General features: G+C 66.0%; 50 protein-coding genes and 1 tRNA gene (1 of these 51 cut by a window edge). 33 read left to right on the top strand and 18 right to left on the bottom strand.

Features of this window, described 5'->3' with window-relative positions; translation table 11 throughout:
• The 3 genes from CQ050_RS22735 to CQ050_RS22725 form a co-directional block, all read left to right on the top strand.
• Window positions 1-498: the 3' portion of an amino acid ABC transporter permease gene (locus CQ050_RS22735; protein WP_006222809.1), read on the top strand. 195 nt of this gene lie to the left of the window's left edge; only the last 498 of its 693 coding nucleotides appear in the window; its start codon lies beyond the left edge, outside the window; it ends in the stop codon at window positions 496-498.
• A 4-nt stretch (window positions 499-502) separates the two neighbouring features.
• Window positions 503-1255, top strand: coding sequence for an amino acid ABC transporter ATP-binding protein (locus CQ050_RS22730; protein ID WP_105559087.1), 753 nt, complete (start codon window positions 503-505; stop codon window positions 1253-1255).
• A gap of 185 nt (window positions 1256-1440) precedes the next feature.
• Window positions 1441-3000, top strand: coding sequence for an acetolactate synthase large subunit (locus CQ050_RS22725; protein ID WP_105559086.1), 1560 nt, complete (start codon window positions 1441-1443; stop codon window positions 2998-3000).
• 38 nt (window positions 3001-3038) lie between these two features.
• On the opposite strand, the gene CQ050_RS22720 is transcribed toward CQ050_RS22725, so the two are convergent.
• From CQ050_RS22720 to CQ050_RS22685, 8 genes are all read right to left on the bottom strand, one after another.
• Window positions 3039-3749 carry an ABC transporter ATP-binding protein gene (locus CQ050_RS22720; RefSeq protein ID WP_105559085.1) on the bottom strand — a complete coding sequence of 237 codons (711 nt, stop codon included), beginning with the start codon at window positions 3747-3749 and terminating at the stop codon, window positions 3039-3041.
• Complete coding sequence (locus CQ050_RS22715) at window positions 3737-4522, bottom strand: ABC transporter ATP-binding protein (RefSeq protein WP_105559084.1); 786 nt, start codon at window positions 4520-4522, stop codon at window positions 3737-3739. Before CQ050_RS22715 ends, CQ050_RS22720 begins: the two co-directional genes overlap by 13 nt.
• Window positions 4515-5561 carry a branched-chain amino acid ABC transporter permease gene (locus CQ050_RS22710; RefSeq protein ID WP_105559083.1) on the bottom strand — a complete coding sequence of 349 codons (1047 nt, stop codon included), beginning with the start codon at window positions 5559-5561 and terminating at the stop codon, window positions 4515-4517. The genes CQ050_RS22715 and CQ050_RS22710 overlap by 8 nt, the downstream gene beginning before the upstream one ends.
• Entirely contained in the window at window positions 5558-6436 is an 879-nt protein-coding gene (locus CQ050_RS22705) for a branched-chain amino acid ABC transporter permease (protein ID WP_105559082.1), read from the bottom strand. Before CQ050_RS22705 ends, CQ050_RS22710 begins: the two co-directional genes overlap by 4 nt.
• Before the next feature lie 25 nt (window positions 6437-6461).
• Window positions 6462-7622 carry an ABC transporter substrate-binding protein gene (locus CQ050_RS22700; protein WP_105559081.1) on the bottom strand — a complete coding sequence of 387 codons (1161 nt, stop codon included), beginning with the start codon at window positions 7620-7622 and terminating at the stop codon, window positions 6462-6464.
• Between the two features lie 31 nt (window positions 7623-7653).
• The gene (locus CQ050_RS22695) at window positions 7654-8499 is read right to left on the bottom strand and encodes an alpha/beta fold hydrolase (RefSeq protein ID WP_105559080.1); all 846 of its coding nucleotides are present in this window, start codon (window positions 8497-8499) and stop codon (window positions 7654-7656) included.
• Window positions 8496-10055 carry a benzoate-CoA ligase family protein gene (locus CQ050_RS22690; protein ID WP_105559079.1) on the bottom strand — a complete coding sequence of 520 codons (1560 nt, stop codon included), beginning with the start codon at window positions 10053-10055 and terminating at the stop codon, window positions 8496-8498. The genes CQ050_RS22695 and CQ050_RS22690 overlap by 4 nt, the downstream gene beginning before the upstream one ends.
• Window positions 10056-10162: 107 nt before the next feature.
• Window positions 10163-10639, bottom strand: coding sequence for a DUF4863 family protein (locus tag CQ050_RS22685; RefSeq protein WP_105559078.1), 477 nt, complete (start codon window positions 10637-10639; stop codon window positions 10163-10165).
• A 180-nt stretch (window positions 10640-10819) separates the two neighbouring features.
• Here CQ050_RS22685 and CQ050_RS22680 point away from each other — a divergent pair, with 180 nt between their 5' ends.
• The 5 genes from CQ050_RS22680 to CQ050_RS22660 all read left to right on the top strand — a co-directional run bounded on the left by CQ050_RS22680 (window position 10820) and on the right by CQ050_RS22660 (window position 16895).
• A complete protein-coding gene (locus tag CQ050_RS22680) occupies window positions 10820-11728 on the top strand; it encodes a helix-turn-helix transcriptional regulator (RefSeq protein ID WP_105559077.1) in 909 nt (302 codons plus the stop codon).
• Between the two features lie 226 nt (window positions 11729-11954).
• Window positions 11955-13613 (top strand): 2,3-epoxybenzoyl-CoA dihydrolase, encoded by a 1659-nt coding sequence (gene boxC, locus CQ050_RS22675; protein ID WP_105559076.1) that lies wholly within the window; start codon window positions 11955-11957, stop codon window positions 13611-13613.
• 21 nt (window positions 13614-13634) lie between these two features.
• On the top strand, window positions 13635-15062 hold the full coding sequence (gene boxB / locus CQ050_RS22670) for a benzoyl-CoA 2,3-epoxidase subunit BoxB (RefSeq protein ID WP_105559075.1): 1428 nt from the start codon (window positions 13635-13637) through the stop codon (window positions 15060-15062).
• Between the two features lie 54 nt (window positions 15063-15116).
• Entirely contained in the window at window positions 15117-16370 is a 1254-nt protein-coding gene (boxA, locus tag CQ050_RS22665) for a benzoyl-CoA 2,3-epoxidase subunit BoxA (RefSeq protein WP_105559074.1), read from the top strand.
• A gap of 81 nt (window positions 16371-16451) precedes the next feature.
• Entirely contained in the window at window positions 16452-16895 is a 444-nt protein-coding gene (locus tag CQ050_RS22660) for a MaoC family dehydratase (RefSeq protein ID WP_105559073.1), read from the top strand.
• Window positions 16896-16954: 59 nt separating this feature from the next.
• Here the strand turns inward: CQ050_RS22660 and CQ050_RS22655 are convergent, their stop codons facing one another.
• The 3 genes from CQ050_RS22655 to CQ050_RS22645 form a co-directional block, all read right to left on the bottom strand.
• On the bottom strand, window positions 16955-17941 hold the full coding sequence (locus CQ050_RS22655; protein ID WP_105559072.1) for a TRAP transporter substrate-binding protein: 987 nt from the start codon (window positions 17939-17941) through the stop codon (window positions 16955-16957).
• A 165-nt stretch (window positions 17942-18106) separates the two neighbouring features.
• Window positions 18107-19300 (bottom strand): acyl-CoA dehydrogenase, encoded by a 1194-nt coding sequence (locus CQ050_RS22650; RefSeq protein WP_105559071.1) that lies wholly within the window; start codon window positions 19298-19300, stop codon window positions 18107-18109.
• Between the two features lie 129 nt (window positions 19301-19429).
• Window positions 19430-21112: a thiamine pyrophosphate-binding protein gene (locus CQ050_RS22645; RefSeq protein ID WP_105559070.1), complete on the bottom strand. Its 1683-nt coding sequence runs from the start codon at window positions 21110-21112 to the stop codon at window positions 19430-19432.
• Between the two features lie 170 nt (window positions 21113-21282).
• On the opposite strand from CQ050_RS22645, the gene CQ050_RS22640 reads away from it, so the two are divergent.
• From CQ050_RS22640 to ybaK, 3 genes are read left to right on the top strand one after another with little or no spacing between them, the layout of a single operon-like run.
• Complete coding sequence (locus CQ050_RS22640) at window positions 21283-22197, top strand: LysR substrate-binding domain-containing protein (protein WP_105559069.1); 915 nt, start codon at window positions 21283-21285, stop codon at window positions 22195-22197.
• A gap of 5 nt (window positions 22198-22202) precedes the next feature.
• Window positions 22203-23183, top strand: coding sequence for a site-specific tyrosine recombinase XerD (gene xerD / locus CQ050_RS22635; RefSeq protein ID WP_105559068.1), 981 nt, complete (start codon window positions 22203-22205; stop codon window positions 23181-23183).
• Between the two features lie 53 nt (window positions 23184-23236).
• The gene (gene ybaK / locus CQ050_RS22630; RefSeq protein WP_105559067.1) at window positions 23237-23725 is read left to right on the top strand and encodes a Cys-tRNA(Pro) deacylase; all 489 of its coding nucleotides are present in this window, start codon (window positions 23237-23239) and stop codon (window positions 23723-23725) included.
• A 29-nt stretch (window positions 23726-23754) separates the two neighbouring features.
• On the opposite strand, the gene CQ050_RS22625 is transcribed toward ybaK, so the two are convergent.
• The gene (locus CQ050_RS22625; protein ID WP_233214241.1) at window positions 23755-24471 is read right to left on the bottom strand and encodes a GntR family transcriptional regulator; all 717 of its coding nucleotides are present in this window, start codon (window positions 24469-24471) and stop codon (window positions 23755-23757) included.
• 49 nt (window positions 24472-24520) lie between these two features.
• Window positions 24521-25039 (bottom strand): V4R domain-containing protein, encoded by a 519-nt coding sequence (locus tag CQ050_RS22620; protein WP_105559065.1) that lies wholly within the window; start codon window positions 25037-25039, stop codon window positions 24521-24523.
• A 233-nt stretch (window positions 25040-25272) separates the two neighbouring features.
• Here CQ050_RS22620 and CQ050_RS22615 point away from each other — a divergent pair, with 233 nt between their 5' ends.
• From CQ050_RS22615 to CQ050_RS22590, 6 genes are all read left to right on the top strand, one after another.
• Window positions 25273-26829 (top strand): ABC transporter substrate-binding protein, encoded by a 1557-nt coding sequence (locus CQ050_RS22615; RefSeq protein WP_105559064.1) that lies wholly within the window; start codon window positions 25273-25275, stop codon window positions 26827-26829.
• Entirely contained in the window at window positions 26829-27845 is a 1017-nt protein-coding gene (locus CQ050_RS22610) for an ABC transporter permease (protein WP_105559063.1), read from the top strand. The genes CQ050_RS22615 and CQ050_RS22610 overlap by 1 nt, the downstream gene beginning before the upstream one ends.
• Window positions 27845-28741: an ABC transporter permease gene (locus tag CQ050_RS22605; protein WP_105559062.1), complete on the top strand. Its 897-nt coding sequence runs from the start codon at window positions 27845-27847 to the stop codon at window positions 28739-28741. The genes CQ050_RS22610 and CQ050_RS22605 overlap by 1 nt, the downstream gene beginning before the upstream one ends.
• Window positions 28742-28745: 4 nt before the next feature.
• Complete coding sequence (locus tag CQ050_RS22600; protein WP_105559061.1) at window positions 28746-30668, top strand: ABC transporter ATP-binding protein; 1923 nt, start codon at window positions 28746-28748, stop codon at window positions 30666-30668.
• A gap of 63 nt (window positions 30669-30731) precedes the next feature.
• Window positions 30732-32045: an aromatic ring-hydroxylating dioxygenase subunit alpha gene (locus tag CQ050_RS22595; RefSeq protein ID WP_105559060.1), complete on the top strand. Its 1314-nt coding sequence runs from the start codon at window positions 30732-30734 to the stop codon at window positions 32043-32045.
• On the top strand, window positions 32042-32560 hold the full coding sequence (locus CQ050_RS22590; RefSeq protein ID WP_233214240.1) for an aromatic-ring-hydroxylating dioxygenase subunit beta: 519 nt from the start codon (window positions 32042-32044) through the stop codon (window positions 32558-32560). The genes CQ050_RS22595 and CQ050_RS22590 overlap by 4 nt, the downstream gene beginning before the upstream one ends.
• A gap of 17 nt (window positions 32561-32577) precedes the next feature.
• On the opposite strand, the gene CQ050_RS22585 is transcribed toward CQ050_RS22590, so the two are convergent.
• The gene (locus CQ050_RS22585) at window positions 32578-33474 is read right to left on the bottom strand and encodes a LysR family transcriptional regulator (protein WP_233214239.1); all 897 of its coding nucleotides are present in this window, start codon (window positions 33472-33474) and stop codon (window positions 32578-32580) included.
• 141 nt (window positions 33475-33615) lie between these two features.
• On the opposite strand from CQ050_RS22585, the gene CQ050_RS22580 reads away from it, so the two are divergent.
• The 4 genes from CQ050_RS22580 (at window position 33616) to CQ050_RS22565 (ending at window position 37114) form a co-directional block, all read left to right on the top strand.
• Complete coding sequence (locus tag CQ050_RS22580) at window positions 33616-34554, top strand: dihydrodipicolinate synthase family protein (protein WP_105559058.1); 939 nt, start codon at window positions 33616-33618, stop codon at window positions 34552-34554.
• Window positions 34555-34651: 97 nt separating this feature from the next.
• A complete protein-coding gene (locus CQ050_RS22575) occupies window positions 34652-35632 on the top strand; it encodes a tripartite tricarboxylate transporter substrate binding protein (protein WP_105559057.1) in 981 nt (326 codons plus the stop codon).
• Window positions 35622-36326 carry an SDR family NAD(P)-dependent oxidoreductase gene (locus CQ050_RS22570; RefSeq protein WP_105559056.1) on the top strand — a complete coding sequence of 235 codons (705 nt, stop codon included), beginning with the start codon at window positions 35622-35624 and terminating at the stop codon, window positions 36324-36326. Before CQ050_RS22575 ends, CQ050_RS22570 begins: the two co-directional genes overlap by 11 nt.
• A gap of 209 nt (window positions 36327-36535) precedes the next feature.
• A complete protein-coding gene (locus CQ050_RS22565) occupies window positions 36536-37114 on the top strand; it encodes a DJ-1/PfpI family protein (protein ID WP_105559055.1) in 579 nt (192 codons plus the stop codon).
• A 98-nt stretch (window positions 37115-37212) separates the two neighbouring features.
• On the opposite strand, the gene adhP is transcribed toward CQ050_RS22565, so the two are convergent.
• Entirely contained in the window at window positions 37213-38238 is a 1026-nt protein-coding gene (gene adhP, locus CQ050_RS22560; RefSeq protein WP_105559148.1) for an alcohol dehydrogenase AdhP, read from the bottom strand.
• A gap of 262 nt (window positions 38239-38500) precedes the next feature.
• Between adhP and CQ050_RS22555 the strand changes: the two genes are divergently transcribed.
• On the top strand, window positions 38501-38890 hold the full coding sequence (locus tag CQ050_RS22555) for a ribbon-helix-helix domain-containing protein (RefSeq protein ID WP_105559054.1): 390 nt from the start codon (window positions 38501-38503) through the stop codon (window positions 38888-38890).
• A gap of 100 nt (window positions 38891-38990) precedes the next feature.
• Here the strand turns inward: CQ050_RS22555 and pbpG are convergent, their stop codons facing one another.
• Both pbpG and CQ050_RS22540 read right to left on the bottom strand, forming a co-directional pair.
• Window positions 38991-40202 carry a D-alanyl-D-alanine endopeptidase gene (gene pbpG, locus CQ050_RS22550; protein ID WP_233214237.1) on the bottom strand — a complete coding sequence of 404 codons (1212 nt, stop codon included), beginning with the start codon at window positions 40200-40202 and terminating at the stop codon, window positions 38991-38993.
• 311 nt (window positions 40203-40513) lie between these two features.
• Window positions 40514-40588, bottom strand: a tRNA-Arg gene (locus tag CQ050_RS22540).
• A gap of 295 nt (window positions 40589-40883) precedes the next feature.
• Between CQ050_RS22540 and CQ050_RS22535 the strand changes: the two genes are divergently transcribed.
• The 7 genes from CQ050_RS22535 to CQ050_RS22505 all read left to right on the top strand — a co-directional run bounded on the left by CQ050_RS22535 (window position 40884) and on the right by CQ050_RS22505 (window position 47911).
• Window positions 40884-41654: an enoyl-CoA hydratase/isomerase family protein gene (locus CQ050_RS22535; protein ID WP_105559052.1), complete on the top strand. Its 771-nt coding sequence runs from the start codon at window positions 40884-40886 to the stop codon at window positions 41652-41654.
• A complete protein-coding gene (locus tag CQ050_RS22530; protein ID WP_105559051.1) occupies window positions 41651-43282 on the top strand; it encodes an AMP-binding protein in 1632 nt (543 codons plus the stop codon). Before CQ050_RS22535 ends, CQ050_RS22530 begins: the two co-directional genes overlap by 4 nt.
• A complete protein-coding gene (locus CQ050_RS22525; protein WP_105559050.1) occupies window positions 43279-44235 on the top strand; it encodes a hydroxymethylglutaryl-CoA lyase in 957 nt (318 codons plus the stop codon). Before CQ050_RS22530 ends, CQ050_RS22525 begins: the two co-directional genes overlap by 4 nt.
• Before the next feature lie 88 nt (window positions 44236-44323).
• Window positions 44324-44860, top strand: a complete 537-nt coding sequence (locus CQ050_RS22520; protein WP_105559049.1) for a MarR family winged helix-turn-helix transcriptional regulator — start codon at window positions 44324-44326, stop codon at window positions 44858-44860.
• Window positions 44861-44949: 89 nt separating this feature from the next.
• Window positions 44950-45684 carry an enoyl-CoA hydratase/isomerase family protein gene (locus tag CQ050_RS22515; RefSeq protein ID WP_105559048.1) on the top strand — a complete coding sequence of 245 codons (735 nt, stop codon included), beginning with the start codon at window positions 44950-44952 and terminating at the stop codon, window positions 45682-45684.
• A complete protein-coding gene (locus CQ050_RS22510; protein ID WP_105559047.1) occupies window positions 45681-46877 on the top strand; it encodes a CaiB/BaiF CoA-transferase family protein in 1197 nt (398 codons plus the stop codon). Before CQ050_RS22515 ends, CQ050_RS22510 begins: the two co-directional genes overlap by 4 nt.
• 47 nt (window positions 46878-46924) lie before the next feature.
• The gene (locus tag CQ050_RS22505; protein WP_105559046.1) at window positions 46925-47911 is read left to right on the top strand and encodes a tripartite tricarboxylate transporter substrate binding protein; all 987 of its coding nucleotides are present in this window, start codon (window positions 46925-46927) and stop codon (window positions 47909-47911) included.
• Window positions 47912-47979: 68 nt separating this feature from the next.
• On the opposite strand, the gene CQ050_RS22500 is transcribed toward CQ050_RS22505, so the two are convergent.
• Window positions 47980-48933, bottom strand: a complete 954-nt coding sequence (locus tag CQ050_RS22500; RefSeq protein ID WP_105559045.1) for a nitronate monooxygenase family protein — start codon at window positions 48931-48933, stop codon at window positions 47980-47982.
• Window positions 48934-49154: 221 nt separating this feature from the next.
• Here CQ050_RS22500 and CQ050_RS22495 point away from each other — a divergent pair, with 221 nt between their 5' ends.
• From CQ050_RS22495 to CQ050_RS22485, 4 genes are all read left to right on the top strand, one after another.
• The gene (locus CQ050_RS22495; protein WP_105559044.1) at window positions 49155-50366 is read left to right on the top strand and encodes an MFS transporter; all 1212 of its coding nucleotides are present in this window, start codon (window positions 49155-49157) and stop codon (window positions 50364-50366) included.
• Window positions 50367-50418: 52 nt separating this feature from the next.
• Entirely contained in the window at window positions 50419-50577 is a 159-nt protein-coding gene (locus CQ050_RS31020; protein WP_199196901.1) for a hypothetical protein, read from the top strand.
• Between the two features lie 103 nt (window positions 50578-50680).
• The gene (locus CQ050_RS22490; RefSeq protein ID WP_105559043.1) at window positions 50681-53344 is read left to right on the top strand and encodes a PD-(D/E)XK nuclease family protein; all 2664 of its coding nucleotides are present in this window, start codon (window positions 50681-50683) and stop codon (window positions 53342-53344) included.
• A gap of 3 nt (window positions 53345-53347) precedes the next feature.
• Window positions 53348-56650: exodeoxyribonuclease V subunit beta (locus CQ050_RS22485; protein ID WP_105559042.1), on the top strand; the 3303-nt coding region annotated here is incomplete at its 3' end.

Here is a 56650-nt window from a genome sequence, read left to right as displayed (position 1 = left end):
CTGCTGCAATTGTTCTACATCTACTACGGCCTGCCCGAGATGGGGGTGGTGATCAACGGTTTCGTGGCCGGCGTGCTGGGCCTGACGTTGAACTTCGGCGCCTATCTGGCCGAGCTGTTCAGAAGCGGCATCCAGTCGGTGGACACCGGCCAGTACGAAGCGGCCCGCGCGCTGGGCTTGCGCAAGGTGCAGCGGCTGCGCCGCATCGTGCTGCCGCAGGCGCTGCGAACGGTGTTTCCCGCGCTGGGAAATTATGCGCTGGTGTTGATCAAGGAAACGTCGCTGGTCGCCGTCATCAGCGTGTACGAACTGATGCGGGCGGGCGAGATGCTGGCCGGCGCGACGTTTCAGGCGCTGACGGTCTACACGATGGTGGGCGTTATCTACTTCGCCATGTGCAGCGTGCTGTCGTATCTGTTCCGGCGTTCCGAGAAGCGCCTGACCGTGCCGGGCTACTGGAGCGGCGCCGGCGAGAACCACGATATTTCCAAGGCCTGACACGATGAACGCAATGAATGCCGCAGCTCCCATCATCACCATGCAGGGCGTCAGCAAATGGTATGGCGACTTCCAGGTGCTGGACAATCTGGCGCTGGAAGTTGCGCCCGGAGAAAAGCTGATCCTTTGCGGTCCGTCCGGTTCGGGCAAGTCCACGACGATTCGCCTGCTGAACCGGCTGGAAGAGCACCAGAAGGGCCGCATCGTGGTCGATGGGATCGAACTCAACGAAGACGTGAAGAACATCGAGCGCATCCGCGCGGAAGTGGGCATGGTGTTCCAGCACTTCAACCTGTTCCCGCACCTGACGGTGCTGGAGAACTGCACGCTGGCGCCCTTGCTGGTCAAGGGCGTGCCGGCGGACGAGGCCCGGTCACGCGCGATGGACTATCTGGAACGGGTGCGGATTCCGCAACACGCGGACAAGTATCCCGGCCAGTTGTCCGGCGGCCAGAAGCAGCGGGTGGCGATCGCACGCGCCTTGTGCATGCAGCCCAAGATCATGCTGTTCGACGAGCCCACGTCCGCCCTGGATCCCGAGATGGTCAAAGAGGTGCTGGACACGATGGTCACGCTGGCCAGGGACGGCATGACCATGGTTTGCGTCACCCATGAAATGGGGTTTGCGCGGGAAGTGGGCGACCGGATCGTGTTCATGGACCAGGGCGCCATCGTCGAGGCCGATACGCCCGAGAATTTCTTCAACACCCCCCGGTCAGAGCGGGCGCAGGCGTTCCTGGGGCAGATCCTGGCCTAGCCGCGCGCCCGGGTACGCTAATTCCGGCTGGCGGAACACGAAGGGGCCACGGAGGGCGGCGCGGGAATGGTTCCATCCCCGCAAGCGGAACTGGCTCTATCGTGTTTTTGATACGCTACCTATCATGCATATCAGGCGGGCGCGCATGCGCCCGCATCGCCATTTGAAAACGACTAGGGAAAATCATGAACGGCGCTGACAGTCTTTGCGATACCTTGCTGGCCAACGATGTGGACGTTTGCTTCGCCAACCCCGGCACGTCCGAAATGCACTTTGTGGCGGCGTTGGATCGCAAGCCCAAGATGCGCTGCGTGCTGGGCTTGTTCGAAGGCGTGGTGACGGGGGCCGCGGACGGCTATGCGCGCATGGCCGACAAACCGGCCGCCACCTTGCTGCACTTGGGTCCGGGCCTGGGCAACGGCCTGGCCAACCTGCACAACGCCAAACGCGCCCGTACGCCCATGGTCAACATCGTGGGCGACCACGCCACGTATCACGTGCAGTACGACGCGCCGCTGACCAGCGACGTTGAAGGCGTGGCGCGCCCGATGTCGCATTGGGTCAAGCGCACGATGACCGCCGCCGAGGTGTCCGCGGACGCCGCCGAAGCGATCGGCGTGGCGCGCCGGTCGCCGGGCAATATCGCGACCTTGATTCTTCCCGCCGATGCGGCCTGGACGGACTTGCCGGACAATGCGCCGGCCCCGGTGCAAGTAAAGGACGCGGCCCTGGCCCTGACGTCGCACGACGCCGTGCGCGCCGCTGCCGCGGCGATTCGCTCGGGCGAGACCACCGTGCTGATGCTGGGCGGAGCCGCGCTGCGCGAGCGCGCGCTGGAGGCCGCCGGCCGCATCGCGCGCGCCACCGGTGTTCGCCTGATGTCGGAAACGTCCAACCGCCGTATCGAACGTGGCGGCGCCCGCACGCCCGTTGATCGCCTGCCGTATCCGATCGACCTGGCGGTGGCCAAGCTGAAAGACGTCAAGCATCTGGTGCTGGCGGGCGCCAAGGCGCCGGTGGGCTTCTTCGCGTATCCGGGCAAGCCTAGCCTGCTGGCCCCGCCCGACAGCAACCAGGTCGTGCTGGCGACCGCCGAGCAGGATCTGGCGCAGGCGCTGGAATGGCTGGCCGACGAATTGGGCATTGCCGCGGATGCGCCGCGCCTGGCCACGCCGGCCGCCAATTACGAGGTGCCGTCGTCGGGCAAGCTGACGGGCGCCGCCGTGAACATCCTGGTCGCGCACACCTTGCCGGAACAGGCCATCGTGTGCGATGAGTCCATCACGCAGGGCCGCGAGTTCCCCATCTACAGCGCCAGCAGCGCCCCGCACGACTGGCTGATGCTGACCGGTGGCGCGATCGGCATCGGTTTGCCGCTGGCGACCGGCGCCGCCGTGGCGTGCCCGGATCGCAAGGTCATCACGCTGCAGGCCGACGGCAGCGGCATGTACACCCTGCAGGCACTGTGGACGCAGGCGCGCGAGAACCTGAATTGCCTGACGGTGATCCTGGCCAACCGCTCCTACGCCACGCTGCATGGCGAAATGAAGAACGTGGGCGTGAAGGAACCGGGCCGCAACGCGCGCCGCATGCTGGACCTGGAAGAACCCTTCCTGGACTGGACGCACCTGGCGCGCGGCATGGGCGTGGAGGCGGTCAGCGTCGATACGGTGGAAGGGTTTGCCCGCGCGCTGGCCGACGGCCTCAAGCGCCGTGGCCCATTCCTGATCGAAGCGATCATCTAAAGGCGATTCACCCTGGGCCGTGGTCGTGCCGACACGGCCTAGACGCCCAGATAGCGCGTCAGCTGCTCCGGTTGCCGGGCCAGCGACGCGCTATCGCCATCCTGCACGATCAACCCTTTTTCCATCACCAGGCAACGGTCGGTGTGTTCCAGCACCGCACGATAATTGCGGTCCACGATCAAGGCCGACATGCCGGTGGCACGGATCTGGCGGATGATCTTCCAGATCTCCGTCACGATCAGCGGAGCCAGGCCTTCGGTGGCCTCGTCCAGGATCAGCAGGTCGGGGTTGGTCATCAATGCCCGTCCAATGGCCAGCATCTGCTGTTCGCCGCCCGACAGTTGCTGGCCGCCGTGCCCCAGCCGTTCCCGCAGCCGTGGAAAGGTGTCCAGCACGCGCGAATACGTCCATGCCTGTGTGCCTCGTACACCGGGACGCGCCGCCACTTGCAGGTTTTCACGCACATTCAGGTTGGGAAAGATGCCTCGCCCCTCGGGCACATAGGCCAGTCCCAACCGCGCGATCGTGTGGGGCTGGGCATGCGTGCAGTCGCGGCCGCCGATCCGCACGAGACCCTGCGCGCTTTTTACCTGCCCCATGAGGCTACGGATCAGCGTGGTCTTGCCCATGCCGTTGCGGCCCACCAGCCCCACGGATTCGCCCGGTGCGATGTGCATGTCCACGCCGCGCAGCACATGGCTGGCGCCGTAGTACACGTGCAGGCCGCCTGCTTCGATCAGTGCTTGCATGGCACGCCCCCTTGCGCATCCACGCGCAGGTCTTCGCCCAGGTAAGCCGTGCGCACTTCCGCGTTGGCGCGGATCTGGGCGGGCGTGCCGCTGGCGATGGCGGTGCCGTTGACCATCACGGTGATGGTTTCGGCGATGCGGAACACGGCGTCCATGTCGTGTTCCACCAGCAGAATCGCGTGGCCCGCCTTCAGCGTCTGAAGCAGGTCAAGGATACGGTCCGTTTCTTCGGGGCCCATGCCGGCCAGGGGTTCGTCCAGCAGCAGCACCTGCGGTTCGCCCGCCAGGCACATGGCGATTTCCAGTTGCCGCTTGCGGCCATGGGGCAGCAGGCCGGCGGCGCGCGTGGCGTCATCGGCCAGCCCCGTGCGCTCCAGCGCGTGGCGCGCCAGCTCGGTGCTGCGCCGGCAATCCGAAGCCTGCCGCCACCAGTGCCAGAAGCGCTGGCGGCTGGCTTGCGCCGCCAGCCGGCAGTTCTCGAATACGCTGAGTTCGGGGAACAAGGTGGACCGCTGATAGCTGCGCCCAAGCCCCGCGCGCGCCCGTTCGGGCTGCCGCCACGCCGTGATGTCGCGTCCGCCCAGCATGACCTGGCCGCTGCTGGGCGCAATCTCTCCGGACAGGATGTTGATCAGCGTGGACTTGCCCGCGCCGTTGGTGCCGATGACGGCATGCACCTGGCCACGGGCCAGGCCCAGCGAGACACCGTTGACGGCCGTCAGGCCGCCGAAGCGGCGCGTGACGGCCGATGCGGCAAGGAGAAGGTCAGACATGGGGCTCTCCCTGGATAGGAAGGCGGGCCGGGGCCCGGACGGCGCTGCCCGTGGGCGTGGCGGCGCGCGCGCCGGCCGCCCGCGCTTCGCGGCGCTGGCGCCATTGCGCGGGCAGTCCGGCGATGCCGTCAGGCAACATCGCCACCAATGCGATGATGGCGATGCCTAGCGGCAGGTGCCAGTGACGGGCGTAGTCGCCGAACAGCGCCTGCGACTGGAACAGTTCCTGCATCAGTACCAGCGCCACAGTGCCCATCACGGCGCCGCCCAGGCTGGCCATGCCACCCAGGATCACCATCAGCAGCACCAGCCCGGACTGTTCCCAGGCCAGCAGCTCGGGCGTGACGAAACCATCCTTCAGCGCGAACAGGAAGCCCGCCAGGCTGGCCAGCGTGGCGCCCACGACATACGCGGTCAGCTTGTAGGGATAGGTGGAATAGCCTGCCGCCCGCATGCGCTGTTCATTGATGCGGATGCCGGCCAGCGCCGCGCCGAATGGCGAGCGCCGCAGCAGCGCCAGGAACCCCCAGCAAAGCGCCAGGCAGGCCAGCACGAAGTAATAGAAGGTCGTTGCATTGCCCAGGTCGAACGGCACCCGGCCGGCGATCGACAGCTCGGGCCGGAAGTACAGGTAGATGCCGTCGCTGCCGCCGCCGATCTTTGTATCGTGGAACACGTAGTAGGCCATTTGCGCGAACGCCAGCGTCACCATGATGAAGTACACGCCGCGCGTGCGCAGCGCCAAGGCGCCGGTAACCGCGGCGTAGATTGCCGCCGCCAGCAAGGCCGCGGGCAGCAGCCACCAGAGGCTGGCCGCCTCGGATTCGGGCGACAGCAACGCCGCCGCATAGGCGCCGATGCCGAAGAAGGCCGCGTGCCCCAGGCTGACCAGCCCCGCGCCGCCGACCAGCAATTGCAGGCTCAGCGCGAAGATGGCGTAGATCATGACCTTGATCGCCAGGCCGGTGTAGTAGTCGCTGCCGCTCCAGGCGAAGGCGGCCAGCGCCAACAGCGTCGCGAAGGGAAGAAGTCTTGTCATGGCTTGAACAGCCCTTCGGGCTTGCAAAGAAGGATGAAGGCCATCAGCAGGTAGACGAGAACCCCCGCCGCGGACGGGAATAGCACCTGTCCGAAGGTCTCGACAAAGCCCACCAGCATCGCCGCCAGGAACGCGCCGCGAATGGATCCGATGCCGCCGATCACCACCACCACGAAGCAAATGATCAGCACGCCGTTGCCCATGCCGGGATACACCGACGACACGGGCGCGGCGATGGTGCCGGCCAGCGCGGCCAACGCCACGCCCGCCGCGAACACCAATCGGTACAGCTTGTTGACGTCGATGCCCAGCGATCCCGTCATTTCGCGGTTGCTGGCGCCCGCGCGCAGCATCATGCCCAGGCGTGTGCGTGAAATCACCCAGTACAGCAGCAGCGCCACCGCGATGCCTACCGCCGAGATGAACAGCCGATAGACGGGATACGTCATCACGCCGCCCAGCGAAAGGCTGCCCTGTAGCCAGGCGGGCAGCGGCACGCCGTGCACGTCGTTGCCGACCAGGATGCTGCGCAGTTCCTCGAACACCAGGATCAGGCCATAGGTCATCAGCACCTGTTGCAGGTGGTTGCGGTGGTACAGGTAGCTGAAGAATGCCGCTTCCAGGAAATAGCCCAACACGGCGGCCAGCGCCACGCAGACGACAAGCGTCGCGACAAAGCCGCCGCCCAGCCAGCGGTCAACCACCGGGCCCAGCGCGAACGCCATGTAGGCGCCAATCATGTAGAAGCTGCCATGGGCAAGGTTGATGATGCCCATGATGCCGAAGATCAGCGTGAGTCCGCTGGCCACCAGGAACAGCAGCAAGCCGTACTGGAAAGCGTTCAGGCTTTGGATGAGCAGGATGCTGATGTCCATGGGGCCTCCTTGTGGCGACGTGGCGTCAGAGCTTGCAGCCGCGGGCCGGGTCGGCCAGTTTCTTGATGGCAACGTCGACGACCTTGTTCTCCAGCCCGTCCACGCGGCGCAGGTAGATGTCCTGCACCGGGTTGCCGGCCGCGGACAAGGTGAAGGGGCCGCGCGGGCTGTCCACCGTGGCGCCGCGCATGGCGGTGCGGAAGTCGGCCTTCTTGGCAAAGTCGCCCTTGACGGCGGACAGGCCCGACTGCATCAGCTGCGCGGCGTCATAGCCCTGAACGGCATACACGTCCGGCTGCGCGTTATAGTTTTTGGCGTAGTCGGCGCGGAAGGCGTTGTCGCGCGGCGTATTCAGGCCGTCGGCATAGTGCAGCGTGGTCAGCAGGCCTTGCGCGGACGCGCCCTGCGCCTGCAACGTGCCGTCCGTCAGGAAGCCCGACCCGTACAGCGGGATGGTCTTGCCCAGTCCGGCGGCGTGATAGTCCTGCACGAATTTCACCGCGCCGCCGCCCGCGAAGAAGGTGAACACCATGTCGGGCTTGGTGGCGGCGATCTCGGTCAGCAGCGACTGGAATTCCACGTTGGGGAACGGCAGGCTTAGCTCCTTGACCACCTTGCCGCCCGCTTTCTCGAAGCCTTCCTTGAAGCCTCCGATCGCCTCGTCGCCCGCGGCGTATTTCCAGGTGATGGTGACGGCCGTCTTGTGGCCCTTGGCGAAGGCGACGGGGCCCATCGCATACGCGGGCTGCCAGTTGGTGAACGAGGTGCGGAAAATGCCGGGGCCGCACAACGGGCCGGTGATGGCGTTGGCGCCGGCGTTCGTCACGATGAGCGTGGTGTCGCTGTCTTTGGCGGCTTTCGCCAGCGCCATCGCCACGCCCGAATGCACGGTGCCGATCAGCACGTCGACCTGGTCGCGTTTGATCAGGCGGTTGGCGTTTTCCGCGGCCTTGGCGGGGTTGGACTCGTCGTCCACCTTGAAGTATTCGATCTCGCGCCCGCCCAGCTTGCCGCCTTGTTCGGCGACGTACAGCTTGAAGCCGTTCTCGATGGCGTTGCCCAGCGCGGCGTAGGTGCCGCTATAGGGCAGCATGAATCCGACTTTAAGCTTGTCGGCGGCTTGCGCGCCGCTGGCGGCGAACGTCAGGGCCGCGGCAATCGCGGCCCGGGTCAGGGCGTGGTTCATGGTTTGTCTCCGTGCTTGTCATGGGCTGGCGTCAAGGCCGGCCGGGTTTGTCCAACGCGCCGATGAAATCGGCGACGGCCTGGATAACAATGGCGGGCTGGTCCTTGTGCGGCGAATGGCGGCAGTCGGGAATTTCCAGCAGCACGGTTTGCGGCGCATGGCGGCGGATGCCGCGTATCTGCGCCAGCGAACCGTACTCGTCGCCCACGCCCTGGATCGCCAGCACGGGGCAGACGATGCGGGGCAGATAGTCTTCGATGTTCCAGCGGCGGAAATCGGGGTTCAGCCAGATGTCGTTCCAGCCCCAGAACGCCGAATCCACGTCTGCGTGATAGCGGGCCAGCCGGCTGCGCAGGTCCGTGTCCAGATAGGCCTGGCGCGCCAGTGCGATGTTCGCGACCGTCACGTCTTCGACGAACGTGTGCGGCGCAGCCACCACCACGCCCGCGACGGCCTCCGGGTGCATGGCGGCATGCAGCAGCGCGATCGACCCGCCGTCGCTATGGCCGAACAGCACCGGCTTGTCGCGGCGCGTGTCCACGCCCAGGGCGGCGAACAAGGCCGGCAGCACGTCGCGCGCCTCGCGGTGCATGAAGTCCACCGGCCACTTTTCCTGCGGCGGACGCGGCGTGGACTGCCCGTAGCCATAACGCGATACGGCCAGCCCGCGGCATCCGGCGGCTTCGCAGACCTGCGCCGGCCAGTCCTTCCACATCGCGACCGACCCCAGGCCTTCGTGCAGGAACACCAGCAACGGCGCCGTGGCGCGCTCGGGCGCGATCCACAGGCATTCCAGACGCAGCGGCCGGCCGGCGGCGTCGACCTCCGCGAAGGCCGGGCGCAGGCTTGGCGTGCTGATGGCCGCCGCGCCGTTCACAGCGTCGCCTCTTCCAATTGGCGCAGACGGAACCGCTGGATCTTGCCCGTGGCGGTCTTGGGAAGCTCTTCGGTGAAATTGATCTGGCGCGGATACTTGAAGGGCGCAAGATGTTGCTTCACATAGTTTTGCAGTGCGGCGCCCGTGCTGGCGTCCGGTTCGAAACCGGGGCGCAGCACGACGTAGGCCTTGGTCTTGACCAGCCCGTCGTGGTCCGGCACGCCGATCACCGCGGCTTCCAGCACGGCTTCGTGCTGCACCAGGATGTTCTCGACTTCGACCGGCGACACGTACTGGCCGCTGACCTTGATCATGTCGTCGCTGCGGCCCGCATAGGTGTAGTAGCCGTCGGCATCGCAGGTGTATTTGTCGCCGCTCTTGAGCCAATCGCCCAGGAAGCACTGGCGCGTCTTGTCGCGGTTGTTCCAGTACATCAGTGCGGCGCTGGGGCCTTTGATGTAGAGATCGCCGATGGCGCCGGTTTCGACAGGCGCGCCGTTCTCGTCGCGCAACTGCACTTCGTAGCCGGGCACGGGCTTGCCGGTGGTGCCGTAGCGCAACTGCCCGCTCTGGTTCGAAATAAAGATGTGCAGCATCTCGGTCGAGCCGATGCCGTCCAGGATTTCACAGCCGAAATGCCGCGTGAAACGTTCGCCGATGTCGCGCGGCAACGCTTCGCCTGCCGACGTGCAGACCCGCATTGCCACCTGCGAGCGCGGCGGCAGGTCGGGCGATGCCAGCATGCTGGCGTATAGCGTGGGCACGCCGTAGAACACGGTGGGGCGGTGCCTGGTCAGGCGCTGGAAGACGGCTTGCGGCGTGGGGCGTTCGCCCATCAGCACCACGGTCGCGCCGACCGACAGGGGAAACGTCAGGCCATTGCCCAGGCCATAGGCGAAGAACAGTTTGGCCGCCGAGAACACCACGTCGTCTTCGCGGATGCCCAATACCGGCTTGGCATACAGTTCGGCCGTGTGCCACAGGTTGCCGTGCGTGTGGACCACGCCTTTGGGCTTGCCCGTGGATCCCGAGGAATACAGCCAGAAGGCGATTTCGTCGGAAAGTGTACGGACGGCGGGCGCGATCGGCGCGGCAGCCAACAGCGCCTCGAACTCCTGGGCATGCACGGGCAGGGCGGCCGTGGGCTGAGACACCACGATGTGTTCGGCATCGGCCGGCGCCTGGGCCAGCGCCGTCTGCAAGACAGGCAATAGCGCGCCCGAGACGAACACGGCGCGCACCCGGCTGTGCGCCAGGATGTAGGCGTAGTCGTCCGCGGTCAGCAGGGTATTGACCGCCACGGGCACCACGCCGGCATGCAGCGCGCCCAGGAACACGACGGGCCAGTCGGCCGTGTCTTGCATCAGCAGCAAAATGCGTTCTTCGCGGCGCAGCCCCAATTGGCGCAGGGCGCCCGCCATGCGGGCGACCCGTTCGGCCAGTTCGCCGTAGCTCAACTGCCGGGTGTCGTCGATATAGGCGGCCTTGGCGGCCCGGGGCGCATTCAGCGCGGCCAGGTAACTGGCGAAATTGAGTTCGGCGGGGCAGGTGTTCACGGTTGTCTCCTGATGTCCTGGTGGGGGGCCATGGCGCTGTCTTTTTTCCGCTGCACCGTGTCAAGGCACGGCGCGCGGGGGTTATTGGGCGCGCGGGGGGCGAGGGCCTAGCTGTCGGGCCGGGTGAATTCAATGGCGCCGCCGGGCAGCAGGTACAGCACCAGCGCGCGTCCTTGCGTGACGGTCGGGCGATGCGCGCTGCCTGGGCCGTAGACCAGCCAGCCGGCGCCATGCCCATCGAACCGCGCGTCGGCGGTCAGCGGCATGATCAAATCGATTTCACCGTTGGGATGGGCGTGGTGGGGGCCCGCCAGGTCGTCCATGTCGACGACGTCCACCGAACAGCCGGCCAGGTCTTCGGCGGGCTTGATCACGCGGCCATAGCGGATGCCGCCGCCTTCTCGATTGCACATCCAGCCGTCGGCCACGCCTTGTTTACAGGCGGCGAAGATGTTCTGGTACAGGGCGCTTTGCGGGCCGGCTTCGCGGTTCAGCCGCGCCGCCAGCCCACCGTCCAGCGGCTGGCCCGACAGCAGGCGCGTGGCCTCGCGCATCAGGGCATGGAATTGATCTGGCGTGCTCACCGGGACTCCTCCTTTACACTGTCGGCGCCTAAGACGCGGCATGAAATCAAGTGCTGCTTTTTTGCACACCTAGGCGGCTCGGAACTGCTTTGAGGAAAAATAGTGCTTCCATCGAATTGGGTCAAGCACTATAGTGCATAAAACTAGGCTTATCAGGGTATTTGCGGAGTCAGCCAAAACATGAATCAAGCGCTAGACGCGGCGCCAGCCGAACCCAGGCGGGAAGCTTTCCTGGTGGCATTGGGCGAGCGGGTGCGCCGCCTGCGGGCCATACGCGGCATGACGCGCAAAGGCCTGTCCCAGGTCACCGGCGTGTCCGAGCGCCATCTGGCCAATCTCGAGCACGGCGTCGGCAACGCCTCGATCCTGGTGCTGCTGCAGATCGCCCGCGCATTCAACTGCGCGCTGGCCGAACTGGTCGGCGACGTCACCACGGAATCGCCCGACTGGCTGCTGATCCGGGAGTTGCTCAGTGGCCGCACGGAATCCGACCTGCAGCGGGCCCGCGAGGCCCTGACCCAGCTGTTCGGCGTGGGGGCGGGCGCGCAACGTCCCAACCGCACGCAACGGGTGGCGCTGATCGGGCTGCGCGGCGCCGGCAAATCCACGTTGGGCCAGATGCTGGCCGACGACCTGGGCTTCCCCTTTGTCGAGCTGAACCGCGAGATCGAACGCGTGGCCGGGTGCAGCATCCTGGAAATCCATAATCTCTACGGTCCCAACGCCTACCGCCGCTACGAACGCCGCGCGCTGGAAGAGGCCGTGCAGATCTATCCGGAAATGGTGCTGGCCACGCCCGGCGGACTGGTCTCGGAACCGGCCACGCTGAACCTGCTGCTGGCGCATTGCTATACGGTCTGGCTGCGCGCGACGCCCGAAGAACACATGGGCCGGGTGATGGCCCAGGGCGATTTCCGCCCCATGTCGGGCAACAACGAAGCGATGTCCGACCTGAAGCGCATCCTGGCGGGGCGCGAAGCGTTCTACGCCAAGGCGGACCTGACCTGGGTGACCAGCAACCTGGAGGTGCAGGAGAGCTTCGCCGGTTTGCGCACCCAGGTCCGCAAAGCCTGCGGCCTGCCGTTATAGCCGCTTGTATCGGCGAAGCCGGTCTTGCCCGGCGGCGGCCGATGCCCATGAAGGCCGCCCGACGAGGCGGCCTTTTCACGTCCGGCGTCGGATTCGCACCCCGACAGTGAATCTGCACTTTTATGCATGTCTTGCTTGACGCGTATTTTTTCCTGCACTAATCTGCACAATAATTCATGTGATGCAGTATTTTTCCTGTCCAGCAGGGCGTACGAGGAGACACACCATGAGCAGCACCATCAACCGGGTCGATTTCCGGACGCAACCCGAGCGCTACCGCCATTGGCGCCTGACGTTCGACGGCCCGGTCGCCACGCTGGCCATGGATGTGGCCGAAGACGGCGGCCTGCGTCCGGGCTACAAGCTGAAGCTGAACTCCTACGACCTGGGCGTGGACATCGAACTACACGACGCCTTGCAGCGCATCCGCTTCGAACATCCCGAAGTGCGCAGCGTGGTCGTGACCAGCATGAAAGACCGCATTTTCTGTTCCGGCGCCAATATCTTCATGCTGGGCCTGTCCTCGCACGCCTGGAAGGTCAACTTCTGCAAGTTCACCAATGAAACCCGCAACGGCATCGAAGACGCCAGCCGCCATAGCGGCCTGAAGTTCATCGCGGCGCTGAACGGCGCCTGCGCCGGCGGCGGGTATGAATTGGCGTTGGCCTGCGACGAGATCCTGCTGGTCGATGACCGCTCGTCTTCCGTGGCGCTGCCCGAAGTGCCGCTGCTGGGCGTGCTGCCCGGCACGGGGGGGCTGACCCGCGTGACCGACAAGCGCCGCGTGCGCCACGATCACGCCGACATCTTCTGCACGCTGGTTGAAGGCGTGCGCGGCCAGCGCGCCAAGGACTGGCGCCTGGTGGACGACGTGATCAAGCCTGCGCGCTTCGAGGCTGCCGTGCGGGAACGGGCGCTGGCGCTGGCCGAAGGCAGCGACCGTCAGCCCGGCGAGCAGGGCATTGCGTTGACGCCACTGCAGCGCACTGAAAGCGCGGGCCGTCTTTCATACCAATACGTCGACATCCAGCTGGATCGGGAAAAGCGCCAGGCCACCTGGACGGTGCGCGCCCCGCAAGGCCCCGTGGAATCCGAGTTGGCGGACATCATTGCCGCCGGGGCCGCCTGGTGGCCGCTGCAGATGGCGCGCGAACTGGACGACGCCATCCTGTCCATGCGCACCAATGAACTGGATATCGGCACCTGGGTCCTGAAGACGGAAGGCGATGCGCAGGCCGTGCTGGCCGCCGATGCCGCGCTGCAACGTCATGCCGGCCATTGGTTCGTGCGCGAAACCGCCGGCATGCTGCGCCGCACGCTGGCGCGCCTGGACGTGACGTCGCGCAGCCTGTTCGCCTTGATCGAGCCGGGTTCCTGCTTTGTCGGCACATTGCTGGAACTGGCGCTGGCGGCGGACCGCAGCTACATGCTGGACAGCGAAGACGAATCCGCACCCGCGCAGATCGTGGTGGGCGAACGCAACTTCGGCGCGTATCCGCTGGTGAACGGCCAAAGCCGTCTGCAGCGCCGCTTTTATGAAGAGGCCGCGCCGCTGGAAGCCGTGCGTGCGCGCGCCGGGCAACGCTTGTCGGCCGCCGATGCGCTGGCCCTGGGTCTGGTGACCTTCGCGCCCGACAGCATCGACTGGGACGACGAGGTGCGGATGGTGCTGGAAGAACGCCGCGCGTTGTCGCCCGACGCCCTGACCGGCCTGGAGGCGAACCTGCGCTTCGGCGGCCACGAAACGATGGAAACCCGCATCTTCGGCCGCCTCACGGCATGGCAGAACTGGATTTTCAACCGTCCCAATGCGGCCGGCGACAAGGGCGCGCTGAAGCTATACGGCAAGGGCGAACAGGCCGCGTTCGACTGGAACCGGGTCTGATAAAGAACAAGGAGCGAGACAATGTCTGGAATCAACTACACCGATAAGATCCCCAATAACGTCAACCTGTCCGGCGACCGCACCTTGCAACGCGCGTTGGAGCATTGGCAGCCGAACTACCTGCAATGGTGGCAGGACATGGGGCCCGACGGCTCGCACGGCTTCGACGTCTACCTGCGCACCGCGGTCAGCGTCGAGCCCGATGGCTGGGCCAACTTCGACCACGTCCGCATGCCCGATTACCGCTGGGGCATCTTCCTGGCGCCGCAGGACGGACAGCGCAAGATCCATTTCGGCGAGAACATGGGGCGCGACGTCTGGCAGGACGTGCCTGGCGAGCACCGTGCCAACCTGCGTCGCATCATCGTCACGCAGGGCGACACCGAACCGGCTTCGATCGAACAGCAGCGTCACCTGGGACTGACCGCGCCGTCGCAGTACGACCTGCGCAACCTGTTCCAGATCAACGTCGAAGAAGGGCGCCACTTGTGGGCGATGGTGTACCTGCTGCACCGCTACTTCGGCCGCGACGGACGCGAAGAGGCCGACGCGCTCTTGCAGCGCAGTTCGGGCGATTCCGACAATCCGCGCATTCTTGGCGCGTTCAACGAGAAGACGCCGGACTGGCTGGCCTTCTACATGTTCACCTACTTCACCGACCGCGATGGAAAATTCCAGTTGTGCGCGTTGGCCGAATCCAGTTTCGATCCCCTGGCCCGTACCACCAAGTTCATGCTGACCGAAGAAGCGCACCACATGTTCGTGGGCGAATCGGGCATCTCGCGCGTGATCCAGCGTACCTGCGAAGTGATGAACCAACTGAAAACGGATGACCCGGAAAGCGTGCGAGCCGCAGGCGTGATCGACCTGCCGACCATCCAGCGCTACCTGAACTTCCACTACAGCGTCACCATCGACCTGTTTGGCGCGGACCAATCGTCCAACGCCGCGATCTTCTACGGGTCGGGGCTGAAGGGCCGCTACGAGGAATCCAAGCGCACCGACGACCACCAGCTGAAGCACGACACCTATCGCGTGCTGACCGTGAACAACGGCAAGCTGAATGAGATTGAAGTGCCCATGCTGAACGCCTTGAACGAAGTGCTGCGCGATGACTTCATCCGCGATTCCGTGGCCGGCATCGGGCGCTGGAACAAGGTCATCGAGAAAAGCGGCATTCCGTTCCGTCTGCATGTGCCGCACAAGGCGTTCAACCGCCAGATCGGCACCTTGGCCGGCATCCCCATGTCGCCCGAAGGCGAGATCCTGTCGGAAACCCAATGGCAGGCCAACAGCCACAAGTGGCTGCCCACGCCAGAGGACCGCGCGTTCGTCGCGTCGCTGATGGGACGCGTCACGGAGCCCGGCAAGTTCGCCAACTGGATCGCGCCCCCCGTCATGGGCATCAACCGCCAGCCCGTGAATTTCGACTACGTCCGTTTCAACTAAGGCGACAGGGCGGCGTGCTGGCACGCCGCCCGCCAGCGCATTGGGAAGACTGCGATGAACGCCCCACTACCCGTACAAGTGCTGAAGCAGCATCTGATCGATCCCGAGATCTGCATCCGCTGCAACACCTGTGAAGAGACCTGTCCGGTCGACGCGATCACCCACGACTCGAACAATTACGTGGTGGACCCCGATATGTGCAACGGCTGCATGGCGTGCGTGCCGCCATGCCCCACGGGGTCGATCGACAACTGGCGGCTGGTGCTGCGCGCCGACGCGTATTCGGTGCAAGATCAACTGGGCTGGGAGGAATTGCCGCTGGAAAAGGCATTGCCGGCAACGCCCGATACCGGTGGCGGCGTGGAACCCGCCGCGGTCGTGCCCGATGCCGCCGCGCCATCTCCGGCGCCTGCCACTTCGTTTTCGCAGGCCGGCGCGTCGGTGCCGCCGTGGTCCGCGGCGCACCCCTACGTCAACCTGTACACGCACAAGACGCCGATGACGGCCACCGTCGTGGGCAACTACCGCGTGACCGGCGCCGACACCGAAAGCGACATCCATCACATCGTGCTGGATTTCGGCGAACTGCCGTTTCCAGTGCTGGAAGGGCAATCCATCGGCATCCTGCCGCCGGGCGTCGATGCGCAGGGGCGGCCGCATCACGCGCGCCAGTATTCGCTGGCCAGTCCGCGCGATGGCGAACGCGCGGGCTACAACAACCTGTCGCTGACGGTCAAGCGCGTGACCGAAGACCACGGCGGCGGCGCCGCGCATGGGGTGTGTTCGAACTACCTGTGCGATCTGGCCAAGAACGACACCGTGCAGGTGATAGGCCCGTTCGGCCATACGTTCCTGATGCCAAACCATCCCCGTGCCAATCTGATCATGATCTGCACGGGCACGGGCTCCGCGCCGATGCGCGCAATGACCGAACGCTACCGCCGCCGCATCGGCACCGGAGAAAACGGCCGTCTGATGCTGTTCTTCGGCGCCCGCACCGAACGCGAACTGCCGTATTTCGGCCCGCTGATGAAGCTGCCTCGCGACTTCATCGACATCAACCTGGCGCTCTCTCGCGAGCCGGGGCAACCCAAGCGCTACGTGCAGGACCTGATCCGCGAACGCGGCCCCCAGGTACGCGACCTCCTGTCAGACCGCAACACCTGCATTTACGTATGCGGCTTGAAAGGCATGGAAGTCGGCGTGCTGGACGCCTTGCGCGATGTGACGGTGCAATCGGGGCAGGATTGGTCTATCCTGCATGATGTGCTGCGCCGCGAAGGGCGCCTGCATTTCGAGACGTACTGAATCCTATAACTTGAGCGTGACACACGTGAAAAACGGCGCGCCATGGCGCGCCGTTTGCGTTGGTCAGGGGGAAAACCAAAGATGAAGTTCGCCGATTTCAAGGACGGCATGTTGATCAAGGCTGGCCCGGTCACCATCACGGAGGCCGAAATCCTGGAGTTCGCACGCAAGTTCGATCCCCAATGGTTCCATACCGACCCGCAACGGGCCGCGGAGGGGCGTTGGGGCGGGCTGATCGCCAGTGGCTGGCATACCTGCGCGCTGGCCATGCGCATGGCGGTGGACGCCGCCCTGCATGATTCCGAATCGTTTGGTTCCCCCGGCCTGGGCGAAGTGCGCTGGCGCACCCCGGTGCGGCCAGGCGACACCTTGCGCCTGGAAGCGCGGGTCCAGGGCGCGCGCACGTCGTCCTCGCGTCCCGACCTGGGCATCATCACGTGGGCGTGGACCGTCATCAACCAGCACGACGAAGGCGTGCTGGAATTGGACGCGACGAGCCTGTTCGACTTGTCAGGCGAAAACTAGGCACCGGGGGGGCGCTTGTTCGCCCCGCCCGATCCGCGTCGTCCGCGCCTGTAGCGCCTTCAGCGCTTGGCGCCCCGCTTCAAAATGCTTGCCGCGTCGGGGCCGACCGCCGTTTTCCATGCCTGCACCGAATCCGCGGCGGCATCCCGCAGCGCACGGCGCACGGCGGACGGCACCGTGGTATTGATCGCAACGCCATTCTTGCGCATGTTGGCGTAGTTCTGTTGCAGGCGGCCCTCGATGCGCTTCCATTGCTCGGTTTCCGTCTGCGCCGCGGCTTGGTCGATGGCGCGCCGTGACCGCTCGTCCAGCGCCTGATAAGCCTGCAGATTCATCGTTGCGACGGAAATCGGCATCGCATAGTTGATCTCGGCGAAGTGGGGCAGGTGTTCCCAGAGTTTTCGTCCGGCTCCCCCGTCGCCAGACGAGAGCACGGCGTTCACGTCGCCGGCAACGATGCGCGGCATGGCGTCGGCAAACGAAATGTTCTCCGCGCGGGCCCCGGCCTTTCGCATCACTTCCTGCGACGTCGCGTCATAGGTGCGGATGCTCAGGCCCTTCAGCGCCGCCAGGCCATCGATCTTCTGTTTGGACCAGATGCCGGAAGCGGGCCACGGCGTGGTGTAGAGCAGCTTCTGTCCATGGGCCGCCAGCAACTTTTCGTAGGCGGGCCGCGCGGCCTTGTTCAGGTTGCGCGCCTTGGCCAGCGAGTCCGCCAGGAACGGCAGGGACGACACGCCGAACAAGGGATACTTCGTGGCCAGCGCGCCCGCGAACGCATCGCCGGCATCCACTTTTCGGGTTTCCACGGCGTCGATCATGTCGCCGGATTTGATGCCCTTGGACGCGTCGTAGGTGGCGTCGATGACCACGTTGCCTGCCGATTTCGCACGGACCAGATCCGCGAAGGTAGACACGCCTTGCCCCGGCATGGACGTCGCCGGGTATTCAGTGGTCATCGTCAGGGTGGTGACGGCATAGGCGCCCTGGCCGACAAAGGCCAGGGTAAGACCCGCCATCAGGCGGAGGGATGAGCGGACGTGCATTCGCGACTCCAGGTCGGGGAAAGTGCACAAAGCGTACGGCGTGTGCAAGCCCGCGCCTATACGGGCTAACGGCAATGCGTCCCGCGATGTATCGCCGTTCAGTTCGTTGAAGGCAAAAAAAACCGCCCCAAGGGGCGGTTTTGTCGGCGATGGCCGGTCAGGCGATCAATAGAACGCCTGGATGCCAGTCTGCGCGCGGCCCAGGATCAGGGCGTGCACGTCATGGGTGCCTTCGTAGGTGTTGACCACTTCCAGGTTCACCAGGTGGCGGGCCACGCCGAATTCGTCGGAAATGCCGTTGCCGCCCAGCATGTCGCGGGCCAGGCGGGCGATGTCCAGCGCCTTGCCGCAAGAGTTGCGCTTCATGATGGACGTGATTTCGACGGCGGCGGTGCCTTCGTCCTTCATGCGGCCCAGACGCAGGCAGCCCTGCAGCGCCAGCGTGATTTCGGTCTGCATGTCGGCCAGCTTCTTCTGGATCAGCTGGTTGGCGGCGAGCGGGCGGCCGAACTGCTTGCGATCCAGTGTGTACTGGCGAGCCGTGTGCCAGCAGGCTTCAGCGGCGCCGACAGCGCCCCAGGCGATGCCGTAGCGGGCGGAATTCAGGCAGGTGAACGGACCTTTCAGGCCGGACACGCCAGGCATCATCTGGTCTTCCGAGATCTCGACTTCGTCCATGACGATTTCGCCGGTGATCGACGCGCGCAGGCCGACCTTGCCGTGGATGGCCGGGGCCGACAGGCCCTTCATGCCCTTTTCCAGGATGAAGCCGCGGATCTTGCCGTCGAACTCGCCGCCGACGCATTTGGCCCACACGACGAACACGTCGGCGATGGGGGAATTGGTGATCCACATCTTGTTGCCGGAAACCTTGTAGCCGTCGGACGTCTTGACGGCGCGGGTTTCCATGCCGCCGGGGTCGGAACCGTGGTTGGGTTCGGTCAGGCCGAAGCAGCCGATCCATTCGCCGCGCGCCAGCTTGGGCAGGTACTTCTGCTTTTGTGCTTCGCTGCCGAATTCGTTGATCGGCACCATGACCAGCGACGACTGCACGCTCATCATCGAGCGGTAGCCGGAGTCGATGCGTTCGACTTCGCGGGCGATCAGGCCGTAGCTGACGTAGTTCATGCCAGCGCCGCCGTAGGCTTCAGGGATGGTGGCGCCCAACAGGCCGAGTTCGCCCATTTCCGAGAAGATTTCCGGATCGGTCTTCTCGTTGCGGAAGGCGTTCAGCACGCGGGGGGCAAGCTTGTCCTGCGAATAGGCATGGGCGGCGTCGCGCACCATGCGTTCTTCTTCGGTCAGTTGCTGGTCCAGCAACAGGGGATCTTGCCATTGAAAAGAAGGATTCGAGGACATGCTGGGTCTCCGCTATGGATTTCCGTATTCGGAATCTAGAAAGTTTAAACCTAAAATAATTCGGGCGGCAAGTTGGGGTTTGCACGGCAACGCGCAAGCGTGTTGCCGGCCGGGCCGCCCGGTCTGGTATCAGTGCTGGGCTTTGAGCGCCGCGTCGCGGATCTTTTCCAAGGTCGTCGACGGGGTAATGGTTTCCGGATCGATGAAGCAATGCAGAATCGCCGGTTTGCCGCTGGCCAGCGCCCGTTCGAAAGCCGGGCCGAATTGTTCGGTGGTTTCGACGCGTTCGCCGTGGCCGCCGAAGGCGCGCGCGTAATCGGCAAAGTCCGGGTTCTTGAGTTCGGTCGCGGACACGCGGCCGGGGTAGTGCTTTTCCTGGTGCATGCGGATGGTGCCGTACATGCCGTTGTCGACCAGCACCACGATGATGGGCAGGTCGTACTGAACGGCCGTGGCGAATTCCTGGCCGTGCATCAGGAAGCAGCCGTCGCCGGCAAAGCAGACGACGGTCTTGTCGGGCCACACGCGCTTGGCGCCAACCGCCGCCGGCAGGCCGTAGCCCATCGAGCCCGACGTGGGCGCCAATTGCGTGCCGAAACGGGTAAAGCGGTGGAAGCGGTGCAGCCACGTGGCGTAGTTGCCGGCGCCGTTGGTCATGATGGCGTCGGCCGGCAGCGTCTTTTCCAGATAGGCCATGACCTGGCCCATTTGCAGCGCGCCCGGCGTGGTGATGGCGTCCGGGTCGCTCCATTTCAGGTACGACTCGCGCATGGCTTGCGTGCCTTCGGCCCACACGGGCTTGGCCGGCGCCTTCAGGCCGGCCAGCGATTCCGCGAACGCGGCGGGCGACGTGTTGATGGCCAGGTTGGCGCGGTACACGCGGCCCAGTTCGGCGGTGTCGGGATGCACGTGCACGAGCTTTTGCTTCGGCACCGGGATGTCCAGCAGCGTATAGGCCTGGCTGGGGTTTTCCGACATGCGGCCGCCCACCAGCAGAATCAGGTCGGCGTCGGCCACGCGCTTGAGCAGCGCCGGGTTGATGCCCAGGCCCACGTCGCCGATGAAGCAGGGGTGGTCGGCCGGGAACAGCATCTGGCGGCGGAAAGACACCGCCGTGGGCAACGCATGGCGCTGCGCGAAGTCGGCAAACTGCTGCACCGCGCGGGCATCCCAGCGCGTGCCGCCCAGGATGGCGACCGGATTCTTCGCGCCAGCCAGCAGTTTTTCCAGATCGGCCAATTGGCCGGCCGTGGGGGCGGATTCAATCAATTCGTAACGCGGGGCGTCGGCCACCTTGGCGGCTTCGACCAGCATGTCTTCGGGCAGCGCGATCACGACGGGGCCGGGGCGGCCCGACGTGGCAATATGGAAGGCGCGCGAGATCAGTTCGGGAATGCGTTCGACCTGGTCGATCTCGGTGACCCACTTGGCCTGCGTGCCGAAGACGGCGCGGTAGTCCATTTCCTGGAAGGCTTCACGTTCGCGCATGCCGCGTTCGATCTGGCCCACGAAGAGGATCAGGGGGGTGGAATCCTGTTTGGCGATGTGCACGCCGGCCAGCGCGTTGGACGCGCCCGGGCCGCGGGTGACCATGCAGATGCCGGGTTCGCCGGTCAGCTTGCCGTGGGCGTCGGCCATCATGGCCGCGCCGCCTTCCTGGCGGCAGACGGTGACTTTGATGTCAGCGTCGTGCAGACCGTCCAGCACCGCCAGGTAGCTCTCGCCGGGAACGCAGAAAACATGTTTGACGCCCTGGGCGACCAGTTGGTCGACCAGAATGTGACCGCCAAGGCGGGAATCTTGCTGGAGCATGGTGGGGTGTCGTGGGTAGCCGAGGATAAGACTCCCGAGCATATGTTCCTTGATCGCACAACGCAATTGATAAAATTGCACAATCTATTGATCCCCCGGCACGTAGTGCCCTGTTGCGCCGCCGCAAGCGGCGCGCCCGGCCCAGGCCGGTTTCAGGCTGTCCCCGCCCCATGAGAAACGGCATTCCCAATCTGAGCGCGCTACAGGCGTTCGAAGCATCGGCCCGGCTGGGCAGTTTTTCCCGCGCCGCCGAGGAACTGTCCCTGACGCATAGCGCCGTCTACCGACAGGTGGCCAGCCTGGAATCCCGGCTGGGGGTGCAGCTGTTCACCCGGGTGCGGCGGCGGATCGTGCTGACGGACCATGGGGCGGAATACGCCGGCCGGATCCGTCACCATCTGGACCAGATCGAAAAAGACACGTTCGGGCTGGTCAGCCGCACCGGCATGGGCCGCAGCATCCATATCGCGGTGGTGCCCACGCTGGCCACCACGTGGCTGATCCCGCGGCTGGCGGATTTCCAGCGGGAACACGCGGACATCACCGTCAGCTTGTCGGTGCGCACCTTGCCGTTCCAGTTCAAGGATCAGCCTTTTGACGGCGCGCTCTACCATGGCGACGGCCTGTGGCCCGGCACCCAGGGCGGGCTGCTGTTTCCCGAACGCGAATTGGTGCCGGTATGCGCGCCCGAGCTTGCGGCCCGGGCGGCGTTGGCGGCTGACACCGGTGTCAGCGCGCTGGCGGGCATGACCCACCTGCATCTAGCGTCGCGGCCGGACGCCTGGCGGCAGTGGTACGGCGCCAACAGTCATCTATATGGTCCGCAGGCGGCGGGCGGGCCCCGCTACGAACTCTTCACGATGGTGATGGCGGCAGTGCAGGCCGGGCTGGGCGTCGGCTTGATGCCGCGCTTCCTGGCGCAACCGGCGCTGGACCAGGGCACCCTCAAGATGCCGGTGCCCCAGTCGTTGACGGTCAGCCAGGGTTACTACTTTGGTTATCCGCAGCGCAGCGAGCGTTCCGACGCGCTCAAGCTCTTCGAAAGCTGGCTGAAGTCCGCCGCCGCAGGCGTTGGGGAAAGGTGAACCGCATGTCAGACGCCCGTCCACCGCTGGCTTCCCAAGCCGATATCGACGCTTTCATCGACGCTGTCTGGCTGGAGGATGGCCTGTCGGCGAATACGCTGGCCGCCTATCGCCGCGACCTGACCGGGTTTGCGCGCTGGCTGGAAGACCCGCAGGCCTACGCCCGTGAAATGGCCGACCGCTACGGCGACGCCGGCAACGCCCTGCCTGCCGCGGGGCCGGCCAAACCCCTGAACGAGGCCCAGAAGGCCGACATCGAAGCCTGGTTTGCTTTCCGCCACGAAGAAACCCGCGCCACCACGGCCAACCGCCGGCTGGCCGCACTGCGCCGCTTTTACGCCTGGGCCTTGCGCGAACATCGCGCCGACCGCGACCCCTGCCTGACGCTCATTGCCGCCAAACAGCCGCCGCGCCTGCCCAAGACCTTGTCTGAACAACAGGTGGATGCCTTGCTGCGGGCGCCTAACCTGGGCCAGCCGCGCGGCGTGCGCGATCGTGCCATGCTGGAAACGCTGTATGCCACCGGCCTGCGGGTGTCGGAACTGGTAAGCGTGCGCGCGCTGGATGTCAGCCTGAACGAAGGCGTGGTGCGCGTCGTGCTGGGCAAGGGCGGCAAGGACCGCCTGGTGCCGCTGGGCGCCGAAGCGGCGCATTGGATCGACCAGTACCTGAAGACTGCCCGTCCCGAGCTGGCGGCTGGCCGTCAAAGCGATGCGCTGTTCATCACCGGCCGCGCTGAAGCGATGTCGCGTCAGGCCTTCTGGCAACTGGTGAAGAAATATGCGCTGCTGGCCGACATCCACGCGCCGCTGTCGCCGCACGTGCTGCGCCATGCGTTCGCCACCCACTTGTTGAATCACGGCGCCGACCTGCGCGTGGTGCAGATGCTGCTGGGCCATGCCGACATTTCCACCACGCAGATCTATACCCATGTGGCGCGCGAACGCCTGAAGGCGCTGCACGCCGCGCATCACCCGCGCGGCTAGCCGCGTTCGCCCGCTGCCTTACACTTTTCGTTTTTTCCGATTGACGCCGACCCATGAGCAAAGCCCGCCACGTTTCTGAAACGCCCGCCACCCAGTTGCTGAAGCAGAACAAGGTGGCCTACACGGAACACACCTACGACTACGTGGACCACGGCGGCGCCGGCGAAGCGGCGCGCCAGCTGGGCCTGGATCCGCATGCGGTGGTCAAGACGCTGGTGATGGAAGACGAATCCGCCAAGCCGCTGATCGTGGTCATGCACGGCGACCGCGAGGTCTCCACCAAGAACCTGGCGCGTCAGGCGGGCTTGAAAAAGGTCGAGCCGTGCAAGCCCGAGGTGGCGCAGCGGCATTCCGGTTACCAGGTCGGCGGCACGTCGCCGTTCGGCACGCGCAAGAAAATGCCGGTGTGGGTCGAAGCCGACGTGCTGTCCTATCCCGTGGTCTATATCAACGGCGGCAGGCGGGGTTACCTGATCGGCATCGACCCCAACGTGCTGGTCACGGTGCTGGGTGCAAAGCCGGTGTCGGTGGCGTTGGAATAAAGCGGGGAAGGGCGTTGCGGGCCGGCCGGTCAAAACGCCCTGGTCGCGGCGCTTGGTTCCGATGCCGATGGCTCCAGCATCTTTTGGTAGGCGCTGTAGTAACAGGCCGCCGCCGCGCGCGCGTGGCCCAGCATGCGGACTCGCACCAATTCGGTGTCGCCGGATAAAAAGGCTTCGTATAGTCCGCGCATGCCTTGCAGGATGATGCTGCGGACCTGCTCGTCGTCCATTGTCACCAGCCGCACCACCTGCACGTGGTCGATGTAGCGGGATATCACCACGGCCAGTTCGCGGTTGGGCACCATGGTCAGCCAGGCCCAACGAAAGTGCGCGTTGCGCCGCATGAATTCGTCGATGTCGGTACGCGCGTGCGCGGCTTCGGCCTGCTCCAGCGCCTCTTTCATTTCTGCCAGGCCCTTGGGGCCGGCGTGCACTGAGGCCGACGCCGCCGCCGCGGGTTCCAGCAGCGTCCGGATCTCGAAGATCTCGTTCATTTCCGCCAGCGTGAAGCGGCGCAGCACGAAGCCGCGCGCCGTGCCTTCAAGCAGGCCCTCGCTTTTCAATTGCATCAGCGCTTCGCGCACCGGCATGCGCGACACCTCGAGCTCTTCGGCAATATCGTGATCCACCAGCCGGTCTTCCAGGCGGATCAGCCCCATCTGTATGCGCTCGCGGACGATGCCATACACCCGCTCGCGCAGGTTCGGCTTGCGCGCCTCGTCTCTGGTTCTGCTTGTCGCCTTCATTGCCATCCGCTTTGCCTTGACGGCCTTGTTCGCTGAATCGTCGGTTTGTTTACTTGCGTAGCCCCGGGCTCGCATCGCGGCTTGCCTGGAATTCGCAGCAGGGCGCGCCCATGCTGGCGCACCGGGTCTCGCGATACGTGTTGGCATGGCCCGCGACCAGTGCGCTGACGGCCTCCAGCATACCTGTAATCGCGTGGCAGACCGGGCGGTCAGACCCCGCCACGGCGGTCGCAAAAGGGCTGTTTTTTACCGTCAGTACGGGCAGGTCTGCCTCGTCCAGCCGCAGTTGCCAGACGCCCCAGCCCAGATCGGCGGCCGCCTGCGCCATCACTTGCAGGAAAGGGCCAGGGTCCCGCGCGCCACTGGCCTGATAGGCGCGCGCCGAGGCGCCGCCATGGTCGCGTACCGATGCTTTCAAGCTGGCCAGGGCCTGCTCGCGCTGGGCCGGGGGCAGGGCGGTGAACAGCCCCATCAGCACGTCGGCGCGCAGCATGACGTAGCGGCGGTCGGCATCCAGGATGGCGCCCGCGTCGTGGTCCCACACCAGCCGTTCTTGAAGTTGTCCCATTGCGTTATTCCCACGTCGTTCGCGCCGATCGCGCCGTTTTGGGGCGTCGCGATGCAGCGTCTTACCCCGGGGTTACCCTAAACAATATATTGTTTTTAGTGGCTATAAGCCGCTGATACTAGGGTAAATAATTAGTTTAAAGTTCAAGTACTAGTGCTTAAATTCACAACAGTATACTGTTCGCGCGGCGGTGCCGGGCGCCTTTGCAACGATTCCGAGATCGGAGGCCGTTCATGATTCACGCATGGTGGGTACGGGGGGTGGGCAGGACGCTGGCGTCCTGTCTGGTGGTGTGCGGCACGCTGTTTGCAACGTCCGCCGGGGCGCAGGCCGACAAGCCGGCGCCGTCGGAAGAACTGAAGATCGCGTATCCGGTGGACGTGCCGTCGTGGGACCCCACCGCCGTCACCTTCCCCGCAGGGCAGTCGCTGTACAAGGCGGTTTTCGATTCGCCCTTGTTCATCGATGGCGACTTGAAGCTGCAACCCGCGCTGATCAAAAGCTGGCGCTGGCTGGACGACAAGAACATGCGGCTGGCCATCGTGCTGCGCGACGACGCCACCTTTCATGATGGCTCCAAGCTAAGCACCGATGATTTCAAGTTCAGTTTCCTGGACCGCCCCAAACGCGACAAGCGCCTGGCCATCAACGGCTTTTTCGGCGCGTTGCAAGACATCCAGATCAGCAGCCCCACCGAGGCCACGCTGGTGTTTTCCACGCCGACGCCCACGGCGCCGAACTACCTGGGCTTCCTGACGTCGTACATCCTGCCGCGCGCCTACCTGGAAAAAGTCGGTGAAGACGGCTTCCAGGCGGCGCCCATCGGGGCGGGGCCGTACAAGGTGGTGCGCTATGAACGCGGGTCGCGCGTGGTGCTTGAAGCGTATGACAAGTACTGGGGACCCAAGCCCGCCATCAAGCGCGTGGTGTTTGAATTCGTGCCGGATTCTTCCGCGCGCGTCGCCATGCTGGAATCGGGCCGCGCCGACGTGGCGGTGCAGATTCCACTGCGCGAGGTCAATCGCCTGAACAAGCAGCCCGCGCTGAAGGCCGAGGTCTATCCGTATAGCGAAATCTTCATTCTTCAGATTCCCAGCTACGTGCCGGAATTTCAGAATGAGCACGTGCGGCGCGCCTTGCACCTTGCGATCAACAAGCAGGCCATTTCCAAGGCCTTCTACGCCAGCGTCGCCAAGCCGCTTTCCGTGCTGGCCACGCCGGGCTCTGCCGGCGACGTGGCCGGTTTCAACTATGCGTTCGACAAGGCGGCCGCGCAGGCCGAGCTGGCCAAGGCGGGATACGGCCCGGACAAGCCTTTGAAGATCCAGTTCCTGTCCACCAACAACACGTTTCCCAGCGACTACGAGATGGCGCGCGCCATCGTGCAGATGTGGTCGCAGATCGGCGTCCAGGCCAACTTGCAGGAAATCACCCTGGCCAAGTATTTGGAACTGAGCCATTCGTCGAAAGTGCCGGGCGTGATGCTGTACAGCTGGGCCAATGCCACGGGCGACCCGGAAATCTTCGCGGGCAAGATCCTGGACCCGCGCTTGCGTTTCTCGACCTGGAAAGAACCCGAGCTGGCCAAGACCATCGACGCGCTGGCCGCCCAGGGCGACCCTGACAAACGCATGCAGGGCTATCGCGATCTGGCGCGCCAGGCCACGGAACATGCCTGGAGCCTGCCCCTGCTGCAATCGGTGGCCACGGTAGCGTCCAAGAAGTCGGTGGACATGAAGGTCTACCAAACCGGCTACATCCTGCCCGCGACGTACCGCTGGAGCCGCTGATGTGGGCAGCGCTGGTATCCCACTTTGTGCGCCGCCTGGCCGTGGCGGTGCCCACGATGCTGGCGCTGTCCGTCGTCGTATTCGTGGTGCTGCGACTGTTGCCCGCGGACCCGCTGGGCATGATGTTGCCGCCCAGCGCCACCAGTGCCGAGGTCGATGCCCTGCGTCACACCATGGGGCTGGACCGATCGCTGGTCGTGCAGTACGGCATCTGGCTGGGGCAGGTGCTGCACGGTGATCTGGGGCGGTCCATCAGTTCGGGGGCGCCGGTCACGCAGTTGATCGCCACCACCTTGCCCGCCACGCTGGAACTATCGATTGTGGCGCTGATCATTGCGCTGGCCATCAGCGTGCCGGGCGGTCTGCTGTTGTACGTCTTGCATGACCGCCGCGGCGAACTGGTCGCCGACACGGGGCTGGTGCTGCTCATATCCATTCCCGGCTTCCTGTGGGGCATTTTCCTGATGCTGGCCTTCGGTGTGCATTGGCCGCTACTGCCATTCTCAGGCCGCTTCAGTTCCGACGTGGAACTGGCAGGGCCCACCGGCTTCGTGCTGATGGACTTCCTGTTGCAGGGGCGCTGGCACGCCTGGGCGGACGCGGCCTCGCACCTGGTGCTGCCGGCCTTGGCGCTGGCGCTGGGCTTCAGCCCGCTGATCGTGCGCGTGCTGCGCGCCAGCTTGCTGGAAGCCAGCCACGAGCAATACGTGGCGGTCGCGCGGCTGCGCGGCCAGCCGGAACGGCGCGTCATCCTGCGGCACATGCTGCGCAATGCGTTCCTGCCCACGCTGACGCTGATCGGCGTGCAGTTCGGCTTTCTGTTCGGTGGCACCTTGCTGATCGAAATGATCTTCTCGTTCCCCGGCATGGGCAACATGATGGTGCAGGCCGTACGCAACCATGACTTGCCGCTGATCCAGGGCATTTCGCTGGTCTTCTGCGCGGTGATCCTGCTGATCAATGCCAGTGTGGACTGCCTGTATGCCGTAATCGACCCCCGCCTGAGAGACCACTGATGACGACGCTGAATATTCAAGCGGCCCCGGTCGCTGCCCGCCTGTCGGGCTGGTGGGCGGCGTTGCGCGCATCGCCCAAGGCCGCGCTGGGCGGCGCCATCGTGCTGGCGCTGCTGGCCATCGCGATCTTCGCGCCCGCCATCGCGCCCAACGATCCGCTGTCGCAAGACCTGTTGTCGCCCTTGCTGCCGCCGGCATGGGCGCCGGACGGGCTGTCGCAATACCCGCTGGGCACCGACAGCCTGGGCCGCTGCGTGTTGTCGCGGCTGATCTTCGGCACGCGCGTGGCCTTGTGGGTGGGCCTTTGCGCGGCCACGGGCGCGATGTTGGTCGGCTGTGTCCTGGCGCTGGTGGCTGCTTACTTCGGCGGGCGCGTGGACAAGGCCATCGGTTATCTGGTTGACCTGTGGATGTCGTTTCCGCCCGTGGTGCTGTCGCTGATCCTGATGGTGGGGCTGGGAACCGGCGTGGGCAACGTGATCCTGGCCATTGTGCTGGTGGACTGGACGCGATTCTGCCGCGTGGTGCGCGCCGAAGCGCTCAAGATCCGCCGCAACGATTATGTGACGGCGGCGCGGCTGATGGGCTTCGGTCATATGCGCGTGATGCTGCGCGAGATGCTGCCCGGCCTGGTGCCGCTGATCCTGACGTTGTTCAGCCTGCAGATCGGCATTGCCATCATTGTCGAAGCCATCCTGAGCTTCGTCGGGCTGTCGGTGCCCGCCGACGTGGTGGCGTGGGGGGTGATGATCGCCGACGCACGCAGCACCATGCAAGAAGCCATCTGGACCCTGATCGCGCCGGTTGCCGGCATTGTGTTGACGGTGTTCGGATTCAATTTGCTCAGCGACGGCATGCGCCAGATGCTGGATCCGCGCAAGCGTGCAAGGAATTGATCTCATGTCGCTGTTGAGCTTGCAGAACCTGACCCTGACCGTGGACGTCGACGTGGACGGCAAGCGCCTGCCCGCCGCCGTGCTGCGCGGTATCGACCTGGACATTCCCGAAGGCCGCATGCTGGGCCTGGTCGGCGAATCCGGCGCGGGAAAAAGCATGGTGGGCCGCATGGTGGCGGGCAACTTGCCGCCCGGCTTCAAGATCACGCAAGGCACGATTCATTTTCGGGGGCAGGACTTGAACCGCCTGCCGCCCGCGCAGCGCCGCGCGATGTTGGGGCGGCAGATTGCGTTCATTCCGCAAGAGCCGCTGTCGGGCCTGAATCCCGCGCTGACGGTGCGCCAGCAGTTGTTCGAGCACCTGCGCCATGTCGGCATTCCGGCCGCCCAGCGCGACGCCTATGCCTGCGCGCGCTTGCAGGAAGTGGGCCTGGCCGATGCCACGGCCATGCTGGCCCGCTATCCGCACCAGATGTCGGGCGGGCAGTGTCAGCGCATCCTGATCGCCATGGCGTTTTGCGGCGACCCGGCGCTGATCTTCGCCGACGAACCGACCACCGCGCTGGACGTCATCACGCAGGCGCAGATCATGCGGGTGCTGGCCGATCAGCAGCAACGCCACAAGACGTCTGTCGTGCTGGTCACGCATGATCTTCGGCTGGCCGCGCACGTGTGCGACACCATCGCCGTGCTGTACGCGGGCGAGGTGGTCGAGGTCGGGTCGGCACGGCAGGTGCTGGACGAGCCGTTGCATCCCTACACGCGCAGCCTGAAGGAATCCGCGCCCGGCATGATGGAGCCGACGCGGCCGCTGCGTACCTTGCCGGATTTCATGCCCGGCCTGCGGGACTTTGCCACGCTGCGCGGCTGCCGGTTTGCATCGCGCTGCCCGTCGCGGCAAGCGGTATGCAGCGAACGCGCCATCGGCTTGGTGGACCGTGGCGGTGAGCGCGCGGTGCGCTGCCTGCCGTCCATCCCCCCATTGGGCGCATCCACCGACGAGGACGGCGCGGCATTCCTGCACTTGCGCGCCAAGCCCGCCACGCGCGCGAAGTCTGTCGTGACGCTACACGACGTGGCGTTGAGCTACCCCGGCCGCCCGCGCCTGTTCCGCGCCAGCACGCCGCTGCAAATCCTGCATCCCTTGTCGCTGTCGGTCGCGCACGGGGAATTCCTGGGCATCGTGGGCGAAAGCGGCAGCGGCAAGACCAGCCTTGCGCGGCTGATCGCCGGCATGATTCCGCCCACGTCGGGCCGCATCGCGTATGCCGCGTCCACGGGTACCCCCCGCGCCGCGCCCGTGCGGGTTCCGCTGGCGGACCCGCGCGATGTGCAACTGGTGTTTCAGAACCCGGATTCGGCGCTGAACCCCCGCCGTACCGTCGGGTCGCTGGTGACGCAGATACTGGAAGCCGCGCCGCTGGGCGCGACATCGGAAACGGGGCGCGCGGCGCGCTTGAATACCGCGCTGCGCTTGCTGGCATCCGTGGGCATGCCGCCGGACGCCGTCACCCGCTTGCCCTCGCAACTGTCGGGCGGTCAGAAGCAGCGCGTCAACATCGCGCGCGCGCTATGCGTCACACCGCGCCTGATCGTGGCGGACGAAATCGTGTCGGGCCTGGACGTGTCCGTGCAGGCGCTGATCCTGAACCTGCTGTTGCGGTTGAAAGAAGAATTGGGCATTGCGCTGGTGTTCGTGTCGCATGACCTTGCCGTGGTGCGCTACCTGTGCACCCGCGTGCTGGTGCTGCACCAAGGGCGCATCGTGGAGCAGGGGCCGGTTGACGACGTCTTTGATCAGCCACGGCACGCCTATACCCGCGCGCTGATCGCGGCGGTGCCCCCGGATTCCGCCAGCCGCGCGTGGGCGCCGATACCCGCTGGCGCCATGCGCGAGCCGAACGCCGCACAGGCCAACGCGGCTTGACCGCAAAGCCGAACGGCACAACGAAATGCAAACCGAAATGCACAACGGAACGCAGGAGACGCTATGACGAACGATTCCGCTCAACAAGGGTTCGGGCATCTGGTCGCGCCGGATCAAGTGCACCGCGACTTGTACACGGACCCTAAGGTGTATCGCGCCGAGCAGGCGAGGCTGTGGACGCGCGCCTGGGTGTATGTCGGCCATGAAAGCCAGACGCCCGCCGTGGGCGACTACACCACCACCGACATCGCCGGACAGTCGATGATCATGCTGCGCAGCAGTGCCGACGAGGTCGCCGTGTTGATGAACCGGTGCGCGCACAAGGGCAGCCAGCTGGTGCACGAACGCCAGGGCAATTGCGGCAAGGTGCTGCGTTGCCCGTATCACGCGTGGTCGTACCGGCTGGACGGAAGCTTGTTGTCCATCCCGCTGAAGAACGATTACGAAGGCACCAACCTGTCCGCATGCCCGTCCGGAAAGGGCCTGGCATCGCCGGGTGGCTGCGTCAACTATAAAGGCTTTGTCTTTGCGCGGATCAGCGAAGACGGCCCGGACTTTGCCACGTATTTCGGCGAGGCGCTGGCCACGCTGGACAACATGGTGGCGCGGTCCCCGGACGGCCAGTTGTCGGTGCTGGGCGCGCCGCTGCGCAACCGGATTGGATGCAACTGGAAGCTCTATCTGGAAAACGTCAACGACACCGTGCACCCGATCTCGACGCACGAGTCGGCCGCCAGCGCCGCCAAGCACGTGTCGCAAAGCCTGCCCGAAGACGGCGACACCGTCTTGGCGATGGAGCAGCTGCTGCCGTTTGGCGCGGGCTACAGCTTTTATTCCGAGATGGGCGCGCGCGTGCTGCCGCACGGCCACAGCATCCTGGGCACCAAGTTCAGCATCCATACCGGCTACGCGCCGCTGCCCGACTATCAAGCCGAACTGGAAGCGCGCCATGGCAAAGAGGGCGCGCAACAGATCCTGGCGTTCTCGCCGCAGAACACCGTGCTGTATCCCAGCCTGGCGGCCAAGGCATCGCCCATGATCCTGCGCGTGCTACGCCCGCTGTCGGTCAACGAGACCTTGATTGAAACCTGGGCGTTCGCGCCCCGGAATGCCCCGGCCCGGCTGCGCCAGCGCGCCGCATCCTACGCCCGGCTGGTGTTCTCGCCCATGTCGATCGTGGCGCATGACGACGTGCACCTGTTCGAAAGCCAGCAGCGCGGCCTGGCCTGTGACGGCAATGAATGGCTGAGCCTGCATCGCGGTTATCGCGAGGGCGAGATCCAGGCGGGCGCAAGTTCGATGGACAGCGGCAATAACGAATGGGTCATCCGCAACCAGCATCGCGGCTGGCTGAATCTGATGGGAGACGCGGCATGAATACCGCATTGATGCCACCCGAGCCGGCGGCCTTGCAGCCGGCCCTGCACTCGGCTTTAAGCGCCTTCGTTTACCACGAGGCCATGCTGCTGGACACGCAGCGCTATGACGACTGGCTCTCGCTATACGCGCCGGACGGCCTGTACTGGATGCCCCTGTCGGCAGACCAGCCCATGCGGGACGAGTCGCCGTCGTTGCTCTATGAAGACCTGTTGCTGCTGCGCCTGCGGGTCGAACGCTATCGCAACCCGCGCGCGCATTCGCTGCATCCGGCCGTGCGCGGCCTGCGCATATTGCAAGCGCCGCGGGTTGAAGATGGCGAGCCGGGCGCGACGGTCCATCACACACGCACGAATTTTCTGTATGTGGAAACGCAAGGCGACGCGCAGCGCATGCTGGCCGCGACGGCGTATCACGCGGTCGAAGGCCGGCCCGGCGCGTTCAAATTGCGGATGAAAAAAGTGGTGTTGCTGAACGCAGATGCCTCGTTGCCGGCGATTCAGCTGCTGATGTAGCGGCTGCTTGCCCTGGTTTAACCGTGCACCAGCGCCCATAGCTTTTCGGCCACCGGCGCCATGTCCGTCGGCTGCCGAAACAGGCAGATCTCCAGCGGGATATCCCATTGCGGCCCGCCGGCGCGCACCAGCATGCCCTGCTGCAAATCGTCGCGCACCAGCATGTCGGGCAGCCAGGCAACGCCCCGGCCCTGTACCGCCATGGACCGCAGCAGCGTGGCATGCGGTCCCACAAAGGTTGGCTGGATGCGTTCGGCCGCCACGGGCTGGTGCCGCAACTGGCTGGCCACGATGCGGCCCAGGCCCGACGTGGTGCCATACGCCAGGAAGGGCACCGCGCCCTCGCCGTCCAGCGTATGCGCCGGCTGGTCCGGCGCGCCGCCTTTGGCCGGCGCACTGACGGGCACCAGCACGTCGGTACCCAGACACACCTTGGGATAGGCGAATTCATCCAGTCGGCTGGCTACCTGAGGATGACGGTGGCACAGCAGGAACTGCACGCGACGCTGCGCCATCAAGTCTTCGCAAGCCTGGAAATTGTCGGACATCATCTGGATGGCGCCGACTTCCATGCTGGTTTCCAGCTGCGTCAGCCATTTCGGAAAGAACGACAACGCCAGCAGATGCGTCGCGGCAAAGCGCAGGCTGGCGCCATGCTGCGCGTGGGCGGCCATGGCCTTGATGCGCGCGGCTTCCAGGTCGGCCATCACCTGCTTGAGCAGCGGCAGGAATTTCTGGCCGGCCGCGGTCAGCTCAGTGGGGTGGGTGCTGCGGTCGAACAAGTCGGCGCCCACCCATTCCTCCAGCGCGCGGATGTGCCGGCTGAATGCCGGCTGCGCGATGGCGCGCGCTTCCGCCGCGCGCGAAAAACTGCCTGTCTCGGCCAGGGCGCAAAAGTCCTCCAGCCAATTCATGTCCAACGGTCGATTTCCGGGTCCCATGAGGTGTGTGCGCCGCAGCAAAAATAATTCTATGCAATTCGAGTATTGGACGGCCGCAAGGGGCTACCGCGATCATAAAGCCATTCCCCCACGCACAAGACACGGAGACGCAGCATGCCTTCCATCTCGAATTACCGGGGCATCATCCCGGCAATTTCCTGCCCCTTCACCGCCGACCACCGCATCGACGAGCCGGCGCTTCGCCGCCTGGCGTCGTGGCTGGCCGGCCATGATGGCGTGGTTGCCGTCATGACCAATGGCCACACCGGCGAGGTGTTTTCCCTGACCCCGTCCGAACGCACGCAGGTCACCCGTATCGTGGCCGACGAGCTGCGCGGCAAGCTGCCGGTGATCTCGTCGATTGTGTGCGAAGGCATCGCCGAGGCCACGGAACATGCCCGCGCCGCGCGCGAAGCGGGCGCCGCCGCGCTGGACGTCATGCCGCCCCATCATTGGCTGCGCTTTGGTTTCACGCCGGGGCATGCGCTGGATTATTTCGACGCCATTCACCGCGCCGCGCCCGACTTGGATCTGGTGTGCCACGTGTATCCCGCGTGGACGCGCGCCTCGTATTCGTCGCAACTGCTGGCTGACCTGGCCCGCCTGCCTTACGTGCAGGCGTTCAAGGTGGGCCAGCGCGACATGAACAAATATGCCCGCGACATCCAGGCGCTGCGCGACGCCGATGCGTCCAAGGCCATCCTGACCTGCCACGACGAATACCTGCTGGCCTCGATGGTGCAGGGCGTGGACGGCGCGCTGGTCGGCTTCGCCACCTTCATCCCGCAACTCATCATCGACTTGTGGGAGGCCGTCAAGGCAGGTGACCTGAAACGCGCCCAGCAGGTGCAGGCGCTGATCACGCCGCTGAAAGACGCGGTCTACGGCGGCGGCGAGCCCACCGGCGAAGCGCATGCCCGCATGAAGGCGGGCATGTACCTGGCCGGGGTGCTGGACAACGCCACCGTGCGGCCGCCCACCGAGGCGCCGGGCGATGCCGACATGGACGCACTGCGCGCGGCGCTGTCGAACGCGAAGCTGCTGGCGCGCTAGCACCGATTGCGCGCGTGGCGGCACGCAAGCAGGCGGATGGCCCGCGCCATACCGCTGCACGATGCCGCAACGGATAATCAATAAGAGGAGACAAATCATGCAAAAAAGAGTCGTGTTGCGCGCGCTGGTTGCGTTGTGCGTCGGTCTGGCCGGCGGCGCGGCGCAAGGCATTGCCCACGCCCAGGACAGCTATCCGTCACATCAGGTCCGGTTTGTGATTCCCTTTCCGCCGGGCGGCACGCTGGACATGCTGGGCCGCGATCTGGCCCAGAAGCTCAGCGAACAGACGGGGCAAACCTTCATCGTGGAAAACCGCTCGGGCGGCAACGGCATCATCGGCGCGGACGTGGTGGCCAAGTCCGCGGCTGATGGCTATACCCTGCTGTTCAACGCATCGACCTTCACAACCGCGCCGATGACGATGAAGTCGGTGCCTTACGACGTCGACAAGAACTTTGTGCCGGTGGCCATGGCGGGCAAGGCGCCGCTGTCCTTGTCCGTGAAAAAAGACCTGCCCGTGACGGACCTGGCCGGTCTGCTGACCTATGCCAAGCAGAACCCCGGCCGCCTGACTTTTGCCGTGGGCTCGATCGGATCGGCCGGCCATCTGGCCACGGAACTGCTCAAGCGCCAAGGCGGCCTGGATTACACGGTGATCCCGTATCGCGGCACGTCGCCCGCGTTGCAAGACCTGGTGGGTGGGCGTATCGACGGTTTCATCGACCCGGTGCTGGGCGCGGTGTCGTACTACAAAAGCGGCATGCTGAAGATACTGGCCGTGACGTCCGAAGCGCGCTTGCCCAACCTGCCCGACGTGCCGACGGTCAGCGAAGTCTTGCCGGGGTATCAGTTCTATAGCTGGTATGGGCTTTGGGCGCCGGCCGGCACGCCCACGGCCGTCGTCGAGAAGTTGAACGCCGAGGTCAACAAGGCCTTGTCCTCGGGCATGACGGCCAAGTACGAACAGCTGGGGGTGACGTTGACGCCGGGCTCCGCCGTTGCGTTCGCGCAATTCCAGAAAGACGACATGGCGCGCTCGCGGAAGATCGTGCAAGAGGGGCGCATTCATGTCGAATGAGCACAGCGCTGGCCTGGCCGTGGTCACCGGCGCCACGGGCGGCATCGGCCTTGCCATCGTGCAGCATCTGCTGAAGGCGGGGTGGCAGGTGGCGGGCCTGGATATCGGGCCGGCCGTGGCACGGCACGACGCCTATCGCCACATCACGGTTGACCTCTGCGACGAAGCGGCCACGCGGCGCGCGCTGGACACGCTGAAGGATGCGCGCGCGCTGGTTCATGCCGCAGGCATATTGCGGGTCGGGCCCTTGGCGCGGATGGACCCGGCAGATGGCGAGCGCATGTGGAAGCTGCACGTGGATGTCGCCGTTCGCCTGGCGCAGATCCTGACGCCCGAGATGGCCGCGCGCGGCGACGGCCGCGTGGTGCTGATCGGCAGCCGCGTGGCGCAGGGCATGCCGGGTCGCAGCCAGTACGCCGCGTCCAAGGCCGCGCTGGTGGCATTGGCGCGCAGCTGGGCCGCCGAGCTGGCGCCCCAGGGCGTGACGGTGAACGTGGTGTCGCCGGCCGCCACGCAGACGGCCATGCTGGATGACCCGGCGCGGGCGGCCAGCACGCCGCGCATGCCGCCGATCGGCCGGCTGATCCAGCCCGAGGAAATCGCGGCGCTGGTGCAATTCCTGATGTCGCGCGAGGCGGCAGCGATCACCGGCCAGGACATCGCGATCTGTGGCGGCGCATCATTGCCGCACTGAATGCGATGGCGAGGGCGCGCATGCCTGCACGGCCTGCCGGGCGCGGCAACACTTGTCGCCCCCGCCCGTTTCCCGCCTGTTCCCCGCGTGGTATCCCATTACCACCATCCGTCTCCCGGGCCCGGGCACAATGGCCGCTAGAACATCAAGAACCGGGGCCCACGACGCTGGGCGCGCAACCGGCCGCCCCTCATCCCAAGGAGAGAATCATGAGCAAAAGACTGTTGATGCTGGTCGGCGATTACGCCGAAGACTACGAAACCATGGTGCCGTTCCAGACGCTGCTGGCCGTGGGGCACACGGTGCACGCGGTCTGCCCGGATAAGAAGGCCGGCGACACCATCGCCACCGCCATTCACGATTTCGAGGGCGCACAGACCTACAGCGAAAAACGCGGTCACAATTTTTCGTTGAATTTCGACTTCGACCGCGTGGAGCCTTCGTCCTACGACGGCTTGGTGATCCCGGGTGGCCGCGCGCCGGAATACCTGCGCTTGAATGAAAAAGTGCTGGATATCGTGCGGTATTTCGATCAGGCCGGCAAGCCGATCGCTGCCGTGTGCCATGGCGCGCAGTTGCTGGCTGCCGCCGGTATCCTGAAGGGCCGCACGTGCTCGGCGTATCCGGCCTGCGCGCCGGAAGTGCGCCTGGCCGGCGGCACCTACGCCGAGATCGGCATCGACCAGGCCTACACCGACGGCAACCTGGTGACGGCGCCTGCATGGCCCGCGCATCCCGCATGGCTGTCGCAGTTCCTGGCAGTGCTGGGCACGAAGATCACGCCCTGATGGCGATGGCGGTTTCGGCGGCATGAATGACGCAAGGGCCTGGGGCGGTTGCCGCCCCAGGCCCTTGTGGTTGTGGTGCCGTGGCGCCTGTTGGCGGGTCAGGCGAAATCAAGCACGATGCGGCCTTCGATCTGGCCTTGCTTCATGCGGTCGAACACGCTGTTGATGTTCTCAAGGCTTTCCGTGGCGACGGTGGCGTGCACCTTGCCTTCTTCGGCGAACTGCAGCGACTCTTGCAAGTCCAGCCGCGACCCGACGATGGAGCCTCGCACGGTGATGCCGTTCAGCACCATGTCGAAGATCGACAGCGGGAAATCGCCGGGCGGCAGCCCGTTCAATGCCACGGTGCCGCCGCGGCGCACCATGCCCAGCGCTTGCTCGAACGCCTTGGGCGACACGGCCGTGATCAGCGCGCCATGGGCGCCGCCGATTTCGCGTTTCAGGTAAGCGGCGGGATCGGTGGTCTTGGCGTTGACGGTGACTTCCGCGCCCAAGCGGCGGGCAAAGTCCAGTTTGGCGTCGTCGATGTCAACCGCGGCCACGTTCAGGCCCATTGCCTTGGCATACTGCACCGCCATGTGGCCCAATCCGCCGATGCCGGAAATCACCACCCAGTTGCCCGGGCGCGTGTCGGTCATCTTCAGGCCCTTGTAGACCGTGACGCCCGCGCACAGCACGGGGGCGATGTCGACGAAGCCGACGCTCTTGGGCAGGAGCCCGACGTAATCAGCGGCCGCCAGCGCGTATTCCGCAAAGCCGCCGTTCACGGAGTAGCCCGCGTTCTGCTGTTGTTCGCACAGGGTTTCCCAGCCGCCCAGACAATGCTCGCAATGGCCGCAGGCGGAATACAGCCATGGAATGCCGACGCGGTCGCCTTCCTTCACGTGGGTGACGCCCGCGCCAACCGCCACGACGTAGCCGACGCCTTCATGGCCAGGTATGAACGGAGGGTTGGGCTTGACGGGCCAGTCGCCTTCCACGGCATGCAGATCGGTGTGGCAGACGCCGCACGCCTCGATCTTCACCAGCAGTTCGCCAGCACCGGGGCGGGGCACCGCGACTTCTTCGATTACCAGCGGCTTGCCGAATGCACGTGCAACTGCGGCCTTCATGGTCTTGTTCATCACATCCTCCGAAGTCTGTTCAGATTCACCATGCTCGAACGTGCGCGCATTCGGCACCATGATTTATATCAACCTGGGCGGAGTGCGGCATCGGCGGGAAACGTGTGGTTGCAGAATCGCCAGCGCCAAATAGGGCCGGACCGGAGCGGCGTAGCCTGCGGCGGGCCCATCCGGCGCCTTGCGGGCGGCGCGCCAAACGTCGTACAGTGGGCCTGGCGTGCCTGCCCAGGCGGACGCCTTGCCCCTTGGCACCGGAGCTCTCATGTGTGAAATCTTCATCCGCGCGAGCGAACAGTCCTACGCGCCTGAAACCCGTTCGTTGCGCTTGCATGGCGTGGCGACCAGCTTGCGGCTCGAGCAGTTGTTCTGGCAAGTGCTGGAAGAGATCGCCGGCCGCGACGGCATGCGCGTCACGCAACTGATCGAACGCCTGTACGACGAGCTGGTCGAATATCGTGGCGAGGCCGCCAACTTCACGTCGTTCCTGCGGGTGTGCTGCCTGCGCTATCAACTGCTGCAGGCCGAAGGCAGGATTCCGCTGGATGCCGCAGTGCCGATCCGTTCATTGAATCCGCAAGCCGTGCTGGAAGGACTACCCGCGTCGCTGTACGACGCGAAGCCGTTGCGCGCGAAGCGGCCGGTCGCGGCCTAGCGCTCAAGGGGGCGCTCACCGAGGGTCTGGCGCACGGCAGTAAAAAAAGCCCGATCAGTTCACACCGATCGGGCTTTTCCATTGGCGGGGCGTCGGCTATTCAACCGCCCGGCTGGATCGACGCCAGCGCCACTTCGTTTTGCACGATGCGGCGGATGCGCACGGCATCGCCGATGCGCGACAGTTTGCCTTGCGAGTCCAGCAGCACGATGGCCAGGTCGCGGCCATTGATGCGGGCCAGCATGACCAGGCATTCGCCGGCTTCATTGATGTAGCCCGTCTTGGATACCTTGATGTCCCAGTCGGGCTTGCGCACCAGCAGGTTGGTGTTGCGGAAGGTCTGCGTGCGGTTGTTGATCTCGACCTCGTACTCGGTATCGGTCGAGTAGCGGTGGATCAGCGGGCGTTGCGAAGCCGCGCGCAGCAGTCGCGCCAGATCATGCGGTGACGACACGTTGTTGCTGGACAGGCCCGTGGGCTCGATGAAGTGCGTGCTGCTCATGCCCAGCGACAGCGCCTTGGCGTTCATGGCGGCCACGAACGCCGGCAGGCCGCCCGGATAGTGACGGCCCAGCGCGTTGGCGGCACGGTTTTCGGACGACATCAAGGCCAGATGCAGCATGTCGCCGCGCGACAGCTTGGTGCCTACGCGCAGGCGCGACGTGGTGTGCTTGAGGCCGTCGACGTCTTCGTCGGTGATCTCAAGCATCTCGTCCATCGGCAGGTTCGCGTCGACCACCACGACCGCAGTCATCAGCTTCGAAATGGAAGCGATGGGGCGCACGACGTTTTCGTTCTTGGCGAACAGGACGGTCGACGTTTCCAGGTCTTGCACATAGGCGGTGCTGGAACGCAGCGCGGCGGCTTCGGCGCGCACGGACACGGCGGGCGGCGGCATGGCGGCGGAGGCCGCCGCAACTGCGGCGCGTTGCCCGCGCGACGATTTCGGCGTGCCATTCTTGCCGGCCGCACCTTTTTTGGGCGGCGTGCCCTTGGCGGCCACCTGCCTGCCGCCCTTGGGCGGCGCTTTCTTGGCGGTGGACGAGGATTTGGGCGTGGCCTTCTTGGCTGCCGGCGCGGCTTTCTTGGCGGCTGGCGCGGCTTGCTTGCCTGCCGCGGTCTTGCCCGAACCGGATTTCGCGGCAGGGGTCTTTTTAGCTTGTTGCGCCTTGCAGGCCGCCGACTTGGCGTTCGTCTTGCAAGGGTCGGAATTCTTCGCGGCCAGCGCGGCCGGCGGGAGCAGGAGCGCGCACATCGCCAGCGCCGCTGGCGCTACCGCGTTCGCAATTGCACGTTTCCAGGTAAATGCCATGGTTTGAGCAGGCTTGTCAGTCTGTGAAGAAGTGTTTCTTAAGCCGGCGTGTCGTCGGTTCAGAAAAAATCCAGAGGAATTAGGGGCTTACGCGTCGAATTTAAACAGCACATCAAGTTGTGCGCAAGGCGATTCGCTATCATCGCCGAAAAAAATATGGGTGACATATTGACGCCGCGTCAATTCGTCACAAGACGCGACATGAGACGCTAACGGCGCAACGCGCGTGAGCGTAGCCCGGATTAACCCTCATCCGGCTGAACGTGCGGTATTTCGAGGAAGGTGCGGCGTCGGAATCGAGGCCGGGGGGGTGGCCTCGCCGGGTGGAATCGAACCACCAATTGACCCTTAGGAGGGGCCGGTTATATCCATTTAACTACGGCGAGACGGTCAAAACGTGGGTGTCGAAGCGGTCGCGCAGGGGCGAATTTCTTCTCTAGTGCCTTGATATTGCAGGAAAACACCCGGGCGGAGTGTATCACTATTCAGGGCAAATCCCGGCGGCTGACAGGGCGCAAGTCTAGCAGAGGCGCCCGGGGCTTGGGCCCAACGCGGTGAATGCGCCCGCGTCGTCGCTCTGGGCGCCGCTTCGGGCGACGACCTTGCTTCCGAAAAGTAGTGGATTAAATCAACTATATGCCGTAAAGTTGATTTCAAGACCCAGAACCTTCAGGAGCAGGCATGACCCCGACTTTTCACACGATCTTGCTGGACGTGCAGGACCGTGTCGCCACGGTGACGCTAAACCGACCCGACAGCCGCAATGCGCTGAACGCCCAGATGTGCGCCGAACTGGTGCAGGTAATGGGATTGCTGGCCCTGGATGCCGGGGTGCACGTGGTGCTGATCCGGGCAGCCGGCGCGGCATTCTGCGCTGGCGCGGACCTGAAAGAGCGCAAGACCATGAGCACCTCGGAGATGACCGCAAGACGGGTGCAGGGTTTTGCCGCTTACGGCGCCATCGAACGCATGCCGCAGCCGGTGATCGCCGTGGTGCAGGGGCCGGCATTCGGGTCGGGCTGCGAGATCGCGGCGGCGTGCGATTTCGTGCTGGCCTCGGCCGACGCCATCTTCTGCTACCCCGAAGTGGGGTGGGGCACGGTGGGCGCCACGCAACGGCTGCCGCGGATCGCTGGCGCGCGCAAGGCCAAGGAACTGCTGTTCACGGGCCGCCGCTTCGATGCGGCCGAGGCGTGCGAGATCGGTCTGGTGAATCAGGTGCATGCGCCGGAGGCGTTGCCGTCCGAGGCGCTTGAGATGGCGACGAAGATCGCTGCCGCGTCGCCGTTGACGGTCAGGCTGACCAAACGCAGCATCGATCAAGGCCTGGCCACGACACGCGAAGGCGCCATGGCGATCGAGTTGCTGGCCATCGAAGAAAACCTGCGCGGCACGGATTGGCGGCAGGCGATCGCCGGGTTCGGCGCGCCGGACCAAGGGGGCCGCGCATGATCGCCATGCCGATTACGTTGTCCGAGGCCTTGGAGCGCGTGGCGCTTGAACGCCCGCAAGCCCAGGCGTTCGTCGCGCCGGGCGAACGCCATGACTGGCACACCATGCGCGCGCAGGCGCAGCGTATCGCGCGCGCCCTTCATGCCGCCGGCGTGCGGCACGGCGACCACGTCGGCGTGCTGTTGGGTAATAGCGGCGTGTGGGTGCAGATCTTCTACGCCTGCGCGATGCTGGGCGTCGTGACGGTCCCGGTCAATACGCGCTTCAAGGCGGAAGAGCTGGAATTCTGTTTGAAGCAGGCGGACGTCAAGTTGCTGCTGACCGCGGACACGTTCCTGGGCATCGATTTCCTGGCATTGCTGACGCAAGTGGAACCGGCGCTGGATAGGGCAGGCGGTTTGCCCGGTGAACGCTTGCCGTGCCTGCGCCAGGTGGTCGTGTTGGGTGACCGATGCCCCTTGGGCGCAACGCCTTGGCATGACTTTCTGGCGGCCGGCGAGACGATGGACCAGGACAGCTTGCAGGCGTGCCTGCAGGCCGTCGTGCCCGATGACGTGCTGTTGATCCAGTACACCTCTGGCACCACCTCGTTTCCCAAGGGCGTGATGCTGACGCACGCCAACATGCTGACCAACGCGTGGGCTGCCGCGCAGCGCATCGGCGTGACGGCCGACGACCGTTACTTCAGCATCCGTCCGTACTTCCATGTGGCCGGCACCACCTTGTCGATCCTGGTCAGCCTGGTGACGGGTTGCTGCCTGCTGACGCTGCCCAAATTCGACGTGGCGGACGCCTTGCGGATGCTGGATGCCGAACGTTGCACGCTTACGTCCGGCAACGACACGATCTTCCTCATGCTGATGGGCCATCCCGATTTCAACCGTGCGCGCATCCATTTGCGCGGCGGTTGGGCGGCGGCGGGGCCGCAGGTCATGCAGAAGATCCGCGATGTCATGGGCGTGCCGGGCATGTGCAATGCGTACGGCCAATCCGAAGCCTCTCCCAACATTACGCTTTCGTCCCATGACGATCCTTTTTCGCTGCGTGCGGCGGGCTGGGCATTGCCGCATCCGGGCATGGAGGTGCGGGTGGTGGACCCCGGCACCGGCAAGCCGGTGGCCGTGGGCGAGGCGGGTGAAATCCAGGCGCGCGGCTGGAGCGTCATGAAGGGCTACTACAAGATGCCCGAGGCCACCGCGCGCGCGCTGGGCGCCGACGGCTGGCTCAGCACGGGCGATCTGGGTGAAATGGATGCCGAAGGGCGGCTGCGCATGGTCGGCAGATTGAAAGACATGTTCCGTGTCGGCGGCGAAAACGTCGCACCCGCCGAGGTGGAGGAAGTGCTGCACGCGCACCCTGCGGTGCGCATGGCCCAAGTGGTGGGCGTGCCCGACGCGCGCCTGGGAGAAGTGCCCGCCGCGTTTGTGCTGCTTAAGGACGGGCAGGATTGCTCGGCAGAGGAATTGACGGCCTGGTGCAAGAGCCGCTGCGCCAACTACAAGGTGCCGCGCCATGTGGCCGTGGTCGACAGCTTTGAACATATCGGCATGACGGGCAGTTCGAAGGTGCAGAAGAACAAGTTGCGTGCGCACGCGATCGCCTTGTTCGGTCTGGAGCGGGCGGCATGAGGGCGCGTGACGTTGTGTTGTGCGAGTGCTTCGCGCGGGACGGCCTGCAACACGAGCCCGACTTTATCGGCACCTCGGTCAAGGCGGACCTGATCGACCGCTTTGCGCGCTTGGGCTTCGAACGGGTGGAGGCAACGTCGTATTCCAACCCCAAGGTGGTGCCGCAGTTTGCCGATGCTAGTGAACTGCTTGCGGCGCTGCCGCGCCGCGCGGGCGTCTGGTACAAGGCGACCTGCGCCAATGCCCGCGCCGTGCAGCGCGCGCTGGCGGATCAGGATGCCGGTATCGGCGCCAACGAGATCAGCCTGCTGGTGTCGGCCAGCGCCTCGCATTCGCTGCGCAACCTGAAGCGCGAGCGTGCCGCGCAATGGGACAACATCGCGGAAATGGCCGCTTTGGCCAGCGGCCGTCTTCGGATGGTCGGCACGATTTCCGTGGCTTTCGGATGCCCGTTCGAAGGGGTCGTGGATCCGGATTCGGTGATGGACGATGTGGAACGGTTTGCGCGGTTGGGGGTGGGCATCGTCACGCTTGGCGACACCACGGGCATGGCGACGCCGGCCGTCGTGCGCGAGCTGTACGGCCGCATGGCGCGCGAATTTCCACAGTTGACGCCGGTGGCGCATTTTCACGACACGCGGGGCACCGGCCTGGTGAACTACGTGTCGGCGCTGGAAGCGGGCGTGCGGCATTTCGACTGCGCGTTCGGCGGTGTCGGCGGACATCCGGCCAAGGTCCGTTATGGCGGCGGCCACACGGGCAACGTTGCCACCGAAGACTTGGTCAGCCTGTTCGAATCGATGGGCGTGTGCACGGGGCTGGACCTGAATACGTTGGACGAGGTCTCGGGCCTGTGTCAGCAAACGCTGGGCCGGCCGCTGCATAGCCGGGTCGCGCTAAGCGGCATGAATCCGTTGATTCCAGGCGTGCGCCAGGCGCCGGTCGCGCCATGACAAGGAGCCGGCGCATTTGTATATCATGCGGCCAGGGGGGCGCCCGGCGCGCCCGTACGCTTTTTCCTTATCTTTGCAGAGTCCAGCCATGGCATCCCTGAACGCACACAAGCCAGCCTCTCCCGCGCGCGACCAGCCGACTGCCCTGAAAGAGCTGTTCTCGTACCGCCTGAATCGCCTGGCCTACGTCTCCAGCCGCATCGCGGCGGGTCTGAACGAAAGCCGTTACGGCGTGGGGCCCCGGGAATGGCGGATCATCGCGTTGCTGGGGGCGGCGCCCGACATGTCGCTGAACGCCGTGGCGCGCGAGGCGAACATCGACAAGAGCCAGGCAAGCCGGACGGTGTCCGAGCTGATTGAACGTGGCTTGATACACCGCAGCGCGGACAGCCAGGATGGCCGAGGCGTGAGCCTGGACCTGACGCGGGCAGGGCGTGCGCTGTACGACGAAATGTTCCCTGCCGCCGTGCAGCGCAACGACGCCATGCTTGCCGTGCTGTCGGCGAAGGAGCGCGACGAGATGGAACGCATGCTGGACAAGCTCACGGCCCATGCGCTGGAAATGCTGAACGAATTCAAAGCCGAGGTGCCGGCCCGCCGGGGCCGTGGCGTGCAACCCCGATAAACGGATGGCGCCTGCCCGGCGCCTTTTTTTACCCATATTGTTGATTAAATCAATCAAATGCCTGATCACTATTCAAGAGGACTTGCGTCATGCCGGAACTGATCGTCGAGAACCAGGGCGCCGTGCGCCTGCTGCGCCTGAACCGCCCGGAAAAGCACAATGCGCTGAATACGGCGCTGACCACGGCATTGCTGGACGCGCTGTCGCAAGCAGAGCGAGAGGCGACCGTGCGCGCCGTGGTGCTGACCGGCAACGGCAAGTCGTTTTGCGCGGGGGCGGACACCACCGAGTTTTCCGGTTTGACCATGGAGCAGCCCGAGGCGGTCCTTGCCCGCGCCGATCTGACGACCGACCTGCATCTGGTGTTCTCGCGCATGACCAAACCGGTCGTGGGCGCGGTGCACGGCAATGCGCTGGGCGGCGGCGCGGGGCTGGCGCTGGCATGCGACCTGACCGTCATGGCCGAGGACGTGCGCTTCGGCTATCCCGAATTGCGCCATGGCATCGTGGCCGCCGTGGTCATGGCGAACCTGGTGCGGCAGGTGGGCCGCAAGCACGCGTTCGAGCTGGTGGCGATGGCCGAACCCATCGACGGCGCGCGCGCGCTGGCGCTGGGCATCGCCAATCGCATCGCGCCAGCCGCCGGCGTGCTGGACGCGGCGCTGGCAATGGCCGGACGCCTGGCGGGCTGGGAGCCTGCCGCCATGGGATTGACCAAGCGCGCCTTCCATCGCGCGGCGGACCTGGGTCTGGCCGAAGCGCTGGGCGTCGGGCGCGACGCCAACGTGATCATGCGCGGCTTTCGCCAGGGGACGCCGCGATGAGGCCGCTGGATGGCGTGACCATCCTGGACCTCTCGCGCGTGCTGGCGTGCCCGTTCGCATCGATGATCCTGGCCGAACTCGGTGCCACCGTGGTCAAGGTGGAGCAACCCGGTGCGGGCGATGAAACCCGGGGATTCGAGCCGCAGGTGCAGGGCGAGGGCGGAACCGAGTCCGCCTATTACCTGGCCTTCAATCGCAGCAAGCAGTCCATCACCGTCAACTTCCGCAAGCCGGCGGGCCAGGCGCTGATCCGCCGGCTGGCCGAGACCAGCGACGTGGTGGTGGAGAATTTCCCGGTGGGGACGCTGGCCAAGTATGGGCTGGACCGCGACAGCATCGCGCCTGGCAATCCTGGTTTGATCTATTTTTCGTGCACGGGTTTCGGCATGACCGGACCCTATGCGCCCCGCAAGGGATACGACACCGTGTTTCAAGCCATGGGCGGCATCATGAGCCTGACGGGGGAACGGGGTGGCGGCCCCGTCAAACCGGGCCTGCCCGTGGCGGACCTGACATCGGGCCTGTGGGCGGCGATTGGCATCCTGTCCGCGCTGGTGGGCAGGGCGCGGTCAGGGCAGGGCTGCCACATTGACTTCTCGATGCTGGACGGGCAGGTCGGCCTGCTGTCGTTGGCGGCGGCGCGCTACTTCGCGCTGGGCGAAGTGCCGCAACGGCTGGGCACCGAACATCCGGGGCGCGTGCCCTCGGCCGCGTTCGAGTGCGGCGATGGGCGCTGGGTGCAGATCACGGGCAGCGACCAGCACTGGAAGCCCTTGTGCGATGTGCTGGAATTGCCGCAATGGGCGGACGACCCGGAACTGGCGCGCAATGCCGTGCGGGTTGCGCGGCGCGACGAAGTCATGGCGGGCCTGGCGGCCGCCGCGCGACGGCTGACGCGCGACGAGCTTTGCCGGCGCTGCGATGCCGTGGGCGTGCCCGCCGGCCCGATCCTGGACGTGGAAGAAATCATGCACGACGAACATGTGCAGGCGCGCGGCATGGTGGCCAGCTACGAGCATCCTTCCATCGGCCGCTTTGGCGCCGTGCCGGTGCCATTCAAGTTCAAGGGCTACGAGGACCCGCGCCTGGAGCGTCCGCCGCTGCTGGGCGAGCACACCGATAGCGTGCTGAAGGCGACGCTGGGCCTGTCCGATACGGAAATCCAGGCGTTGCGCGTAGAGGGCGCGATCTAAGCCATTCATCACCCCATCAAAAAAAAGACATGACAGGAGACAAACCCATGATGACCCCTAAGCGTCTGCTTACCCTCAAGCGCCTGCTGGGCGGCCTGGCCACCGGCGCGTTCTGCGCGGCTGCCGCTGCCGCCGGCCCCTTTCCATCCCAGCCCATCACGCTGGTCAATCCCTATGCCGCCGGCGGTCCCGCCGACGTGCTGGGCCGCGCCCTGGCGCGCGAACTGGAAAAGCAGCTGGGCAAGCCCGTGATCGTGGAGAACAAGGCGGGTGGCGGGGCCGCGATCGGGGCGAACTTCGTGGCGCGGGCCAAGCCCGACGGCTACACCTTGCTGCTGGGCACGTCGGCCGCGCATGTGGTGACGCCGCTGATGCAGCGCACGCCCTACGACGGCATCAAGGATTTCGCCTTCGTGTCCATCGTGGCCAATCAGCCGAACATGCTGGTGGCGCGCCCTACGCTGAATGCCGCCAGCGTGGCCGATCTGGTGGCGCTGGCGCGCAAGGAACCCGGCAAGATCAATTACGCCTCGGCCGGCCCGGGCAGTTCGCCGCATCTGGGCGCCGAGCTCTTCCGGCAACGGGCGGGCGTGGACATCGTGCACATACCGTATAGCGGCGCGGCGCCGGCCATCAATGACCTGGTGGGTGGGCAGGTGGATATCGCCGTGCTCAATCTGGCGGCCAGCCTGCCATTCATTCGCAGCGGAAGGCTGAAAGCGCTGGCCTACGCCAACGGCAAGCGTTCGCCGCTATTGCCGGACGTGCCCACGTTGGCCGAGTCGGGCGTGGCGGGCGCCGAGTCCGCGTCGTGGTACAGCCTGGCGGCGCCCAAGGGGACGCCGGCCGACGTGCTGCAACGGCTGAACGAGGCGATGGGCCGCGTGAACGCGGACGCCGAATACGGCAAGCTGATGCAGGCGCAGGGCGTCGACTTGTGGAACATGACGCCCGCCGAAGCCACGGCTTTCGTTGAAAAGGACCAGCTTGCAATGAAGAAGCTGGTGGAGTCCGCGGGCCTGATGAAGAAGTAGGCGAAGAAGTCGGCGTCACGCTGCGGGCGTGGGCCATCGAAGCCGCCCTTTGGGCGGCTTCCTTGTTTTCAGCCGGCCAGCGCTGCGGCGCGCGCCAGGGCGTCGCGCGTCTCGTCCACCAGTTGCTGCACCAGTTCGCCTGCGGGCTGCAGGCGGTCGATCAATCCCGCACTTTGTCCGGCTTCGACCTTGCCGCCTTCGACGTCGCCGTCATGGGCCGCTTGTTTCAGCGAACTGACCGCGAACAGCGCATCCAGCGCGGTGTCGTCGCTGCCGCGTTCGGACGCCAGATACTGGCGGGCGAACGTGTTGCGCAGCATCCGCACCGGCGACCGTCCGCGGCCGACCAGCGTGGTGTCGGCCACGCCGGCGGCCAGCACGGCGGTTTTGTAGTCTGCGTGCACGCCGGCTTCGGGCGTCAGCAAAAAACGGGTGCCCAATTGCGCGCCCGCCGCGCCCAGGCACAGCGCGGCGGCGATCCCGGCGCCATCGGCAATGCCACCCGCGGCCACGACCGGCAACGACACGCGGCGCACCGTGGCGCGCACCAGCACCTGCAGACCGATTTCGTCCGGCCCGGGGTGGCCGCCCGCTTCCAGGCCCACGGCGATGACGGCGTCCACTCCCGCGGCCTGTGCTTTCTCGGCATGCAGCGGGCTTGCCACCACTTGCAGCCATTTGATGCCCGCATCGCGCGCGCGGCCGATATGCTTTTGAGGCCCGCCCTGTGACGCGATGATCACCGGCACGCCTTCCGCGATGGCAATGTCCATGTGTTCCTGGGCGCGCTTGTTGTACAGCGGGATGTTGACGGCGAACGGCGCGTCGGTGCCGCGGCGCACCTCGCGCACGGCGGCCAGCAGCGCCTCGGGGTACATCGGGCCGGCGGCGATGACGCCCAGTCCGCCCGCGCGGGATACTGCCAGCGCCAGCGCCGCGTTGGACGATGCCCAGCTCATGCCGCCCTGGATGATCGGATAGCGCGTGCCCAGCAATCGGGTCAGCGGAGTTTGCAGAATCATGGCCTACCTGCCGTGGGGAAAAGCCCATTTTCGGTCAAGTAGTTGATAATATCAACTATATTTCGATGCGAGGATTCGACGGCTTGCTAGCGGATCCGTCCGGGACAAAACGCGACGCGGCAGCATGGCTATTACCGATGCGCCACGGGGGACTTGTATATGATGTGCGGGTCGTCCCGAGGAGGGGACGCAAACCCATACAACAACGAGACACGGGTTTCATGTCTAGTCAAACCGATACGATTTCCACCCGCACCATCATCCTGGGCACCTTGGTCGTGCTGCTTGCCATGGGCGTGCGCGCGACCTTTGGCCTGTTCATGCAGCCGATGGGCCTGGCGCACGGCTGGGGCCGCGAAGTGTTTTCGATGGCCTTCGCCCTGCAGAACCTGGTGTGGGGCGTGGCGTGCATCTTCATGGGCATCCTGGCCGACCGCTACGGGTCGGGACGCACCATCGCGCTGGGCGCCGTGCTGTACATGCTGGGCATGATCGGCACGCGCTTCGCCACCGACGAGACCACGCTTTACCTGACCGCCGGCGTGCTGGTGGGGCTGGGCCAGGCGGGCACCACCTTTCCGGTGATCCTGCCGGTCGTGGCGCGCGCCGTGCCGCCGGCCTACCGAAGCACGGCGATGGGGATTGCCAGCGCCGGGGGTTCGCTGGGCCAGTTCGCCGTGGTGCCCACCGGGCAGGCCTTGATCACCGGCATGGATTGGTCGGGCGCGCTGTGGGTGCTATCGCTGTTCGTGGCTTGCGCCGCGCCGCTGGCCTATTTTTTGCGCGGCCGTCCGCAAGCGCAGACCGGGCCGCAGCAGTCGCTGGCCTCGGCCGTGCGGCAGGCGGTACGCCACCCCTCGTTCCACTTCCTGTTCTGGAGCTACTTCGTCTGCGGCTTCCACACCGCCTTCATCACGCTGCACCTGCCGGCCTACGTGACCGACGGCGGCCTGACGGCGGGGCAGGGCGCGACTGCAGTGGCGTTGATCGGCCTGTTCAACGTGCTGGGCTCGTTCTATGCGGGCAAGCTGGGTGGCAAATACAGTAAGAAACGCTTGCTGGCGGTGGTGTACTTCATGCGCGCCTTCGGCATCTTGCTGCTGTTGGCCATGCCCCTGTCCGCGTGGGTGCTTTATGCCTTTGCGGCGTGGATGGGCCTGTTCTGGCTGGGCACGGTGCCGCTCACGCAGGGGCTGATCGGGCAGATCTACGGGTTGCGCTATGCCGCCACCTTGTCGGGCATCGTCTTCCTGGGACACCAGTTGGGCAGCTTCATCGGTGTCTGGCTGGGCGGTTACGCCTACGCCAAGACGGGCAACTACGATATGGTCTGGTGGCTGGGCGTGATGCTGGCCGTGGTTGCGGCGCTGCTCTGCCTGCCCGTGCGTGAACAACCGGTGACGCCGGTGGCGCCGCGCCCCGCGTCGGCATGAGGCCGGCGCGACTGGCCCGCCCGCCTCGAACCCGCTTTCCGGAGACCCGCCCATGACCTCGGTAGATCCTCCCGCCGTCCGCCGCCACCGGGCCTGGCGCGCCGTGGGTGTGCTGGCACTGGCGGCGGTGCTGGGTCTGGCGTTCTGGGGCTACACCACGCCCGAGATGCAAATTCACTGGGAAAACCTGGCGGCCCTCTGCGGCTTTTAGGCACTTGCGGCTGCTCGGCTCGCGGTATCCTACGACGGAGTTTCCTCCGTCGTTTTTTTTGTTGCCCGCGCCTGCCATCCCGGCACGCGCTTTGTAGGTGCCCATGCAGGACGCATCGCTTTCCTATCCTGATCTATCGCTACCGGACATCGGCGCCATGCCGGCCGCCGGCACGCTGGTGTTGACCGTGAACAACCGCTTGTCGCGCCGCTTGACGCTTGAATTGGCCGGCCTGCTGCGCCAGGAGCGCCAGGTCAGCGAACTGCCGCGCATTCTGCCGTTGTCGGCCTGGCTGGCGGAATCCGCCAACGAGTTGGCCTTCGAGGCGGACGACGATGTGCCCGCCTACCGGCTGGACAGTTTCGCCACGCAGTTGGTGTGGACGGAAGCCATCCGCGCGGAAGAGGCCGAACGCGTGCTGCTGGATGCCAGCCAGGCAGCGCGCCTGTCCATGGACGCCGATCTGCTGATGGACGAATGGGATCTGCATGTTCCGTCTGGAGCAGACACCGACGAGTACCGAGGCTTCGCCCGGTGGCGTGCGCGCTATCGCGAAGCGCTGGCCGCCATCGACGCCGAGGACGCGAACCAGGGCTATGCCCGCGTGCTGCGCGCCCTGGAGGACGGCCGGTTGGCCACGCCCGCCCAACTGGTGCTGGCCGGATTCACCGATGTGTCGCCGCGCTTTCGCCGCTTGCTCCTGGCTTTCGAAGCGCAAGGCACCGAGGTCGGGCAGTGGCGCGACGCGCAACGCGTCGAAACGGCGGCGCGGCGGTTCGAGGCCGCGGACCAGGGGGCGGAATGGCGCGCAGCGGCGGCGTGGGCGGCCAGCCATCTGAAGGCGAATCCGCAGGGGCGCTATGCCATCGTGTCGCCGCAACTGGAAGCCGAATCCCCCTTCGCGCGGCGGGTGTTGAGCCAGGCGCTGGCGGGCCGTGACGGCGCGCCGGCCTATGCGTTCAACGTGGCGGTAGGCCGGCCGTTGAATGAATGGCCAATGGCGCGCGCGGCGCTGGCCTGGCTGCGCGCGCTGGCCGAATGCGCCGCCGGCAAGGGTTGCAGCGTCGAGGTGCTGGGCGCCGCCTTGCTGGCCGGGCATTGCGCGGGCGACGTGCGCGACGGCGCGCGCCTGGCCGCGATCGACGCGCGCTGGCGCCGGCAGGCCGTGCGGCATGTCGGTCCGCACGACTGGAAGAAGCAGTTGGCCGATACGCCGGCCTTGGCGCAAGCCTGGAATCAGGCGATGGAGATCTGGACCCAGGGCGGCCGCCAAGCCACCTGCGATGTCTGGATGCTGCGCATGAAAGCCGCGTTGACGGCATTGGGTTTTCCGGGCGAAGCGGTGCTGGACAGCGTGGATTACCAGGTGATGGGCGCGCTGGGCGACGCGCTGGGCAGTTTTTCGGCGTTGGCGCCGGCCGCTGGCCGGCTGGGCGGCGTGGCGGCGGTCAATCTGTTGCAGAGCGTGGCGCGGTCGGCGTCGTTCCAGCCGCAACGCGATCCGCTGGCGCGCCTGGACGTGCTGGGTTTGCTGGAAGCCGAAGGCGGCTATTGGGATGGTGTCTGGATGCTGGGTTTGACCGACGATGTGTTGCCCGCGTCGCCAAAGCCCAACCCGCTATTGCCGTTGGCCGTGTTGCGCCAGGCGAAAGCGCCGCGCGCCACGCCCGAGCGCGAACGCGAATGGGCCGAAGGCATGTACGCCGCGCTGTGCCGATGCGCGCCCGAACTCATCGTCAGCCATGCCCATATGGATGGCGAGCGCGAACTGCGGCCGTCGCCGCTGATTGCCGGCGCCGCATTGACGGACTGGACGCCGGCCGAGGCCGATGCAGTGGCGGCGTTGCCCCAGGAATCGCTGGACGACAATCAGGGCCCGCCGCTGGCCCCCGGAAACCGCGGGGGCGGCGGCCTGGATGTTCTGGACACGCAGGCGCGCAATCCGCTGTGGGCGTTTGTGCGCCACCGGTTGGGCGGACGCGAGCTGGCGCCTTATGCCGACATGGCCACGGTGAACGTGCGCGGCCAGTTCCTGCACAAGGCGCTGGAGCTGGTGTGGGGCATGATGCCCGACCAAGAGGCCTTGCACGAGGTCCTGGCCACGGGCCGGCTTGCCGCGCTGCTGGAGCAGGCGGTGGCCCAGGCCGCCGACGACGAACTCAAGGACTATGCGCCCGCGCTGAAAGCGCTGGAGTGCCAGCGCGCCCGGGCGGTGCTGGCCTCGTGGCTGGACATGGAGGCCCAGCGGCTGCCGTTCGCCGTCGCCCAGGTCGAAAAGAGCCACCAGTGGCAGCGTGGGGCGCTGAACCTGAAACTGCGGCTGGACCGCATCGATAGCCTGGCCGACGGCCGCAATGTCATCGTTGACTACAAGACCGGCGTGGCCGCCGCCAAGCCGGAACCCGATTGGTCTCGCAGCCGGCCGGTAAACGTGCAACTGCCGTTCTACGCGTCGGTGCTGGCGGATGCCGCGGGCGGCGAGGTGGCCGGCCTGGTGCTGGCGCAGATCCACGCACGCCAGGTGGCCGCGCAAGGTCTGGCCGACGAAGACCTGGGCGTGCCTGGCGTCACGCTTGCCGAAGACAGCAAGTACTTCGACGGCCTGTCGTGGCCCGAGATCCGGCAGCGCTGGCGCGTGGCGATCGAAGCGCTGGCCGACGAATACGTCGCCGGGGTGGCCGCCAATGTGGCCTACCGGCGGGATGATTTGAAATACTGCGATGCACTGCCGTTCCTGCGTTTGCATCTGGACGACGAGGACGCATGAGCCATGGCTGAACAAGAACGCCTACCGCAGGATCACGCTGCACGCACCGACGCGCTGGACCCGACCCGTTCATTCCTGGTGCAGGCGCCGGCCGGATCCGGCAAGACCGAACTGCTGACCGACCGCATCCTGGCCTTGCTGGCCACGGTGAACCGTCCGGAAGAGATCGTGGCCATCACGTTCACGCGCAAGGCGGCCTCGGAAATGCACGCGCGCGTGCTGAGCAAGCTGCGGCGCGGGCTGGACGGCCCGCCCGAGGCCATGCACGAACGCCGCAGCTGGGAACTGGCCCGCGCCGCGTTGGCGCGCAACGAAGAGCAGGGCTGGCATCTGCTGGACCATCCGGCGCGCCTGGCCATCCGCACCATCGACTCATTCTGTGCGGGTCTGGTGCGCAGCATGCCGTGGCTGTCCGAGCTGGGGGGCATGCCTGAGATCACCGATGACGCCCGCGCAAACTACGAAGCGGCGGCGCGGGCCACGCTGGACCTGGCCGACGAATACGACGCCGTGCGCGTCCTGCTGCAGCATCTGGACGTGGACGTGCAGGCGGCCAAGGACGCCATTGCCGACATGCTGGGCCAGCGCGATCAATGGTTGCCGCTGCTGCGCCACGGGTCTGACCGCGCGGGCATGGAGGCCATGCTGGCCGAGGCAATCGGCGAAGACCTGGATGCGCTCTGCGAAGCCATGCCTTACGGCTGGGCCGACGCGCTGTGCGGCCCGGCCCGGCTGGCCGCGACCCATCTGCAGGACGGCGATGACGACAACAAGCTGCTGCCGCTGCTGGACTGGGCGGAGGAGTTGCCGCCGGATGCCGAGGTGCTGGACCAGTGGCGCGCGGTGGCGCACCTGCTGCTGACCGGCACCGGCAGCTTGCGCAAGACGGTCAACAAAAATCTGGGTTTCCCTGCCAAGTGTGCGCACAAGGAACCCTTCGTGGCGTGGCTGGAAGCGGCCGACGCGCAGGCCCCCTGGGTGCGCCGCCTGAATGCCGTGCGCGACATCCCCGAGCCGCGTTTCACTGATGCGCAATGGGAAGTGCTGGGCGCCCAACTGATGACGCTGGCGCTGGCGGTGGCGCAGTTGCGCCTGCGTTTCGCGGATACGGGCGAGGTCGATTTCATCGAGATCGCGCAACGCGCCGCCTCGGCGTTGGGTAGCGCCGACGATCCAGGCGAATTGCTGTTGAAGCTGGATGCGTCCATCCGCCATTTGCTGATCGACGAATTCCAGGACACCAGCCAGACGCAGCTGGACCTGCTGCGCACGCTGACCTCGGGCTGGCAACAGGGTGACGGACGCACCCTGTTCCTGGTGGGCGACCCGATGCAGTCCATCTATCGTTTCCGCAAAGCCGAAGTGGGGCTGTTCCTGGAAGTGGCGGACATCGGCGTGGGTGAACTGCGCCCCGACTTCCTGAACCTGACCGACAACTTCCGCTCGCAGGCGGGCATCGTGGATTGGGTGAACCAGTCTTTCGTGTCGTTGCTGCCCAAACGCAGCGACGCCGCCGCGGGCGCCATCGCGTACAGCCCGTCCACCGCCTTCCACGACGCGTTGCCCGAGCCTGCCGTGCGCTTTCATCCGGTCTGGTCGCGCGCCGGCGCGACGCCTGCCGACGCGCAGGCCGAAGACATCGCGGTGGGGCTGGTGCGCCAGGCGTTGGCCGATCACAAGGGCGCCAAGCATCCGGTCGCCGTGCTGGTGCGCGCCCGCAGCCATTTGGGCAACCTGACGCGCCGGCTGGCGCAAGAGGGCATCCGTTGCCGCGCCGTGGACCTGGTGCCGCTGGCCCTGCGTCCCGTGGTGGCCGACCTGGTGCAACTCGTCCGCGCGCTATCGCATCAGGGCGACCGGCTGGCGTGGCTCTCGGTGTTGCGCGCGCCATACTGCGGCCTGACCTTGACGTCCCTGCAGCGTCTGTTCGGCGATGATCACATCACCCCGGTGCCGGTGCTGCTGGAACGCGCGTTGCGCTTGGCGCGGCCGACGTTGCCCGCCGCGGCCGATACGGCGCCGCAAGGCTCCCTGTTCGACGCGGCGCCCGCCGCGCCCGAATCGCCGTCGGCGCAGGCGCTGCTCAGCGCCGACGAATTCGCGCGGCTGCGCCAGGTCGCGTCCATCTTGCTGGATAAGCGCAATGATTCGGGCGCAATGCCGTTTGCGGCCTGGGTCGAATCGTTGTGGCGTCGCCTGGGCGGCCCGGCGCTGTATGCCGGCCTGTCGGTGGCCAACGACGCGGAAAGCCTGTTCCAGTTGGTCGAGCGCCTGGCGCCGCACGGCGGCATCGACCCCGCCGCGCTGGACGCCGGCATCTCGCGCCTGTTTGCCTCGCCCGACGCGGCGGACGAAGATGATGGCGCGGTCGAAATCATGACCATGCACAAGTCCAAGGGCTTGCAGTTCGAAACCGTCATCCTGTACGGCCTGCACCGCGCCCCGCGCGGCGACCAGGCGCCGCTGGTGCGCTTCGAGCAAAGCGGCCGCCGCGTGCTGTTCGGCCCGGTCAAGCCGCGCGCGGAAACCGAAGCGGATCCGGTGTCGCGCTATCTGGGCGCGCGTGAGGCGCGCCGTGCGTCCTATGAAATCGACCGCCTGCTGTACGTCGCCGCCACGCGGGCACGCAAGCGCCTGCATCTGGTGGGACACGTGTCGCTGGACGAGGCCACCGGCCAGGTCAAGCCTCCTCCGTCGGCCAGCCTGCTGGGCCGCTTGTGGCCGTGCCTGGAAACGCCGGTCCCGCCGTCGATGCAGGGCGAGCCAGAACCCGACGCCGTCGACGGCCCGGAATGGCAAGGCGAACCGTTGCGTCGGGTGGCCAGCGAGGGCCTGGCGCAATTGGCGCGCTTGTCCGACATCACGGTCAGCCCCGGCTTCGGCGCGGCCGCTCGGGGCGCCTGGGGCGACGGCAGCGAACATCCCGCCTGGCAACTGGAAGCCGGCTACGACGCCGCCATCGGCACCCTGGCGCACGCCTGGCTGGCCCGCATCGGCCAGGATGGGGTGCACGCGTGGCCGCCCGAGGCCCTGGCGGACCGCCTCCCCGCGATGCGCCGCCAACTGACAAGAGCCGGCATCCCCGCCAGCCAGGCCGACGCCGCTGCCGAAGCCGTGCTGGACACCCTGCAAGCCACGCTGGCGGACGACCGCGGTCTGTGGCTGCTATCCCAATCCGGCGCCCGCCGCGAATGGCCCCTGATCGACGCCGCCGGCAAAGTTTCCGTCATCGACCTGGCGCTCAGCACCGAAGACGGCTGGCTGATCGTCGACTACAAAACCGGCCGCCCCCACCCCGGCGAACCC

The organism is Achromobacter sp. MYb9 (genome assembly GCF_002975275.1).
Taxonomy (GTDB): Bacteria; Pseudomonadota; Gammaproteobacteria; order Burkholderiales; family Burkholderiaceae_B; genus Achromobacter.
The sequence above is the reverse complement of the archived record's forward strand: the minus strand, read 5'-3'. Positions and strand labels throughout refer to the sequence as shown.

Bases quoted from the DNA above. Each gene is read 5' to 3' on its own strand.
- CQ050_RS22730 (WP_105559087.1), top strand. From the start codon at position 503: ATGAACGCAATGAATGCCGCAGCTCCCATCATCACCATGCAGGGCGTC.
- CQ050_RS22725 (WP_105559086.1), top strand. From the start codon at position 1,441: ATGAACGGCGCTGACAGTCTTTGCGATACCTTGCTGGCCAACGATGTG.
- CQ050_RS22720 (WP_105559085.1), bottom strand. From the start codon at position 3,749: ATGCAAGCACTGATCGAAGCAGGCGGCCTGCACGTGTACTACGGCGCC.
- CQ050_RS22715 (WP_105559084.1), bottom strand. From the start codon at position 4,522: ATGTCTGACCTTCTCCTTGCCGCATCGGCCGTCACGCGCCGCTTCGGC.
- CQ050_RS22710 (WP_105559083.1), bottom strand. From the start codon at position 5,561: ATGACAAGACTTCTTCCCTTCGCGACGCTGTTGGCGCTGGCCGCCTTC.
- CQ050_RS22705 (WP_105559082.1), bottom strand. From the start codon at position 6,436: ATGGACATCAGCATCCTGCTCATCCAAAGCCTGAACGCTTTCCAGTAC.
- CQ050_RS22700 (WP_105559081.1), bottom strand. From the start codon at position 7,622: ATGAACCACGCCCTGACCCGGGCCGCGATTGCCGCGGCCCTGACGTTC.
- CQ050_RS22680 (WP_105559077.1), top strand. From the start codon at position 10,820: ATGAATCAAGCGCTAGACGCGGCGCCAGCCGAACCCAGGCGGGAAGCT.
- boxC (WP_105559076.1), top strand. From the start codon at position 11,955: ATGAGCAGCACCATCAACCGGGTCGATTTCCGGACGCAACCCGAGCGC.
- boxB (WP_105559075.1), top strand. From the start codon at position 13,635: ATGTCTGGAATCAACTACACCGATAAGATCCCCAATAACGTCAACCTG.
- boxA (WP_105559074.1), top strand. From the start codon at position 15,117: ATGAACGCCCCACTACCCGTACAAGTGCTGAAGCAGCATCTGATCGAT.
- CQ050_RS22660 (WP_105559073.1), top strand. From the start codon at position 16,452: ATGAAGTTCGCCGATTTCAAGGACGGCATGTTGATCAAGGCTGGCCCG.
- CQ050_RS22655 (WP_105559072.1), bottom strand. From the start codon at position 17,941: ATGCACGTCCGCTCATCCCTCCGCCTGATGGCGGGTCTTACCCTGGCC.
- CQ050_RS22650 (WP_105559071.1), bottom strand. From the start codon at position 19,300: ATGTCCTCGAATCCTTCTTTTCAATGGCAAGATCCCCTGTTGCTGGAC.
- CQ050_RS22645 (WP_105559070.1), bottom strand. From the start codon at position 21,112: ATGCTCCAGCAAGATTCCCGCCTTGGCGGTCACATTCTGGTCGACCAA.
- CQ050_RS22640 (WP_105559069.1), top strand. From the start codon at position 21,283: ATGAGAAACGGCATTCCCAATCTGAGCGCGCTACAGGCGTTCGAAGCA.
- xerD (WP_105559068.1), top strand. From the start codon at position 22,203: ATGTCAGACGCCCGTCCACCGCTGGCTTCCCAAGCCGATATCGACGCT.
- ybaK (WP_105559067.1), top strand. From the start codon at position 23,237: ATGAGCAAAGCCCGCCACGTTTCTGAAACGCCCGCCACCCAGTTGCTG.
- CQ050_RS22625 (WP_233214241.1), bottom strand. From the start codon at position 24,471: ATGAAGGCGACAAGCAGAACCAGAGACGAGGCGCGCAAGCCGAACCTG.
- CQ050_RS22620 (WP_105559065.1), bottom strand. From the start codon at position 25,039: ATGGGACAACTTCAAGAACGGCTGGTGTGGGACCACGACGCGGGCGCC.
- CQ050_RS22615 (WP_105559064.1), top strand. From the start codon at position 25,273: ATGATTCACGCATGGTGGGTACGGGGGGTGGGCAGGACGCTGGCGTCC.
- CQ050_RS22610 (WP_105559063.1), top strand. From the start codon at position 26,829: ATGTGGGCAGCGCTGGTATCCCACTTTGTGCGCCGCCTGGCCGTGGCG.
- CQ050_RS22605 (WP_105559062.1), top strand. From the start codon at position 27,845: ATGACGACGCTGAATATTCAAGCGGCCCCGGTCGCTGCCCGCCTGTCG.
- CQ050_RS22600 (WP_105559061.1), top strand. From the start codon at position 28,746: ATGTCGCTGTTGAGCTTGCAGAACCTGACCCTGACCGTGGACGTCGAC.
- CQ050_RS22595 (WP_105559060.1), top strand. From the start codon at position 30,732: ATGACGAACGATTCCGCTCAACAAGGGTTCGGGCATCTGGTCGCGCCG.
- CQ050_RS22590 (WP_233214240.1), top strand. From the start codon at position 32,042: ATGAATACCGCATTGATGCCACCCGAGCCGGCGGCCTTGCAGCCGGCC.
- CQ050_RS22585 (WP_233214239.1), bottom strand. From the start codon at position 33,474: ATGAATTGGCTGGAGGACTTTTGCGCCCTGGCCGAGACAGGCAGTTTT.
- CQ050_RS22580 (WP_105559058.1), top strand. From the start codon at position 33,616: ATGCCTTCCATCTCGAATTACCGGGGCATCATCCCGGCAATTTCCTGC.
- CQ050_RS22575 (WP_105559057.1), top strand. From the start codon at position 34,652: ATGCAAAAAAGAGTCGTGTTGCGCGCGCTGGTTGCGTTGTGCGTCGGT.
- CQ050_RS22570 (WP_105559056.1), top strand. From the start codon at position 35,622: ATGTCGAATGAGCACAGCGCTGGCCTGGCCGTGGTCACCGGCGCCACG.
- CQ050_RS22565 (WP_105559055.1), top strand. From the start codon at position 36,536: ATGAGCAAAAGACTGTTGATGCTGGTCGGCGATTACGCCGAAGACTAC.
- adhP (WP_105559148.1), bottom strand. From the start codon at position 38,238: ATGAACAAGACCATGAAGGCCGCAGTTGCACGTGCATTCGGCAAGCCG.
- CQ050_RS22555 (WP_105559054.1), top strand. From the start codon at position 38,501: ATGTGTGAAATCTTCATCCGCGCGAGCGAACAGTCCTACGCGCCTGAA.
- pbpG (WP_233214237.1), bottom strand. From the start codon at position 40,202: ATGGCATTTACCTGGAAACGTGCAATTGCGAACGCGGTAGCGCCAGCG.
- CQ050_RS22535 (WP_105559052.1), top strand. From the start codon at position 40,884: ATGACCCCGACTTTTCACACGATCTTGCTGGACGTGCAGGACCGTGTC.
- CQ050_RS22530 (WP_105559051.1), top strand. From the start codon at position 41,651: ATGATCGCCATGCCGATTACGTTGTCCGAGGCCTTGGAGCGCGTGGCG.
- CQ050_RS22525 (WP_105559050.1), top strand. From the start codon at position 43,279: ATGAGGGCGCGTGACGTTGTGTTGTGCGAGTGCTTCGCGCGGGACGGC.
- CQ050_RS22520 (WP_105559049.1), top strand. From the start codon at position 44,324: ATGGCATCCCTGAACGCACACAAGCCAGCCTCTCCCGCGCGCGACCAG.
- CQ050_RS22515 (WP_105559048.1), top strand. From the start codon at position 44,950: ATGCCGGAACTGATCGTCGAGAACCAGGGCGCCGTGCGCCTGCTGCGC.
- CQ050_RS22510 (WP_105559047.1), top strand. From the start codon at position 45,681: ATGAGGCCGCTGGATGGCGTGACCATCCTGGACCTCTCGCGCGTGCTG.
- CQ050_RS22505 (WP_105559046.1), top strand. From the start codon at position 46,925: ATGATGACCCCTAAGCGTCTGCTTACCCTCAAGCGCCTGCTGGGCGGC.
- CQ050_RS22500 (WP_105559045.1), bottom strand. From the start codon at position 48,933: ATGATTCTGCAAACTCCGCTGACCCGATTGCTGGGCACGCGCTATCCG.
- CQ050_RS22495 (WP_105559044.1), top strand. From the start codon at position 49,155: ATGTCTAGTCAAACCGATACGATTTCCACCCGCACCATCATCCTGGGC.
- CQ050_RS31020 (WP_199196901.1), top strand. From the start codon at position 50,419: ATGACCTCGGTAGATCCTCCCGCCGTCCGCCGCCACCGGGCCTGGCGC.
- CQ050_RS22490 (WP_105559043.1), top strand. From the start codon at position 50,681: ATGCAGGACGCATCGCTTTCCTATCCTGATCTATCGCTACCGGACATC.